Origin of the sequence: Pseudomonas sp. SJZ074, from assembly GCF_007828215.1 — a bacterium.
Taxonomy (GTDB): Bacteria; Pseudomonadota; Gammaproteobacteria; order Pseudomonadales; family Pseudomonadaceae; genus Aquipseudomonas.
In genome coordinates, this window is the sequence record NZ_VIUE01000012.1 from 1 (window position 1) to 57671 (window position 57671).

The window sequence follows — 57671 nt, forward strand, 5'->3', positions numbered from 1 at the left end:
TGAATGGGCATAAAAAATCCGATACCAGAGGACTGGTATCGGATTTTCTAGAAAGCCCGGCTTGGACTCAAATGCTTAAGTGAACAGCATTACGCTTCGGCGGGGCTTTTTGTTTACACGCAATACTACTTCTTCAAGCCCAGCTTCCTGAGTTCTTCATCCCGCAACTCACGCCGCAGGATCTTGCCCACGTTGGTGGTCGGCAACGCATCGCGGAACTCGACGGCCTTGGGCACCTTGTAGCCGGTGACATTGGCGCGCATATGCTCCATCACCTGCTCCTTGGTCAACGTGGCGCCTGGCCGGACGACGATGAAGATCTTGATCGCCTCGCCGGATTTCTCGTCCGGCACACCGATGGCGGCGCATTGCAGCACGCCCGGCAAAGTTGCCAGCACATCTTCCAGCTCGTTGGGGTACACGTTGAAGCCGGAGATAAGAATCATGTCTTTCTTGCGATCGACGATGCGCATATAGCCGTCCGGCTGAATCACTGCGATATCGCCGGTCTTCAGCCAGCCCTCGCTGTCGAGGATTTCGTCGGTGGCCTCCTGGCGCTGCCAGTAGCCCTTCATCACCTGCGGGCCTTTCACGCACAACTCGCCGACTTCGCCCAGAGGCAACTCGACGCCCGCATCATTGATGACTTTGCACAGCGTCGACGGCACCGGGATGCCGATGGTGCCGACCTGGATGTTCTGGATCGGGTTGACCGTGGCCACCGGACTGGTTTCAGTCATGCCATAGCCTTCGCAGATCGGGCAGCCGGTGACCGCTTTCCAGCGCTCGGCAGCGGCCAGTTGCAGGGCCATGCCGCCGGACAAGGTGACTTTCAGTGCGGAGAAATCCAGCTTGCGGAAGCCCTCGTTGTTGCACAGCGCGACGAACAGGGTATTGAGGCCGACGAAACCGCTGAACTTCCACTTCGACAGCTCCTTGACCATCGCCGGAAGGTCGCGCGGGTTGCTGATCAGGATGTTGTGGTTGCCGATCAGCATCATCGCCATGCAATGGAAGGTGAAGGCGTAGATGTGGTACAGCGGCAGCGGCGTGATCAACACTTCACAACCTTCATTGAGGTTGGAGCCCATCAGCGCCTTGCATTGCAGCATGTTCGCCACCAGGTTGCGGTGGCTCAGCATCGCGCCCTTGGCCACGCCGGTGGTGCCACCGGTGTACTGCAACACGGCAATGTCATCGCTGCCCGGGTTGGCTTCGGTCACTGGCCGACCGTGCCCCTTGCTCAGCACGTCATTGAATTTGACGGCCTTGGGCAGGTGATAGGCCGGGACCATCTTCTTGACGTACTTGATCACGCTGTTGATCAGCAGCCGCTTGAGCGGCGGCAACAGGTCGGCCACCTCGGTGACGATGACGTGCTTGACGCCCGTCTTCGGCACCACGGCCTCGGCCAGGTGCGCCATGTTCGCCAGGCACACCAGCGCCTTGGCACCGGAGTCGTTGAACTGGTGTTCCATTTCCCGCGCGGTGTACAACGGGTTGGTGTTGACCACGATCATCCCGGCGCGGATAGCACCGAATACAGCCACCGGGTACTGGAGCACGTTGGGCAATTGCACGGCGATTCGATCGCCCGGTTGCAAATCGGTATGCTGTTGCAGATACGCGGCAAAGGCCCCGGACAATTCGTACAGTTCACCGTAGGTGATCGTCTTGCCGAGGTTGCTGAATGCCGGTTTGTCGGCGAAGCGTTGGCAGGACTGCTTCAACACTGCCTGAATATTCGGATACTCGTCTGGATTGATGTCGGCAGCAATCCCAGCTGGGTACTTATCCTTCCAAAAGTCTTCGAACATGGAAGCCCACTCCTCAGCAACGCGAATTCTCACCGCATTTGATGCGATTATTATTGGTGTGTTTATTGGTGAATCTGGCTTGGATGAAGGCCGAGAAGTCACAAAAGCGCGCCGAGAGTAGCAGCTTTGCCAAGGGTCGACTAGAGCCAAAAGCAGGCCCCACAGTCACAAACACGACTCAAGAATTATCAATGGTCATTTTTAGAGTAAAAATTCTACCGCTCTGTAGGAAGGCTCTGAAGTCGACCTTCTTTTTTGCTTAAACCACCAAACCAATGTGGGAGCGAGCCTGCTCGCGATAGGGTGTGTCAGCCAATATTTCTGTGACTGCTCTACCGCTATCGCGAGCAGGCTCGCTCCCACAAAGGGCATGTGTATGGTCTACATCAAGCGATATCGCGCAGTTCCCGGCGCAGGATCTTGCCCACCGGCGTCATCGGCAGCGACTCTCGTAGCACGATGTGCTTGGGTATCTTGTAGCCGGTGAAGTTCTCCTTGCAGTAGGCCTTGAGTTCTTCAAGGCTGACGCCCGTCTCCCGCGCCACCACGAACAGTTTCACCGCCTCTCCCGAACGCTCGTCCGGCACGCCGATCACCGCGCAATTGGCGACTTTCGGGTGGGCCATCACCACGTCTTCGATTTCGTTGGGGTACACGTTGAAACCCGAGACGATGATCATGTCCTTCTTGCGGTCGACGATCCGCACGAAACCGTCCGGGTCGATCACCGCGATGTCACCGGACTTGAACCAGCCATCACTGTCCAGCACTTCGGCGGTGGCTTCAGGCTTGTTCCAGTAGCCTTTCATGATCTGCGGCCCCTTGATGCACAGCTCGCCGCGCTCGCCCAAGGGCTGTTCGGTGCCGTCGTCGCTGATCACTTTCATCAGCGTGCCCGGCACCGGCATCCCCACGGTGCCCAGCCGGGATTTACCGCCATAGGGATTGGCACTCGCCACCGGCGAGGTTTCGGTCAGCCCATACCCTTCGGTAATGCCGCAACCCGTGATCTGTTGCCAGCGCTCGGCGGTGGCCTTGATCAACGCGGTACCGCCGGAATTGGTGACCTTGAGGTGGGAAAAATCCAGGGTCTTGAAATCCGGATGGTCCATCAGCGCCACGAACAGCGTGTTGAGCCCCAGCAATAACGAGAAACGCCAGTTCTTCAGCTCCTTGATGAAGCCCGCAATGTCCCGTGGATTGGTGATCAGCACGTTGTGGTTGCCGGTCACCATCATGCACATGCAGTTCGCCGTGAAGGCGTAGATATGGTACAGCGGCAACGGCGCGATCATGACCTCCTGGCCTTCGCGCAGCAGCGGCTGGCCGTCATCGCCGAGCTGCCCCAGGCAGGCCCGGGCCTGTTGCATGTTGGCCACCAGGTTGCCGTGGGTCAGCATCGCGCCCTTCGCCAACCCGGTGGTGCCGCCGGTGTATTGCAGCACCGCGATGTCGTCGAGGCTGACCTTCAATGGCTTGATGGCCTGGCCACGTCCCAGGCGCAAGGCGCTCTTGAAGGAAATGGCCTGGGGCAGCGAATACGCCGGGACCATTTTCTTGACCTTGTTCACCACGGTGTTGACCAGCCAGCCCTTGGCGGTGGGCATCAGGTCGCCCATTTTCGCTTCGATCAGGTACTGCAGGTCCGTGTCGGGCAGCACTTCCTGGACCTTGCTGCCGAACAGGTTCATGTACACCAGCGCCCGGGCACCGGAATCCTTGAACTGGTGGCGCATTTCCCGCGGGGTGTACAGCGGGTTGGTGTTGACCACGATCAACCCGGCGCGCAAGGCACCGAAGACAGCAATCGGATATTGCAGGACATTGGGCATCTGCACCGCGATACGGTCACCGGGAACCAGATCGGTATGGGTTTGCAGGTAACCGGCAAAGGCTGCGCTATAGCGCTCGAGCTCGGCATACGTGAGGGTCACGCCCATGTTGCTGAACGCCGGGCGGTCGGCGAATTTCTTGCAGGAACGCTCGAACACCTCGATGACCGACTTATAGGCCCCGAGGTCGACATCCAGGGGCACGCCGGCCGGGCGTTTGTCATTCCAGAAATCAGGCTGCATTGTTTTTATCCTCTTTACCTGAACCTATCCCGGGCCGCTTCTTTACGATTCGCAGAAGCGGAGCTCTTGGGACACTAGCAGCTCTGGCCAATCAGGCAAATACGGCAATTTGTGTCATAGATTGTGTGAATCTTGCCGCCTACGTGTGGCCTGATCAGGCGAGACGCAACGGATGCGCTATACAATGGAGCAACATCGCGCATGCGCCCATGTAAAGGATCGTCATGATTCATCAAACGTTCTGGCTGACCGCAACTGATCACAGCCACCTGTTCGTCAATCAGTGGTTGCCCGAAGCCGCGCCCGGGGCCGTGATCATGCTGGCTCACGGCATGGCCGAACACAGCGGCCGCTATGGGCGCCTGGCCCAGGCCCTGTGCGACGAAGGCTACGGTGTCTACGCGCCGGACTTGCGCGGCCATGGCAAGACCGGCGAAGGGGCGATCCTCGGCCACTATGCCGACGAAGATGGCTGGGCCAAGGTGGTCGGCGACCTGGCCAGCCTCAACCATCACATCGGTCAGCACCATCCCGACATGCCAATCGTGCTGCTGGGCCACAGCATGGGCAGCTACATCGCCCAGGCGTACCTGCTGCATCACAGCGCGAGCCTGCATGGGGCGATTCTCAGCGGTTCCAATTTCCAACCGGTGGCGCTGTATCGCGTCGCCCGCCTGATCGCCCGTTTCGAACGCTGGCGCCAGGGCGCCACCGGCCGCAGTGCCTTGATCGAATGGCTGTCGTTCGGCAGTTTCAATCAGAAATTCAAACCAATGCGCACACCCTTCGACTGGCTCAGCCGCGACCCGGCCGAGGTGGACAAGTACATCCACGACCCACTATGCGGCTTTCGTTGCAGCAATCAGCTGTGGGTCGACCTGCTCGGTGGCTTGCAGCAAATCAGCAAAGCGTCCAATCTCGCCCAGATCGATCCAGACCTGCCGTTGCTGGTCATTGGCGGTGAATGTGATCCGGTGAGCGAAGGCAAGCGTCTGAAGGATCTGGCCGACGCCCTGCGCAGCGCTGGCAGTCAGCACCTGCAATTGACGATTTACCCACAGGCCCGGCACGAATTGTTCAACGAAACCAACCGCGATGAAGTGACGGCCGATGTATTGGCCTGGATTGCCCAGGCCCTGACCCACAAGCGCCCGCCACGCAGCGAATAGTTTTCCAGCGTTTTTCCATTACCCGCCACAGGATCGGAAACAGATGACCCAGGTTACCAATACCCCTTACGAAGCCCTCGAAGTCGGCCAGACCGCCAGCTACAGCAAAGCCGTCGAAGAACGCGACATCCAGCTGTTCGCCGCCATGTCGGGCGATCACAACCCCGTGCACCTGGACCCCGAATTCGCCGCAGCGAGCATGTTCAAGGAGCGCATCGCCCATGGCATGTTCAGCGGTGCGTTGATCAGCGCGGCAGTGGCGTGCGAGTTGCCAGGGCCTGGGACTATCTACATCGGCCAGCAGATGAGCTTCCAGAAACCGGTAAAGATCGGCGACACCCTGACCGTGCGCCTGGAGATCCTGGAAAAACTGCCAAAGTTTCGTGTACGCATCGCCACTCGCGTATTCAACCAGCGCGATGAACTGGTGGTGGATGGCGAGGCCGAGATCCTCGCGCCGCGCAAGCAACAGACGGTGACCTTGCCGACGTTGCCGGCGATCAGCATCGGCTGACAGCCCTAATCATCTCTGGAATGGCATCTACTGTGGCGAGGGGATTTATCCCCTCGCCACAACGGTCTCAGTGCCAGCGCTACTGAGCCCCCTCCTGCACCTGCACACTCGCCGTCATCCCCGCACTCAGGTTCACCCCTTCCGGCACCTTGTCCAACTTGATCCGCACCGGGATCCGCTGGGCCAGGCGCACCCAGTTGAAGGTCGGTTCCACTTCCGCCAGCAACTGCGCATCCGGGTTGGTATTGCGGTCGGTAATACCGCGGCTGACGCTTTCGACGTGACCTTCCAGGGCATGACCGGCGCTCATCAGCCAGACCTTGACCGGATCGCCCACGCGGATCCTCGGCAGTTTGGTCTCTTCGAAATAGGCCTGCACATAGAATGTCGAATCGTCGATCAACGCCATGACCGGCTGCCCGGCGTTGACGTAGTTGCCTTCGGCCAGCCGCAGGTTGGTGATGTGTCCGCTACGAGGCGCCAGGACCTGGCTGCGGGCCAGGTTGAGTTCGGCGACCTTGGCCTCGGCCTGGGCCTCGCGCAGTTCGCCCCGGGCGATGCCGGCGTTGATCTGGGCATTTTCCCGCAGCTCGGCGCTGATGGCCTGGGGCCCCAGGGCGGCACGACGACTGGCTTCGTGCTCGCGCAAACTCAGTTGCTGCTGACGGGTCTGGACCACTGCCCTGGCCTTCTCCACAGCCGCTTCGAAGCGCTCGCGGTCGATGCTCAGCAAGAGATCCCCGGCCTTGACCTGCTGGTTATCCACCGCCTTGAGCTCACGCACCCAACCCGACACGTCGGGAGCGATCACCACCACGTCGGCGCGAATCCGCGCATCCCGGGTCCAGGGCGTGAGCATGTAGTACTGCCACAGGTGAAACCCGGCGAAAATCGCCAATGCCACCACACCCAGCGTAATGGCGACACGTACAGAGGTACGCATGTTCAACTCCTTATAACGGCCCGAGGACCAAGGTAATCACTGTCAGGACACAGACATACAGGGCACAGTCGAACAAGGCTTCGTGCCAGATCCAACGGCCGGCCGGCACCAGGCTGAGCAACAGGCGCAGCGCACCGGTCACCATCAAGGCCAGCACCACATAAATCAGGAACGGGCTGAGCAACACCCCGCCTATCGACCACTCACGCAAGCCCATGGCTGTGCTCCCGTCGTTCAGGTTCGTGCTGGCGGCACCAGGCGCGCCAGCTGTTCTGCAATTGCACCACCGCGCCCTGGGCCAACTTCAGCGCATCGCCAGTTGACTCTTTCGATAACACCTTCAGGAACTCGGCGCTGGCCGGAGCCAACGCATCGGCCTGCTCACCGGACGGACCGCGTTCGAGCACCTGCTCCAGCGCTTCGAAATAACGGCGCTGCGCCCGGCTGTCGGACACCTGGGCGACGGCCAGGCTCAGGCGCAGGTGCAGCAGTTCATCGCCGATATCCAGGCCAAGCAGTCCATCATCCCAACGGCTACGCGACGGGACCGGCAGCTCGGGATAATGCCGCGCCAGTTGCAATAGCCGATCGGCCATGCGCCCGCCGAACCAGCTCTCGGCGCCACTCAGGTTGCGCCGGGTCAGGCGTACCAGGTCATCCAGCGTCGCAGCCAGCAGGCGACGGCCGTGCCAGGCCGGATCGCGCAGAATCAGCAGATTGAATGCCAACACCGCCGCCCCTACGCCGATCATCATTGCCTGAGCGTTATTGAAGAATGCCGCCACGTCATACTTCATGGCGTTGAGCGGTGACACCAGCACCACAAAATGCAGGCAGAACGACGTCGCCGTGGCGAAGATCGGCGGCTTGGCCATGCCCAGCGCGCCGAAGAACAGCGGCACGCCCATGGCCATGCAAAGCATGGCGAAGCTGCTCCACTGCGGCAGCAGGATCTCGCCGATCACGAATGCCGTCGGCACGGCCAGCAGGATGCCCCGCAGGAAACTCATGCCGATCTGCGCGCCGTTTTCGCGACTGGCAAACAAGCTGCACACCACACACGTCAACACCAACGCGCCCGACGCGGCGGGCCAGGCCGTTGCCAGCCAGAAGCAGGAGACTGCCAGAAAGGCCAAGGCACTGCGGGCACCGAATACCATGGCCAGGGACAAGTCGCGATGGGGCGTCAAGGTGCGCGGCGGATCCGACGCCTCCCTGCCCTCCCGCACCGCCGCCAGTGCGGCGCAGGCGGCCAGGGCGGTGTCGAGCAACAAGGCGAAACGCGCCAGGCAGTAACTTTGCGCCGAGCTGATCGAAGGGTCGTGGGAAGCGTCCAGTACCCGCGGTCGCAAAGCTTGCAGCGTTGCAGTATCGGCATCGAGGGCTTGCTGCACCTCGCTCATCCAGGGTTGAAGAGCCTCGGCTTCGGCCGGCTCGAGCTGCTTCCATTGCCGGCGCACCGAACGGGCGATACGCAGCAGCATCAGCAATTTCTGGCTCAAGCCGCTGATGGCTCGGGCGCGCTGTCGACCCAGGCTGCCTTCGAACCAGGCGTGTTCGCGCTGGGCATCCACCGCGACGATCCGGCCGAGGATCTCCAGCAAGCCCTTGCGCGCCTGGGCGTCGCCGGCCAGGGTGGCACGGGCCGCCTGCATGCCGCTCTGCCAGGCGGCATGGGCCTGGCCCGCCAACTGTCGCTCGACCCGTAACGGCCAGAGCAAGGCGCTGGCGGCCGTGGCGCAGACAATGCCCAGGCTGATCTCGGTGCAGCGCGCCACCGCCTGATCGAACACCCCCAACGGGTGGGAAACGGCCGGCAAGGCGATGATCGCCACCGTGTAGCCGGCCAGCACGAACGAATAGGACCAGGCACTTCGCAGCAACGTCGAACAGGCCGTGCACAGCCCCAGCCACACGGCCAGCGCCAACAGGAACAACCACGGAGTCTGCGCGAACAACCCCATGAAGACCACCGACATGACGGTCCCCACCAGCGTACCGAGCAGCCGCGCCAGCCCCTTTTGCACCACCATCCCCGACAGCGGCTGCGCCACGATGAACGCAGTCATCAACGCCCACGACGGCTGCTCCAGCCCCCATCGCAATGCCAGCCACAGCGCCAGTCCGCCACCGAGGACGGTCTTGATGGCGAACTGCACAGCGAGGCGGTCGGGGGCGAACAAGGCCTGGAAGGTAATGGGCACGCAGGACACTCTTTGCGGGGTTGCAGTAACGATAGTTGCAATGATGAGTAATGGGGCAGGCGCAATTATTAGCTGGCTATCTATTTGAGTCCAGAGCTGATTACTCGTGGATTCGACAAGACACTTTTTCCAAAATGTGCTTGCCGATAAATCGCCACAAAAAAACGCCAGACAAGCTGGCGTTTTCTGGATCAAGCACAGGTATCAGCTGGCGCGTGCCTGGTTACGCAGCGCCTTGACCTGATCATGGTTGCGTTGCACGCCGTGGAACTGGCGTTCAACCAGATCACGGATGCCGAGCAGATTGTGCTTGGTGATCTTCTCCATGGCTTCCCTGTAGGCCTTCAGCGCATGGTCTTCGCCGCGCTCGGCTTCGTTGAGTACCGCTTCCTCGTCCTTGCCGGTGAACATGGACTTCACATCCACCCAACGGCGGTGCAGGTCACCAGAGACGCTGGTGGAGGTTTCCGGATCGCCACCCAACGAGCGAACGGCCGTCTGCAGTTCGGACGCAGCGGTGGCACAATCTACGGAGCGTTGCTCGAACAACTTCTTGAGTTGCGGATGCTTGATGTCTTCGGCGCAGGTCTTGAAGCCTTCCTGACCATCCTTGCTGGTCTGGATCAGGTCGTTCAGGACGGCGATGGCTTCTTTGTTCATATCGGTCATTTTTCAATTCCTTTGCTGGTGAATAAAAAACCTGCAAGGAATATTGCATCGGCCATGCCAGCTTCGACCGAGGATAATTAATCCTAAAAATCAATAAGTTAATTAAATAGACAAAATCTGTATCCGCGTTATTTGCATGATCTGTCATTTGGCCTGCATGCAGAATGCCTGTATTTTCAAACCTGATTGATTCAAGACATTTGCCATGAACCCGGAAACCCTCGAACTGCTGGTCACGCGCCAGATGCCCTTCGGTAAATACAAAGGCCGAATCCTGGCCGACCTGCCCGGTCAGTACCTGAACTGGTTTGCCCGCGAAGGTTTTCCCCACGGAGAATTGGGCGGTTTGCTGGCGTTGATGCAGGAGATCGATCACAACGGTCTGTCCGACCTGCTCGACCCGCTGCGCGTCAAGCACGGCAAACCCAAACCCCGCCCCTGATCAGGCCCTCCCATGCCCGAGAACACCCTGTACGCCCACGATGAAGCTTTCTGGCAGACCTTTGTCGACCGCTACGACGTCGCCGCCGATGGACCGCTGAACCTGGAAAACGGCTACTTCGGGCGCATGTCGCGGACCGTGGTCGAGGAGTACCAGCGCAACATCGACTTCATCAACCGCAGCAACTCGGTGTACGTGCGCCAGCAGTTCGACCGTGAACAAGGCGAGGCGATTCGCCGCCAAGTGGCAGAGTTGATCAAGGCGCCTGCGCAAACCGTGGCGCTGACCCGAAGTGCGGTGGACTCCCTGCAATCGTTGATTCGCAACTACAACGGCCTGAAGCCTGGCGACCAGGTGCTGATCTGTGACCTGGAATATCAGTCGGTCAAGAACGCGATGCGCTGGCTGGCCCGCCAGCGTGGCGTGGAGCTGATCGAACTGGTTCACCAGCATCCGGCCAGTTTCGAGAGCCTGGTGGGGACTTACCGGGAGGCGTTCATTCGCTACCCGCGCCTGAAACTGATGACGCTGACCTACGTCAACCACCTCACCGGGCTGGTGATGCCAGTACAGGCCATTGCCGAAACGGCTCGGGAGTTCGATGTCGACATCATCCTCGACGGCGCCCACGCTCTGGGCCAGATCGATTTCGACCTGGCCCAGATGGGTATCCCGTTCGCTGGATTCAATCTGCAGAAATGGATCGGCGGGCCCCTGGCCCTGGGTTTCCTGTACATCGCCCCGCAACGCCTGGCCGATATCGATCCGGACATGGACGACAGTCATTACCCGGCAAACGACGTCCGCTCACGCACGCCCCACAGCACGCCGAATATTCCGGCCCTGCTGACCCTGCCCCTGGTATTCGAAGAACACCGCGCCCTGGGTGGCGCCCTGGCCAAAGGTACGCGACTCTGTTACTTGCGCGACCTGTGGGTCAAGGCAGTGCGGGATCTGCCGGGTATCGAAGTCATGACCCCGGATGACCGGCGACTCTACTGCGGCATCACCTCGATGCGTTTCACCGACCACGCAGATCAGCAGGTAATGGCTGACCGATTGCTCAACGAGTACGGGATCTTCACCGTGGTGCGCAACACCAGCGTGGGGCCCTGTATCCGTATCACGCCGGGGTTGATCACCCTGGCGAGCGATATCGAGCGGCTCATCAAGGCGCTGCTTGATTTGAGCCGAACATAGGTCCCCTCGCCACAGGTTCAGTGGAAGCTGAAATTCAGGCAAAAAAAAACGGTGCGCCGACCAAGCGCACCGTAAAGCCGTAGAACACCCAACGAAGTTCGGTAAAACAATCAGTCCAGCAGCGCCAATGCCTCGGCGGTGCATTCCTGGATACGGGCCCAGTCGCCGTTCTTGATCCACTCCGGATCGAGCATCCAGCTACCGCCCACGCACATCACGTTTTTCAACGCCATGTAGTTCTTGATATTGGCCGGGCCGACGCCACCGGTCGGGCAGAATTTCACTTCGCCGAACGGGCCGCCCAGGGCCTTGATGGCGGCGACACCACCACTGACTTCCGCAGGGAACAATTTGAAGCGGCGATAGCCCAGGCTATAGCCTTCCATGATGCCGGAGGCATTGCTGATGCCTGGCAGCAACGGAATCGGGCTGTCGACACTGGCTTGGAGCAAATCACGGGTGATGCCCGGGGTCACGATGAACTGCGAACCTGCCGCCTCGGCAGCGGCCAGCATCTGGCGGTCGAGCACCGTGCCGGCACCGGTCACCAGCTCCGGACGCTGCTCACGCAGTACCTGAATGGCCTTGAGGCCGAACTGGGAACGCAAGGTCACTTCCAGCGCCGTCAGGCCACCGGCCGCCAGGGCATCGGCCAGCGGCAGGATGTCCTGTTCGCGGGCGATGGTGATGACCGGCAGGATCCGCGCCTTGGCGCACAGATCGTCGATCAGGGTAACTTTGTCCGCCATGGAAACGGTCGGGGGTAGGTTTGTCATAGCGGCTGATCCTTGGTTCATGGGCACCAGTAAATCTCTAACGTAGGTTGCAAAAACGCGCGGACCGGCATTTCGGCGACGTTGTCACCGGCCACCGCAGCGTTCAGGGTGGTCAATTTCGATTGACCGGAAATCGACAGCACCTTGTGTTTCGCCGAGGCCAGCAAGGCACGGCTCATGGTCAGGCGCTGGTGCGGCACGGTCGGCGCCAGCATTGGCCAGCAACGACGAGCGCCCTGCGTGTCCAATGCTTCGGCCAGGTTCGGGCTGTCGGGGAACAACGATGCGGTATGCCCGTCATCGCCCATGCCCAATACGAGCACATCGATGGGCGGCAGCTCGGCCAACAGGCGATCAGCCTGCTCGGCGGCTGCCTCCAGGTTGGCACTGGCGCTGTAGAGGCTCAGGAACTGGGCCTTGGCCGCCGGGCCTTGCAACAGATAACGCTTGAGCAGACCGGCATTGCTGTCAGCATGTTCAACCGGTACCCAGCGCTCGTCCGCCAGGCTCACCACCACTTTCGACCAATCCAGCGCTTGCTTGGCCAGGCTCTGGAAGAAAGCCACCGGACTGCGGCCGCCAGATACCACCAGGACCGCCGTGCCACGTGCGCTGATCGCCTCGCGCAGTTGCTCGGCCACGTTCAATGCCAGGCCTTCAGCCAACAGCACCGGGCTCTTGAATTCCAGGGCGCTGACGCCCTGGGGCAGTTTCACTTCAGATATCGCCATACCATGACCTCCCGTCCCGCGTGATCAGTGCAATGGAGCTCATCGGCCCCCAGGACCCGGCCGCGTACGGCTTGGGCGCATCACCGGACTTTTTCCATCCGGCGATCAACTGGTCACACCATGTCCACGCGGCTTCGATTTCATCTTTACGGACAAACAGGTTCTGATTGCCGTTCATGACTTCCAGCAGCAAGCGCTCGTAGGCATCGGGAATCCGCGCGCTACGCCAGGTGTCGGAAAAGTTGAGTTGCAAAGGACCGCTGCGCAACTGCATGCCCTTGTCCAGGCCTTGGTCCTTGGTCATCACCCGCAGGGAAATCCCTTCGTCCGGCTGCAGACGGATGATCAGTTTGTTGCTGATCTGCAAGCGCTGCTCGGGAGCGAAGATGTAGTGGGACGGTTCCTTGAAGTGAATGACGATCTGCGACAGCTTTTGCGGCATGCGCTTGCCGGTACGCAGGTAGAACGGAACCCCGGCCCAGCGCCAGTTGCGGATGTCGGCGCGCAGGGCAACGAAGGTTTCGGTGTCGCTCTGGGTATTGGAATTTGGCTCTTCCAGATAGCCGGGCACCGCCTTGCCTTCGCTGTGGCCGGCGATGTACTGGCCGCGCACCACCTGGGTGGTCAGGCCTTCGGGACTGATCGGCGCCAATGCCTTGAGCACCTTGACCTTCTCGTCACGAATACTGTCGGCGGACAGTTCGGCCGGCGGGTCCATGGCGATCAGGCACAGCAGCTGCAACAGGTGGTTCTGGATCATGTCCCGCAGTTGTCCGGCTTTGTCGAAATAGCCCCAGCGGCCTTCGATGCCGACCTTCTCGGCCACCGTGATTTCCACGTGGGAAATATAATGCTGGTTCCACTGGGTTTCGAACAGGCTGTTGGCGAACCGCAGCGCGATCAGGTTCTGGACCGTCTCTTTACCCAGGTAGTGGTCGATACGATAGGTGCGGTTCTCCGGGAAGAACTGCGCCACGGCGTCGTTGACCTTGCGCGAGGATTCCAGGTCCGAGCCGATGGGCTTCTCCAGTACGACACGGGTGTTTTCGCTCAAGCCGACCTTTGCCAGGTTCTCGCAGATCGAGCCGTACACCGCCGCTGGGGTGGCGAAATAGGCAATGACCTGCTGGGCCGCGCCAATCTGTTCGGCCAGGGCGACATAATCGTCGGCCTTGAGGAAATCCACATGCAGGTAGGTCAGGCGCGCCATGAAGCGCTCGACCACGGTTTCGTTCAGCTCCTTGTCGCCCACATAGCGGCGCAGTTCCGTGGCGATGAACGCCAGGTGCTGCTGCTCGCTGCCGGGTTCACGGGCCAGCGCGATGATTCGCGTGTCCTCGTGCAACAGACCGGCGCCGTCGAGTTGGTAAAGGGCAGGAAACAGCTTGCGCAGGGCCAGATCGCCCAGCGCGCCGAACAAGGCAAAGGTGCACGGTTCAACCGTTATCGAAGGCATGATGTTTGTTCTTTTATCAAGTTAAGCTACAAATACCTTTTTTCAAGGCATCACTCAAGGAAAAATGTAGTAATAACCACAACATTTTCCGAAAATACCGATTCCGAGTGGTGGTCCGCCGGAGCCATCAGTAGGATAGGCCACCGCAAAGGGTCGTATCAAAGACCCGTCTTTCTAGGAATCCTCTATGGACCGCGTGCGAAATTTACTGGAGCAGATCCAGAGTCGCCTTGAAGACCTGAACAAGGCAGAACGCAAGGTGGCCGAGGTGATCCTGCTCAACCCACAGCAGGCCACCCGTTTCAGCATCGCCGCCCTCGCCCAGGCCGCGTCGGTCAGCGAGCCCACGGTCAACCGCTTCTGCCGTTCGTTCGGCGTCAGCGGCTACCCGGAGCTCAAGCTGCAACTGGCCCAGAGCCTGGCCAGCGGCGCCGCTTATGTCAGCCGTGCAGTAGAGGCCGACGACAATCCCGAAGCCTATACCCAGAAAATCTTTGGCAGTGCCATTGCTTCGTTGGACAGTGCCTGCCAAGCACTTGATCCAAATTTGATCAGCCGTGCCGTGGACCTGTTGATCCAGGCCCGACAGATCCACTTCTTCGGCCTCGGTGCCTCGGCCCCGGTGGCGCTGGATGCCCAGCACAAGTTTTTCCGTTTCAACCTGGCCGTGACCGCCCATGCCGACGTGCTGATGCAACGCATGATCGCGTCGGTGGCTCACACCGGCGAGCTGTTCGTGATCATTTCCTACACCGGTCGCACCCGCGAACTGGTGGAAGTGGCGCGCATCGCCCGGGAGAACGGCGCTTCGGTATTAGGACTCACCGCGGAAAACTCCCCTCTGGCCAAGGCCAGTACCCTGAGCCTGAATATTCCGCTCCCCGAAGACACCGACATCTACATGCCGATGACCTCGCGGATCATCCAGCTCACGGTGCTGGATGTGCTCGCCACCGGCATGACCCTGCGCCGTGGCGTGGATTTCCAGCCGCATCTGCGCAAGATCAAGGAAAGCCTGAATGCCAGCCGCTATCCAGTGGGGGATGAGTTCAATTGATTCGGCTCAGGAGCTTCGGCGTCCGTTAGTCAGTTTCGCAAGCAAGCCCGCTCCCACAAGTTGGAATGCATTTCAAATGTGGGAGCGGGCTTGCTCGCGAAGAGGCCGGTAGCAACACTACAAATCCTGAATCAAGCCCCCACCCGCGCCTGCAAACTCAGGTGCGCCCGCTCCCCCGGCGCCAGGCACAGGCTGTCGGTGCCGCCGCTGGCCGCTTCGACACAGACGAATTCACTGACTTCATCCCAGCTCACCCCCAGCAACGGTCGGGTACCGGGATGCCATACCACAGTGTCGGCGCTGTCGCCGGTATCGATGCACAGCGCTCGCTGCCAGGCATGGTCCCTGAGCTGCAACTCCCCTTCGTGCTGGAACACCCGCTGGCAGCCACCCTCGACCCGCAACTCGCCTTTCTGCTGACAGACGGTGCGGTTCAGATGGTCGTAACCCTGGGCGCCTTCGAGCCCAGACAGCGCTACCTCACCGACGTCACCGATACGCCAGTAGGCATGCAAAGCCTGGCTCAACTGGCACGGCAAGCTGTCTTGGTGCTCGGTACTCAAGCGCAGTTCCATGCGCTCTCCAAGGTCCGCATGCAGGTCCACTTGCCAGTCGCACAGCTGCAATTGCCAGTGCAGATGCACACCGTCGTCGTCGCTGCGGCTGTCCAGCAGCTTCCAGTCGATCAGCCGCGCCCAGCCATGGGACGGCCAGGCGTTTTCGCTCGGGTGACGGCCGTACCACGGCCAGCACACCGGCACCCCGCCCCGTATCGCCCCGACCTGGGGCCATTTGGCCGCGCACCACAACCAGGGCTTCTGCCCACGGGGCTGGAAATGCAGCAACTGCGCGCCCTGGCGACTGAACACCGCCTGGCACAGTGGATGATCAATCACCAACACATCGCGCTGCCGATAGCGCTCCCACGCAAACACCGGACGCTCGCGCAAGGATCTGAAAAAGCGTTGCAGTGGATGCTCATGCATGGGCCGCGGTCCTGGAAATCATTGAATTCTCAACGGGATAAAGCACTTTTTGTGGCGAGGGGTTCTGCTCCGGCCTGGCACTTTACAAAAAAAAGCGGACAGCCTTGGCCGTCCGCAAATTATGCGCACATAGAGAGGAGCTTATCGCAACAGCGTTAGAACACCGACTGAATTTTCAGGCCGGCCACCAGCGCGTTGTCCACTTCATCCACGCCACCCGGATGGGTGATGTACTGCAGGTTGGGACGTACGGTCAGCCAGTTGGTGACGTGGACACCGTAGTTGAGCTCGTAGTTGTACTCGGTCTCACGCAGCGGGGCGAACAGCGGGTTGTCGTAGTCGCTCACACCGTTGGCAGCGTTGGTCAGCTCGGCGTTTTTCTTCACGTCATCATTGACATGGATACGGGAGAAACCGATGCCGATGTCATCTTTTGGACGGGCATCGAACGGCCCCTTGTACACGAACATCAGCGACTGGTAGTTGTCGACGACGTTGGTGTCCTTGTCGTGGAAAGTCGCGTTGGCTGCGATGTTCAGGCCGCGGGACGCATCACCGTTGTGGGTGGTGAGTTGCTGCTGCGCAACGAACCAGTAGCCGTGCTTGCTGTTGTGGCTGCGATAGGCGTTGCCGGTAGTCGCGGCATCGTCACCGTTGTCATCTTCACGAACGTCATTGGCATCGGCCGTGCTCTTGTAGTAACCGACACGGTATTCACCCGGCAGGCTGTTGACCTTCGGCGACCAGACCAGCTCGACCGGGATCACGGTGCCCTTGGTACCACTGCCGCTGAGTTTGAAGCCGTTGCCATGTTCCAGCTGCGAAGGGTTCTGGTTGTAGGCACCGATCTGTGCATAGAACTCAGGCGTGATGTTGTACTTCACGCGGATCGCGGCCTGGCTCACTGGCCAGTTGTACCAGATACCGGTGGCCCAGTTACCCACCTGGGAGCCGCAGAACGCCAGATTCTGGAATTCGCAAGGGAAGGTGTTGAAGTCTTCGCCTTCACCGAAGTAACCAGCCTTGACGTCCAGCTTGCCGTCGAGGAACTGGTGCTTGATCCACAATTGGGTCAGACGGACCATGTGACCACGGCCGTAGACTTCCTGGGAAGAACTCAAGGTGCCGGCACGCGGGTCGCCGACGCGGTCGTTGGAAATGTTTTCGCCGTTACGGTTGGTCAGCTGGATCTTGGCCTGGGTGTTATCCCAGCCCCACAGCTTTTGCAGGTCCAGTGCCACGCCCAGACCGAACTGGTCTGCGTAACGCGCAGTCTTGTCGTTGTTGTAGCCGCCGTGCAGGTTGCCACCCACTTCACCGACGTAGTCGGCCTTGATGTCGATACCCTGTTCGATCAGCTCGGTACGTTTACCGCCCCAGTCACCCGTCATCCACTTCGAATCGGCGCTGAACGCTTCATCAGCCTGTGCGCTACCGACCAGCATCATCGCCGCAACGGCTGATAACTGGCAGATGAGCTGGGCATTGTTTTTCTTCTTCATCCCTACATTCCTCGTCTTATTGTTATTTGACTGTTTTTATTTTTTCTAACGCGGTTTACAACGATTGCGCTGGGCGGTCCCCCACCCACCGCATACTTCTTTCTGTGAGAGCGAGCCTGCTCGCGATAGCGGTGTGTCATTCACCCATACGACGGCAGGCACACCGTCATCGCGAGCAGGCTCGCTCCCACATTTGTTCTTCACCGGCCTTTGAACTGCGCCACGTTCGGTGCTCGCTCCTGGGCCTGCGCCTGACCAGCCACTCTTAGACGCTCACCGGTCTGCGCATCAAATAGTAATACTTTTTTAGGATCAAACTGAAGCGTCATTGTTTCACCGGCCCGTGGTGCCACGTCCGGAGCCAGGCGGCAGCAAACCTTGGTGTCATTTAGACTGACAAATACCAGCGTATCCGGGCCGGTGGGCTCGGTGACCTGGACCTCGGCACGAATGGTCGGCAAACCGTTCGGCTCGCTGCCGGCCAGTACGATCTGTTCCGGACGCATGCCAAGAATCACTTCGCGATCTTCCAGACCGGCGTCCTGGATGCCCAACGGCAACTCGCAACGGGCCTGACCGCTGTCGAGCAGCGCCATCAGGCGACCTTCCTTGCGTTGCAGGCGCAGGGGAATGAAGTTCATCGGTGGCGAACCGATGAAGCTCGCCACGAACAGGTTGGCCGGGTTGGTGTAGATGTCTTTCGGCGTGCCGAACTGCTGGATGATCCCGTCCTTCATCACCGCCACTTTGTCGCCCAGGGTCATGGCCTCGATCTGGTCGTGGGTCACATAGACCGTGGTGGTCTTCAGGCGCTGGTGCATCAGTTTCATTTCGGTGCGCATCTCGACCCGCAGCTTGGCGTCGAGGTTGGACAGCGGTTCGTCGAACAGGTAGATCTTCGGCCGCCGCGCCAGGGCACGGCCCATGGCCACGCGTTGCTGCTGACCACCGGAAAGCTGGCCGGGTTTGCGATTGAGCAGGTGTTCGATCTGCAACAGCTTGGCAACCCGGGCCACTTCCTCGTCGATGGCCGATTGCGGCATCTTGCGGATCTTCAAGCCGAACTCGATGTTCTCGCGCACGCTCATGGTCGGATACAGCGCATAGGACTGGAACACCATGGCGATGTCGCGATCCTTGGGGCTCATGCCGCTGACGTCCTGATCGCCGATCATGATCGCGCCACCGGTGATGGTTTCCAGGCCAGCGATGCAGTTCATGAGGGTCGACTTGCCGCAGCCCGAAGGCCCGACCAGGATCAGGAATTCACCGTCCTTGATCGACAATTCGATGTTCTTCAGGGTGTCGGGCAAGCCGGCGCCGTAGGTCTTGTTTACATTGCGAAGTTCGAGCGTAGCCATGATTACCCCTTGACCGCGCCGGCCGTCAGCCCGCGCACGAAATACTTGCCTGCGACCACGTAGACCAGCAGGGTCGGCAGCCCGGCGATCATCGCCGCCGCCATATCAACGTTATATTCCTTGGCCCCGGTGCTGGTGTTGACCAGGTTGTTCAACGCCACCGTGATGGGTTGCGAATCGCCGCTGGAGAACACCACGCCAAACAGGAAGTCGTTCCAGATCTGCGTGAACTGCCAGATCAGGCAGACCATGATGATTGGCGTCGACATCGGCAGGATGATCATGCGGAAGATGGTGAAGAAACCCGCACCGTCCAGGCGCGCCGCCTTCACCAACGCATCGGGAATGCTGACGTAGTAGTTGCGGAAGAACAGCGTGGTGAACGCCAGGCCATACACCACGTGCACGAACACCAGTCCAGTGGTGGTGCTGGCCAGGCCCATCTTGCCGAGGGTGAACGAGGCCGGCAGCAGGACGGTCTGGAATGGCAGGAAGCAACCGAACAGCAACAGCCCGAAGAACAGCTGCGAACCGCGGAAGCGCCACATCGACAGGACGTAGCCGTTCAGTGCACCGATGGCGGTGGAAATCAGTACCGCCGGAACGGTGATCTTGATCGAGTTCCAGAAGTAACCGTTGACCGTCGCCCAGGCCTTGACCCAGCCGATGCCGCTGACCACGGTCGGCCAGCTCAACAGGTTACCGGTGCTGATGTCTTCCGGGGTCTTGAAGCTGGTCAACAGCATGACCACCAGCGGAACCAGATAAAGCAGTACGGCGAGGATCAGCACCGCGTAGATCGCGATGCGACTCAGGCTGATACCGGGTTTGGTGGCGAGACTAGTCATGACGCTTGGCCCTCAGCTCGGAATACAGGTAAGGCACGATGATCGCGAGGATCGCACCGAGCATCAGGATCGCACTGGCCGAGCCCATGCCCATCTGGCCGCGGCTGAAGGTGAAGGAGTACATGAACATGGCGGGCAGGTCGGACGAATAGCCCGGGCCACCGGCCGTCATGGCCGCCACCAGGTCGAAACTCTTGATCGCGATGTGCGCCAGGATCATCACGGCGCTGAAGAACACCGGACGCAGGCTCGGCAGGACCACCTTCCAGTAAATCCTGGGCATGCTCGCGCCATCGATCTGCGCAGCACGGATGATCGATTGATCGACACCCCGCAGGCCGGCCAGGAACATCGCCATGATGAAGCCCGAGGCTTGCCACACGGCGGCGATCACCAGGCAATACACCACGCGATCCGGGTCGATCAGCCAGTCCAGGCGAAAACCTTCCCAGCCCCAGTCACGCAGCAGCTTGTCCAGGCCCATGCCCGGGTTGAGCAGCCACTTCCAGGCGGTACCGGTGACGATCATGGAGAGCGCCATCGGGTACAGATAAATGGTGCGGATGAAACCTTCGCGACGGATACGCTGGTCGAGGAATACCGCCAGCAGCACGCCGATCACCAGGGTGATGCCAATGAACATGCCACCGAACACCGCGAGGTTCTTGCTCGCGACCCACCAGCGGTCGTTGTCGAACAGCCGGGCGTATTGCGCCAGACCGACCCATTTGTAGGTGGGGAGGAAAGTCGAGTTGGTGAACGAGAGCAGAAACGTCCACAGGATGTAGCCATAAAAGCCCACCAGGACGATGAACATGCTGGGCGCCAGCACCAGTTTGGGAAGCCAGCGCTGCAGCGCATCGAACGGCGAGGCCTTGCTGAACACAGCAACAGAGCTCATGGGGAAATCCAGTACTTGAAAACTACAGTGACATCCCTTGTGGGAGCGGGCTTGCTCGCGAAGGCGTCGTGTCATTCCACACGGTTGCCTGACACTCCGCTTTCGCGAGCAAGCCCGCTCCCACAGGGACAGCGTTGCTACCGTTTACTTCGCGGACTTGACCGCAGCGCCGAGCTTCTTGGCAGTGTCGGCAGGGTTGGCACTCGGGTCGTTGATGTAGTTGGTCACTACGTCAAAGAACGCGCCTTGTACCGCCAACGTGGTCGCCATGTTGTGCGCCATGCTCGGCTGCAAGCCACCGGTCGTGGCGTCGGCGAGGAAGTCCTTGGCAGCGGTCTGGGCACAGGAGTCGAAACCGTACTTGCCCATGTCCTTCAACATGTCGTTACGAACCGGGATCGAGCCCTTGTTGATGCTGAAGACCTTCTGGAAGTTTTCACCCAGCACGACCTTGGCAATGTCCTGCTGACCGGCAGAAGTGCCCTTGTCTTTCTGCTTGAACACCGCCAGGGAGTCGATGTTGTAGGTGAAAGCCTTGTCGGTGCCCGGGAAGGCTACGCACTCGTAGTCCTTGCCGGCGACTTTCTTGGCCGCGGTCCACTCGCTCTTGGCCCAGTCGCCCATGATCTGCATGCCGGCCGTGCCGTTGATGACCTTGGCCGCTTCGAGGTTCCAGTCCTGGCCCTTGCCGTCGGCGTCCATGTAGGTTGCGACTTTCTTCAGCTCGGTCAGCGCCTTGACCATTTCCGGACCGGTCAGTGCCTTGTCGTCCAGGTCAACCAGGGCTTTCTTGTAGCCATCAGCGCCCATGACCGAGAGCACCACCGCTTCGAACACGGTGCTGTCCTGCCAAGGCTGGCCGCCGTGGGCGAGCGGGATAAAGCCCGCAGCCTTCAGCTTGTCGCCAGCGGCGTAGAATTCTTCGAGGGTGGTCGGGTTTTTCGTGATGCCGGCTTTCTTGAAGACTTCCGGGTTGATCCACAGCCAGTTGACCCGGTGGATGTTCACCGGCACGGCCACATAGTCGCCCTCGTACTTCACGGTATCGGAGACTTTCTTGTCGAGAAGGGAGTCCCACTTCTCGTCTTTGGCAACGTTCTTGAGGACGTCGCTGTCGAGCAGCCCGGTCGACGCCCATTCCTGGATGTCGGGGCCCTTGATCTGGGCAACGCCTGGCGGGTTGCCGGCGACTGCGCGGCTTTTCAGCACGGTCATGGCCGTGGAACCACCACCGCCTGCGACGGCGCCGTCTTTCCAGGTGAAACCGTCCTTCTCGACTTGGGCCTTCAGGACATCAACAGCCGCCTTCTCACCGCCCGAGGTCCACCAATGCACCACTTCGACCGTCCCTTTCGAGTCGGCGGCAAAAGCACTGAGGGGAAACAACGAGGCAATGGAAACAGCAACGGCGAGGCGATTAATCGCGTTCATCTGAGTACCTTTTTTGTTGTTATGCATGCAAGTCTGTGGCTTGCGCTGCATGGATTCTAAACAGGGTAATTCCCTTCACAGGTAACGAAGGGATGCGTAAATGTCACGACATGGTTACACGGTTGCCGGTGCAGACAATTGCGCCAGCGCCGAGGCCATGCTCGGCGCCAGGGGCAGGCGTGGAATCAGCACCGCCTGCCAGGCGTGGTACAGGTCCGGCTTGCCTGGCCAGATGTCGGCACTGGGGCGGTTCTGCGGATCGAGTTCGTGGTGCCAACTACCGTTGCACCGGTCGATGAAGTGCTTCTCGCAAAACTCCCAGAAGCACCGGTACCAGGTTTCGTACTGCGCCTCGTCGGTGCGCTTGAGCAAGGCGCTGGCAGCGGCCGCCGCTTCGGCATGGACCCAGTGCAGGCGATGGCGGACCACCGCGCGATTATCCCAACCCAGCGTGTAGACAATGCCAGGGGCGCCATCGACATCCCAGCCGTAACGGCAGTTCTGCTCGAACAGTTTCTGCGCATCCTGGACCAGCCAGCCCGGGGTCAGCATGCCGATCCGCACACGCGCCGCTTCGAGGTGCAAGAGCAGGCGGGCCCACTCGAAACCGTGGCCCGGCGTGGTGCCATACGGACGGAAGCCATCGGCGGGATTGTCGTGGTTGTACTCGCGCAGTGGCTGCCAGTGGCGGTCGAAATGCTCCACCACCCGATAATCGTTGGCCGCCGCATGGCCGTGGATCACCCGTTCGACGATGCGCAGCGCGCGGGCGAGCCAGCGCGGATCGTCGGTGACATCGGCCAGGGCCAGGAATGCTTCGGTGGCGTGCATGTTGCTGTTGGCGCCGCGATAGGCTTCCTCGACGCTCCAGTCACGGCTGAAGGATTCGCGCAGCGCGCCCTCTTCCTCACTCCAGAAATGCGTGTCGATGACCCCCACCGCCTCGTCCAACAGCGCCTGGGCGCCGGGACGCTGGGCCACCACGGCGGAACTGGCGGCCAGAGCCACGAAAGCATGCAGATAGGCAGCCTTGCCGGTGTCGTTTTCATCGGGTTGCGTCGTGGCAAACCAGCCGCCGTATTCGGCGTCCCGCAAGGGGCCAGCGAGGGCCTGGATGCCGTGGTCCACCAGTTCGGCGAAGCCCGGCAGGCCCTGGGCATGGGCCATGGCGAAGCTGTGGGTCATGCGGGCGGTGTTCATGGTTTCAGCCCGGGCGCCGGTCGGCAGGCAACCGCGCTCGTCCAGGTTGCCGAAACCGTCCGGCAGCCTCGACGCCTTGGCGAACGCCAGCAACCGCAAGCCTTCGGCGGCGAGCCATTGCTGGTGGGCAGGTGCATTCAGCCAACTGCTGAAGGCCGGTTGGAAGGTGTCCATCGGGGAAGACCTTTTTGTTGTTTTGACGCAGCGAGTCTAAACAAGGGAGGGCGGAGGGCAGGTAACGAAAGGGGCGAGTTATGTCACCGACTTGTGACATTTCTCCAAGAGATGAGGTGAGGCTGCTGGCGTCTTCGCGGGCAAGCCCGCTCCCACAGGGTTCTGTGTCGAACACGATATTTGTGCTTAACCAGGTCCAATGTGGGAGCGGGCTTGCCCGCGAAGAACGATAACGCGGTGTACCTAGTCAACACTCCGAGGCAACTGCAAGGTCACCCGCAACCCACCCTCACGCAGGTTCTGCAGGCTCACTTCCCCCCCATGGCTGTGGGCGATGTTGCGGGCGATACCCAGCCCCAGGCCATATCCCTGCTGTTGCCCGGCCAGCCTGAAGTGCGGCTCGAAAACCTGCTCCAGACGCTGCTCCGGCACACCCGGACCTTCATCGTCGACATGCAGGATGAACGCGGTTTCATCGTCGTCGATGTGCAGGTGGGCGTTCTGTCCGTATTTCAAGGCGTTGTCGATCAGGTTACCGATACAGCGCTTAAGGGCCAGCGGCTTGCCGGGATACGGCGCCAGCGCCCGGCCATCCTGGGTCACACGGCCATTGCCGTTGGGGGCAAGGTAAGGTTCCACCAGGCAATCGAGCACATGGTTGAGGTCCACCAGCTCGATGTTTTCATGGATGTCGGTGTCCTTGACGCACTGCAGCGCCCCTTTGACCAACAGCTCCAACTCATCCAGGTCACGGCCGAACTTGGCCTGCAGGTTCTCGTCCTCCAGCAGTTCGACCCGCAGCCGCAGGCGGGTGATCGGTGTGCGCAGGTCATGGGAAATCGCGCTGAACAACTGGCTACGCTCGGTCAGGTAGCGGCTGATGCGCTCACGCATGGCATTGAAGGCGCGGCCAACCTCGACCACTTCGCTGCCGCCGCCCTCGGCCACCGGCTCCACTTCGGCGCCCAGCGACATATCCCGGGCCGCCCGGGCCAGGCGCTTGAGCGGGCGGCTCTGCCAGTGCACGAGCAAGCCGATGAACAGCAACAACAGGCTGCTGGTGAGCACGATGAAGCCGACCTGCTGCTTTGGCAGGTCCTGTTCTTCGAGGCTGGTATAGGGCTCGGGCAGTAGCGAGGCGATGTACAACCATTCGCCCGGCGCCATCTGGATCTGCGTGACCAGTACCGGCGGATTCACGGGCTCAAGGGTCAAGGCGTAGTGAGCCCACGAGCGTGGCAACTCGTCGAGTTTCAATCCACCGTTGAAAATCCGCAGGTCATCGGGGCTGACGAAGGTCACGGAAATATCGGTGTTATTGCCCAGGGACTTGCGCAGCACTTCATCCACTGCCTTGAGCACTGCCAGCTTGCGCGGCGTGACCGGCAGCACATCCATGCCCAGGGGTTTGTCGTTGAGCGTGACGACAAACCGCGTGCCGCCCATGCTGCGCAATTGGTCCAGCACCAGCGGCCGGTAGGCCACCGGCAGCGAACGCAGGTAGCTGACGCTGGCCGTCATCGAATGGGCCAGGCTGCGGGCGCTGGTGACCAGGCCTTCGAGCTGGGTAGCGCGCAGTTGCGACACCCAGATGACGCTGGACAAGGTCTGGGCGAACAACACCACCAGCAAGGTCAGCAACAGCATCCTTCCGAGCAGCGAGCGCGGCACCGGCACCCGTCGGGCGAGTGTCCTGGCCCAGTCAATGCCCATTGCTGGCAACCACATTGGCCGCCAATTGATAACCACTGCCGCGCACCGTACGGATCAACCGTGGCGGCTTGTCGGTATCACGCAGGCGCTGGCGCAAGCGACTGACCGCCATGTCGACGATCCGGTCCAGGGGCATCAACTCCCGGCCCCGGGTGGCGTTGCCAATGGTGTCGCGGTCGAGGATTTCCTGGGGATGATCGAGGAACAGTTTGAGCAGGGCGAAATCGGCGCCGGAGAGAATCACCTCCTCACCGTCAGTGTGAAACAGCCGATGACTGACCATGTCCAGGCGCCATTCATCAAAGGCCAGCACCTCACCGCCGGAGCGCTCCTGGCCGAACTGTGCCCGGCGTAACAGGGCCTTGATGCGCGCCTGCAATTCACGTGGGCTGAACGGCTTGCCGAGATAATCATCGGCCCCCAGTTCCAGGCCAATGATCCGGTCGGCCTCGTCGGAACTGGCCGTGAGCATGATGATCGGCACATGGGCCTGGCGCGGGTGCTGGCGAACCCAGCGGCACAGGCTGAAGCCGTCTTCATCGGGCAGCATCACGTCGAGGATCACCAGGTCGCTCGGCGCATCGTTCAACGCCTGGCGAAACCCGGCTCCGTCGGGCGTGGTCCGCACCTGAAACCCCGCACGACTGAGGTAAGTGTCCAGCAGCTCGCGAATCTCCTGGTCGTCGTCGACCAACAAAATCGATTTGTTTACTGAACTCACGGGCCTCGTCCTTGTTGTTTGGATTGGCGGATTATGCCTGATGGACGGGATCTATAAACAACCACAATCCCCTGTGGGAGCGGGCTTGCTCGCGAATGCGGTGTGTCAGTCAACGAAAATGTTGAATGAAACACCGCATTCGCGAGCCCGCTCCCACAGGGGATTGCATTTCAAACCTTAAGCGGCGGCAGATTGCTCCAACGCCACCCCGGCACCCATCAGGCCGGAATACGGCGCCGTTACCAGCCAGACCGGAATGCCCTTGAAGTAATCGCTCATGCAACCCTTGTCGGCGAAGCAGCGGGCGAAGCCGCTTTCGAGGAAGAAATCGGCAAACCGCGGGATCACCCCGCCGACAATGTATACACCGCCTCGCCCCCCCACCGTCAGCACATTGTTGCCGGCCACGCGTCCCAGCCAGCGGCAGAATTGCTCCAGCACTTCCAGGGCGATGGGGTCGCCGGCCAGGCCGGCGGCGGTGATGGATTCCGGGGTATCGAGCACCGGTTCATGACCGTCCACCGCGCAGATTGCCCGATATACCCGGGGCAAGCCGCTGCCGCTCAGGGCGGTTTCGGCGCTGACGTGGCCGATCTCGTTGTAGATGTGCTGCCAGAGCTGGGTTTCCCGCGGGCTGCTCATCGGCAGGTCGACATGGCCACCCTCCCCCGGCAACGCCGCAAAGCGGCCATCACCCAGGTCCAGCAATGTACCGACGCCCAACCCCGTGCCCGGCCCGATCACCACCGCCGGACGCATCGGCTCCGGGGTGCCTTCGCACACGACCCGGTACTCATCGGGGCGCAAACGGGTCATGCCCAGGGCCATGGCCGAGAAGTCGTTGACCAGCAACAGCTTCTCGACCTGCAAGGTCTTGCAGAACGCCAGGTTGCTCAGGCGCCAGTGGTTGTTGGTGAAGCGAAACAGATCGCCCGCCACCGGGCCGGCCACCGACAGGCACACCGAACCGATGGCGCCGGGTTCCAGGCCCATGCCGCTCAGGTACACCTTGATGGCATCTTCAGGGCAGGCGTAATCCGCCGTCGCCAGCACCTGGACGTTCTCCAGATTGTGGTTCTTCCACAACGCGAAGCGCGCGTTGGTCCCACCGATGTCACCGACCAGGGCCAGTTTCAATTAATCGTCTCCAGGGCAGCCGTGAAGGCGCTTGCACCCTGCTCTGCCGAGCTGAAGGCCATGCGCATGAAACCGAACAGTTCACGACCGGTGCCGATGTTGTTGCCCAACAGGCCCTTGGCCGGTTCGCGTGCGGCGAATTCCTCGGCGTCCACCTTCAATTCCAAGGTGCCTTTGACGCCATCGACGCGGATGATATCGCCCTCCTGCACCCGGGCCAACGCGCCGCCGACATAAGCTTCGGGGCTGACGTGGATCGCCGCCGGGATTTTCCCCGAGGCGCCGGACATGCGCCCGTCGGTCACCAACGCCACTTTGAAACCGCGATCCTGCAGCGAACCGAGGAATGGGGTCATCTTGTGCAGCTCCGGCATGCCGTTGGAGCGTGGCCCCTGAAAGCGCATCACCGCGACAAAATCCTTCTCCAGCAGCCCGGCCTTGAACGCATCCGCCAGGTCCTGCTGGTCCTGGAAGACCATGGCCGGCGCTTCGACGATCTGGTTTTCCAGCGCTACGGCGGACACTTTCATCACGCCACGGCCCAGGTTGCCTTCCATCACCCGCAAACCACCTTCTGGCGAGAACGCACGGGCCACCGGGCGCAGGATGTTTTCATCGAGGCTTTCGATCGGGCCGTCGCGCCACACCAGCTCGCCATCCTCGAGAAACGGTTCCTGGGTGTAGCGGCTCAGGCCGTGACCGAGCACGGTATTGACGTTTTCGTGGAGCAGGCCGGCCTCCAGCAGTTCGCGGATCAGGAAGGACATGCCGCCCGCCGCCTGGAAATGGTTGATGTCGGCCTTGCCGTTCGGGTAGACGTGACTCAGGGTCGGCACCACCTCGGAGAGGTCGGCCATGTCTTGCCAGGTCAACTGGATGCCCGCCGCCATGGCAATGGCCGGCATGTGCAAGGTGTGGTTGGTCGAGCCGCCGGTGGCGTGCAGCGCAACGATGGAGTTGACCAGCGAACGCTCGTCGACGATTTCGCCGATGGGCATGAAATTGCCGCTCTGCTTGGTCATGCGCGTCACCTGGAACGCCGCTTCGCGGGTCAGGGCATCACGCAGCGGGGTGTTCGGGTTGACGAACGAAGCGCCCGGCAAGTGCAGGCCCATCACTTCCATCAGCAGCTGGTTGGTGTTCGCGGTGCCGTAGAAGGTGCACGTGCCGGGGCTGTGGTAGGACTTCATCTCCGATTCCAGCAGCTCTTCGCGAGTGGCCTTGCCCTCGGCGTAGCGCTGACGCACGTCGGCTTTTTCCTTGTTGGAAATGCCCGAGACCATCGGCCCGCCGGGCACGAAGATCGTCGGCAAGTGACCGAAGCGCAGCGCGCCCATCATCAGGCCCGGAACGATCTTGTCGCAGATGCCGAGCATCAGCGCGCCGTCGAACATGTTGTGGGACAACGCCACCGCCGTGGACATCGCGATCACTTCGCGACTCGGCAGGCTCAGCTCCATCCCCGCCTCGCCCTGGGTGACGCCATCGCACATGGCCGGCGTACCGCCCGCGAACTGGCCGACCGAGCCGATCTCGCGCAAGGCTTTCTTGATCTGTTCCGGGAAGGTTTCGTAGGGCTGGTGGGCCGAGAGCATGTCGTTATAGGACGACACGATGGCGATGTTGGCGGCGTTCATCATCCGCAGGTGATGCTTGTCTTCGCTGCCGCAACCGGCCACGCCATGGGCGAAGTTGGCGCATTGCAGCTTGCCGCGCATCGGACCGTCGCTGGCAGCACCGCGGATCAATGCAAGGTAAGCCTGACGCGTGGCGCGGCTGCGGGCGATAAGCCGTTCGGTGACCTCAAGAACGCGGGGATGCATGTGTAGAACTCCAGGCTAACGGGTGTGGCGACCTGATTGTCTATGCTGGTCAAGACCGGCTGCGCGCCCTGTGAAAGGAAAGGCGACAAACGGTTTCTGACCACTCGGACCAGTTGATTCAGGTCACTCGTTGTAGATAAAACAAAATATTGCCATCAAAAAGGCTTGTTTTCTATTTCTATGCGAATAATCTTGTAATTCCAACAACAAATCGATGGCGGCGCAGTTAATGACTCTTCGAATCGCAATCAATGGTTTTGGCCGCATCGGCCGCAACGTCCTCCGTGCACTGTATACCCAAGGCTATCGTCGCGACTTGCAGATCGTCGCCATCAACGACCTGGGCGACAGTGCGATCAATGCTCACCTGCTCAAGTACGACACCGTCCACGGCACTTTCGATGCAGACGTGCAGCACGATAACGAAAGCCTGACGGTCAATGGCGACCGCATCGCGGTCAGCGCCATCCGCAATCCGGCCGAACTGCCCTGGGCCGCCGAGAAGATCGACGTGGTGTTCGAGTGCACCGGGCTGTTCACCGACCGCGCCAAGGCCGCCGCCCATATCAGTGCCGGCGCCCGCAAGGTGATCATCTCGGCCCCGGCCAAGGGCGCCGACGCCACCGTGGTGTATGGCGTGAACCATGACATCCTGCGCCAGTCCCACCAGATCATTTCCAACGCTTCGTGCACCACCAACTGCCTGGCCCCGGTGGCCCAGGTGCTGCATCGCGAGCTGGGCATCGAAAGCGGCCTGATGACTACCATCCATGCCTACACCAACGACCAGAACCTGACCGACGTCTACCACACCGACCCGTACCGCGCCCGTTCAGCCACCCAGAACATGATCCCGAGCAAGACCGGTGCCGCCGAAGCGGTGGGCCTGGTGCTGCCGGAACTGGCGGGCAAGCTGACCGGCATGGCCGTGCGTGTACCGGTGATCAACGTGTCCCTGGTGGACCTGACCGTGCAGCTCAAGCGCGAAGCGTCGGCTGAAGAAGTCAACGAACTGCTGCGCCAGGCCAGCCAACATTCGAAGATCCTCGGCTACAACACCCTGCCGCTGGTCTCCAGCGACTTCAACCACAACCCGCTGTCGTCGATCTTCGACGCCAACCACACCAAAGTCAGCGGCAAGCTGCTCAAGGTACTGGCCTGGTATGACAACGAGTGGGGCTTCTCCAACCGCATGCTCGATAACTGCCTGGCGTTGTGCAACGCGGAGTGATCGGCTGAACTTAGAGCATTTCTGTGGGAGCGGGCTTGCTCGCGAAAGCGGTGTATTCAGTGAATATTTCTACTGACTGACACGCCGCCTTCGCGAGCAAGCCCGCTCCCACAATGATTTGGGGCGGTGATGAGATTCGGGCTTGACCTGCAAACCAAATGATAATTACTATCATTTGACATAACCGAATCGGCCTCACCGTGAGTCAATCGCGCTTTCACCACGTCTTCCTCGCCCAGCGCACACCCCTGCTGCGCACCCTCGAGCGCATGGTCAACAACCCCAGCACTGCCGAAGACCTGCTCCAGGAAACCTATCTGCGCGTCTCCCGCGCCTTGGGTGAACGTACAGTCGAGCATCTCGAACCCTTTGTCTTCCAGACCGCCCGCAACCTGGCACGGGATCATTTGCGGGCGCGGCGCATGCAGTCACGGACCGTGCTGGACGACGTCCCCCTGGAAGTTGTCCACAATGTGGTCGCGTCCCAGAGCAGCGCCGAAGACGCCGCCCATGCCGAACAGATGCTCGAGCGCCTCAACGTCAGCCTGCAAGCGCTGAGTCCGCGCCAACAGCGGATTTTCATTCTCAGTCGCCTGCACGGTCATGGTTATCAGAACATCGCCGCAGAGCTGGGTGTGTCCCTGAGTACCGTGCAAAAGGAACTGAAACTGATCATGGCGATCTGTGTGAGGAGTTGTCAGGTGTAAGCTTCAAGCGGCAAGCTACAAGCAGCGCAGGCTTGCCATCTGTTGCTTGCCGCTCGTAGCTTGTCGCTTGCCACTAATGCCGAGTAACCATCGTGACGGATAATCACCAAGCCCAAGAGTCTACGACAGCGCAGGACACCGCCCATGCCATGGAGCAGGCGCTGGACTGGCTGATCCTGCTGGACAACCCCAGCCAGGAGCAGGCCCGGCAATTCCAGGTCTGGCTGGCAGCCGATCCGCGCCATGGCGAAGCATTTCTCAGGGCCCAGACCCTCTGGAACGGCCCGCACGTGAAGGAGAGTGCCCGGCAACTCCAGGCCGCCTCCAGGGTGAGCGCGTTGTCACGCTTGCGCGCCCATTGGAAACCCCTGGCCACCGCTGCCGTGCTCCTCCTCGGCCTGTTCAATTTCAGCGACCTGCCCCTGCGTTTCCAAGCCGATCACCTGACGGTGGTCGGTGAGCGCCAGCGCCTGCAACTGGAAGACGGCTCCAAGGTCCTGCTCAACACCGACTCGGCCTTTTCCAGCACTTTCAACGAACAGCGTCATGTGGCCCGGTTGTACAAGGGCGAAGCGTTTTTCGAGGTGCCCGACAATCGCAACCTGCCACTGGAGATCGATGCCGGGCCGGTCACCGCCAGTGTCAGCAACACCACGTTCGCGGTGCGCTACCTCGACGGCGTGGCCCAGGTCCAGGTCCAGCGCGGCGATGTGGACCTGCGGGCCAACCGCAACGACACCCATGTCCGGCTCTCGGCCGGGGAAAGCATCCGCATCGGGCCCAACGGCTTCGACCGCCCGGCCCCGCTCGACACCAGTACCGACCTGGCCTGGGTCCAGGGCCGGCTAGTGTTCGAAAACCGGCCATTAAGCCAGGTCCTGGCCGAACTGCGGCGCTACTATCCGGGCTGGATCATCAACCGCAACGAGCAATTGGCGCAGATCGCAGTCACCGGTAACTACCGCCTCGACCAGCCGCTGGACGTGGTTCGCTCCCTGGCTCATATCACTTCTGCACAGCTTCAGGAATTCCCCGCGCTGGTGATCCTGAACTAAATGAGAATTATTTTTACTCGATAGGTTTCGCTGATTCGTCTCGTTATAGCCAATGCAATTGATTCGCATCTATCGATGCCAATCTGCACCTATAACAGATGCGACACGGAGCGCTATCGATGTCCTCTCGCCTTACCTGCAGGTTCCTTGCCCCTTCCCGCACATTGTCGTTGCTGACCGCCGCCATCCTGATGGCCGGCGTCGCGCCCGCCGCCCTGGCTGCCGCGACACAGCCGCCGTCGCGCAATATCGGCGACTACACCTTCGCCATCCCCCAGCAACCATTGGTCTCGGCCCTGAACGCGTTCACCGCCGTCACGGGCTGGCAAGTGGGGCTGACGGCCGAGCTGGCCGAAGATATCGCGTCGCCAGGCGTCAACGGTTCGCTGCCACCGGAAAAAGCCCTGGAACGCCTGCTGGCGGGAACCAACCTGAGCTACCGCAAACTCGGCAACAACAGCATCGCCCTGGAGAAGCGCAGCGCCGGCAATGTGGTGAACCTGCAACAGATGACCATCAGTGCCACCCGCCAGGAGCAGGACATCAGCGGTGTGCCCAGCACCGTCAGCGTCCATGACCGCCAGGCACTGGACCGCAACAACGTCAACACCCTCAAGGACCTGGTGCGTTACGAGCCCGGCGTGTCGGTGGGCGGCGCAGGCCAGCGCGGCGGTATCAGCGGCTATAACATCCGAGGCATCGACGGCAACCGGATCCTGACCCAGGTCGACGGCGTGGCGATTCCCGACGGCTTCTTCAACGGTCCCTATGCCAAGACCCAGCGCAACTACGTCGACCCGGAAATCATCAAGCGCGTGGAAATCCTCCGCGGTCCGGCGTCGGTGCTCTATGGCAGCAACGCCATCGGCGGCGCCGTCAGCTATTTCACTCTGGATGCGGATGACATCGTCAAGCCCGGCCAGGACGTCGGTGCCCGCCTGAAGACCGGCTACAGCTCCGCCGACGAAAGCTGGCTCAAATCCGCCACCGTCGCCGGCCGCAACGGGACATTCGATGGCCTGCTGCACTACAGCCAGCGCGACGGCCATGAAACCGAATCCTACGGCAACCATAACGGCACCGGCCTGGACCGCACCGCAGCCAACCCGGAGGACGTGCGCGCCAGCAACGTACTGGCCAAACTCGGCTGGAACTACAGCGACGATGCGCGCCTGGGCCTGGTCTACGAGAAGTACAAGGACGATCGCGACACCGATCTGAAAAGCGCCTACGGCGGCCCCTTCTCCAATGGTCAGCCGGCCATCCCCCCGAGCATGCTGCCGGGCGGCATGTACCAGTGGCGCACCGGTAACGACACCGTCACCCGCGAGCGTTTCGGCCTGGAGCACAGCTTCGCCCTCGACAGCCTGCTGGCCGACAACATCAAGTGGAGCCTGAATCACCAGATCGCCAAGACCGACGAGAGCACCGCCGAGTTCTACTTTCCGATCACCCGCCGGGTCCTGCGCACCCGGGAAACCCTCTACGAAGACAAGCAATGGGTGTTCGACGCACAGCTGGACAAGGTCTTCAGCCTCGCCGACACCGATCACGCACTGACCTATGGCACCACGATCAAGCAACAGAAAGTCACCGGCTCACGCAGCGGCAATGGCGTGTGCCTGGCGGTCGGCGTCGGTTGTTCCGCCGTCGGCGCCATCAGCACCCGGGACGTACTGGCAAAAGCCAGCGACTTCCCGGATCCGACCATCAACACCTACAGCCTGTTCGCTCAGGACCAGATCAGTTGGGACAAGTGGACCTTCACCCCAGGCCTGCGCTACGACTACACCCAGCTCAAGCCGCACCTCACCCAGGCGTTCCTCGATACCGTCGACCCGACCCGCGGTGGCCAGGTGAGCGACAGCAACAAGACCTGGCATCGCGTCTCACCCAAGTTCGGCCTGACCTATGCCTTTACCGACCAGTACACCGGTTACGGCCAGTACGCTGAAGGTTTCCGCACCCCGACCGCCAAGGCCCTGTACGGCCGTTTCGATAACCCCAGCATCGGCTACAGCGTAGAACCCAACCCCGACCTGGAACCGGAAAAAAGCCAAAGCTACGAGACCGGCTTGCGTGGCCGTTTTGACTCCGGTTCGTTCGACGTGGCGGTGTTCTACAACAAGTACCGCGATTTCATCAACGAAGACGCCATCACCCCCGGCGCCGATCAGTTGACCTTCCAGAGCAACAACATCAAGCACGCCACCATCAAGGGCGCCGAGGTCAAGGGCCGCCTGGACCTGGACGTATTGGGTGCGCCCCAGGGTCTCTATACCCAGGGTTCGGTGGCCTACGCCTACGGTCGCAACGACGACACCGGCCAGCCGATCAACAGCGTCAACCCGCTGACCGGCGTGTTCGGCCTGGGTTACGAGCAGGACGACTACGGCAGCTTGCTCACCTGGACCCTGGTCAGGAAGAAAAACCGCGTCGACGACAGCAACTTCAATTCGCCGGATGGCGTCAGCAGCCAGTTCAAGACGCCAGGGTTCGGGATATTCGACCTGACCGGCTTCTACAAGGTGACCCGGGACGTCACCGTCAGCGGTGGTCTCTACAACCTCACCGACAAGAAGTACTGGCTGTGGGACGACGTGCGCGGCTACGACAGCGTCGGCGAAGCGGCCGTGCTGAGCCCCGCCAACCTCGATCGCCTGACAGCGCCGGGGCGCAACTTCGCGGTCAACCTGATCTGGGATATCTGACTGACCCAAAGTCCCCCTCTGCAGGCAACACAAAGCCCTGTGGCGAGGGGATTCATCCCCGCTGGGGCGCGTAGCGGCCCCAAAAATGGAAGGGTCGCTGCGCAACCCAACGAGGATAAATCCCCTCGCCACATTTCAATTCAAGGAGCTCCCATGAGTACCCCACAACAAACTTTTCGCTCCCAACGCCTCAACCAGATCACCCACGAGCCCCACGGCAAACTCGACGCTCTGGTCAAGGCCCACGCCCCGTTCGAAACCCCGGCCAGCTTTGCCCGTTTCGTCGTTGCCCAGTACCTGTTCCAGTCGGAACTGGTAGCGCTGTACAACGACGCGCAGCTGTCCGCCCTGATCCCCGACCTGCCGGCCCGCTGCCGGGCCGACGCGGCCAAGGCCGACCTGGCGGACCTGGACACCGATGTCCCGGCGCCGGTGGCCGGCGCGTTGGACAACCCAACCATGGCCGAAGCCCTGGGTTGGTTGTTCGTTTCGGAAGGTTCGAAGTTGGGCGCGGCATTCCTGATCAAACGCGCAGTAAACCTGGGGCTGAGCGCAACCTTCGGTGCCCGCCACTTGGCCGAACCAGCGGGCGGCCGTGCCGAGGGTTGGAAGACCTTCACCCGCATCCTTGACGAACTGAGCCTCACCGAACAACAGGAAGCCGAGGCGGACAAAGGCGCGCTGGATGCCTTCAACCGGTTTACGGTGTTGCTGGAATACGCTTACACCACTGAATGTGCCTGACTCACGCTATCCATCTGTGGGAGCGGGCTTGCTCGCGAAGGCGGCCCATCAGCCAACGATGATGCCGGCTGAAAAACCGCCTTCGCGAGCAAGCCCGCTCCCACAAGGAAAAGTGTATGCCTGAAAGAAACTTATGAATCCGCCCTCAAAACTCACCCGCCTGCTCTTCGGCCTGCTCGCCTACACCAGCCTGACCATCGGCCTGGTCGCCATCGTCGTGCCCGGCCTGCCGACGACCGAGTTCATCCTGCTGGCCGCCTGGGCCGCGACTCGCAGCTCTCCGCGCCTGAGTGCCTGGCTGGAGAGCCATCGGCTTTTCGGGCCGATGCTGTACAACTGGCGCAACGGCAAGGTCATTCCGCGTCGGGCCAAGGTGGGCGCCACCCTCGGCATGCTGTTCTGCGCGGCACTGATGCTGGCAATGCTCGAGCATGGCTGGCCGGTCTACCTGGCGCTGACGGGCATGGGCGCGGGCAATCTGTGGATCTGGTCCCGTCCGTCCGCAACAGCGCAGGCGTCCGAATGAACCGTTTTGATCTATGCTCGGCCTCTCTCACACCCGGAGGGCTTCCGATGACAGAGCTACTCGCGTCCATGCAAACCGCACTCGGCCTGCCCACGGCCCCGATCCGCTTCGCGAGTGACGGCGCCCTGCCTTCGGCGTTCGCCGTTACGGAGCTGGCCAGCGCCAGTATCGCCGTGGCCGGCCAGGCGATAGCCGAGCTCATTGGCCAACAGACCGGCCGCTTGCCGTCCCTCGAGGTCGATCGGCGCCTGGCCTCGTTCTGGTTCGCCACGTCGCTGCGCCCCATTGGCTGGAGCGTGCCGCCGATGTGGGACCCGGTGGCCGGTGACTACGCCACCGCCGACGGCTGGATTCGCCTGCACACCAATGCGCCGCATCATCGACGGGCGGCGGAAAAGGTCCTCGGTGCCTGCGTCGATCGCGCCGACATGGCGAGCAAAGTGATCCGTTGGAACAAGACCGAACTGGAACAAGCCGTCGTCGACGCCGCTGGCTGCGCCGCCGAGATGCGCTCGTGGCAGGCCTGGCAAGTACATCCCCAAGGCAAGGCAGTGAATGCCGAGCCGCTGGTGCACTTCGCTGAAGCCGTCGAGGCACACCACAAACCCTGGCTCGGCTCCGTGGCCCAACCACTGGCCGGCCTCAAGGTCCTGGACCTGACCCGCGTACTGGCGGGTCCCGTCGCCAGCCGCTTCCTCGCAGGCCTGGGGGCCGACGTCTTGCGGATCGATCCACCGACCTGGAACGAACCCGGCGTGATTCCGGAAGTCACCCTCGGCAAACGCTGCGCCCGCCTCGACTTGCATCAGCCCGACGACCGCGTCGCGTTCGAAGCACTGCTCAAGGACGCCGACATCCTGCTGCACGGCTACCGTGCCGACGCCTTGGAGCGCCTGGGCTATGGCGCCGAGCAACGCCACAGGATCGCCCCTGGCCTGATCGATGTCAGCCTCAACGCCTACGGTTGGAGCGGCCCGTGGCAGCACCGGCGCGGCTTCGACAGCCTGGTGCAGATGAGCTGCGGCATCGCTGATACCGGCATGGCCTGGAAACAGGCCGATAAACCGACACCGCTGCCCGTTCAGGCGCTGGACCACGGCACCGGCTACCTGATGGCGGCCAGTGCCGTGGTGTTGCTGGCCCGACGCCTGGCAAACGGGCAAGGCGGCTCGGCACGCCTGTCCCTGGCGCGTACCGCCCGACTGCTGATCGAGGGTGGCGCGGGTATCCAGGCCGCGCTACGCCCCGAGGACGAGCAGGATCTGGGTGTGCTGATCGAGCAGACACCGTGGGGGCCGGCTCGCCGGTTGCAAGTACCGCTGAAAATCACCGGCACGCCCTGGCAATGGACACGCGCAGCAACCACACTCGGCGCCCATCGGGCGCAATGGTGATCGACTCCGTCTTCTGACCTGGATCAGCTACTGAAGCGATAAGTCGACATACGCTGTGACTCTCCTCGGCTGCCTCGGAGTCATGCAATGTCTGATACCCCCGGAAAACTTCGCTTGGGTGCGCTGGTCGCGCTGGTAGTGGGTTCGATGATCGGCGGGGGAATCTTTTCCTTGCCGCAGAACATGGCCGCCAGTGCCGACGTCGGTGCCGTCCTGATTGGCTGGGCGATTACCGCGGTGGGCATGCTGAGCCTCGCATTCGTGTTCCAGACCCTGGCCAACCGCAAACCCGATCTGGACGGCGGCGTGTACGCCTACGCCAAGGCCGGCTTCGGCGGCTACATGGGTTTCTCCTCGGCCTGGGGTTATTGGATCAGCGCCTGGCTGGGCAACGTCGGCTACTTCGTCTTGCTGTTCAGCACCCTGGGTTACTTTTTCCCGGTTTTCGGTGAAGGCAACACGGTCGCAGCGGTGATCGGCGCGTCGCTGCTGCTGTGGGCCGTGCATTTCCTGGTGCTGCGCGGCATCAAGGAAGCCGCCTTCATCAACCTCGTCACCACCATTGCCAAGATCGTGCCGCTGGCGTTGTTCGTGTTGATCACGGTGTTCGCCTTCCGGCTCGACATTTTCACCACCGATATCTGGGGCGTGAAAACCCCGTAGTTGGGCAACGTGATGAACCAGGTGCGCAACATGATGCTGGTGACCGTCTGGGTGTTCATCGGCATCGAGGGTGCGAGCATTTTTTCCGCCCGCGCCGAGCGACGCTCGGACGTGGGCAAGGCCACCGTGATCGGTTTCATTACCGTGCTGCTGTTCCTGGTGCTGGTGAACGTGCTGTCCCTGGGCATCATGACCCAGCCGGAGCTGGCGAAGCTGCAGAACCCGTCCATGGCGGCGGTGCTGGAGCACGTAGCGGGCCATTGGGGCGCGGTGCTGATCAGCGTCGGCCTGATCGTTTCGCTGCTCGGCGCCCTGTTGTCGTGGGTGCTGCTGTGCGCCGAGATCCTGTTCGCCGCCGCCAGGGACCACACCATGCCGGCGTTCCTGCGTCGCGAAAATGCCAACCATGTACCGGCCAACGCCCTGTGGCTGACCAACGCCATGGTCCAGCTGTTCCTGATCGTCACCCTGTTCTCGGCCAGTACCTACCTGTCGCTGATCTACCTCGCCACCTCGATGATTCTTGTGCCCTACCTGTGGTCGGCGGCCTATGCGCTGCTGCTGGCGGTGCGCGGCGAAACCTACCGGAACGCCCTGGCCGAACGCCGCAAGGACCTGGCCATCAGCGCCATCGCCCTGCTCTACGCGGTGTGGTTGTTGTATGCCGGCGGGATCAAGTACCTGCTGCTCTCCGCGCTGCTCTACGCCCCCGGCGCGGTGCTGTTCGTCAAGGCCAGGCGCGAAGTGGGCCAACCGGTTTTCACCGCTGTCGAGAAGCTGATTTTCACCGCCGTGGTCGCAGGCGCCGTGGTGGCCGCATACGGGCTCTACAGCGGCTTCCTGACTTTGTGATCGCTGAATGTTTTAACGGGAGGATGTGTAATGACCACGGAAAAAATGCAGTACGGCGTTCATTCCGAAGCCGGTAGATTGCGTAAAGTCATGGTGTGTTCCCCAGGCCTGGCCCATCAGCGACTGACCCCGAACAACTGCGATGAACTGTTGTTCGATGACGTGCTGTGGGTCAACCAGGCCAAGCGCGACCATTTCGACTTCGTCACCAAGATGCGCGAGCGGGGCATCGACGTGCTGGAAATGCACAACCTGCTGACCGACATCGTCGCCATCCCCGAAGCCCTGGACTGGATCCTGCAACGCAAGGTCACCCCCAACTCGGTGGGCCTGGGCCTGGTGAATGAGGTCGATTCGTGGCTGCGCAGCCTGGAACCGCGCCGGATCGCCGAATACCTGATCGGTGGCGTCTCTGCCGATGACCTGCCCGACAGCTTCGGCGGCAAGACCATCCAGATGTTTCGCGACTTCCTCGGGCACTCTAGTTTCATCCTGCCGCCGCTGCCCAACACCCAGTTCACCCGCGACACCACCTGCTGGATCTACGGCGGCGTCACCCTGAACCCGATGTACTGGCCGGCGCGCCGCCAGGAAACCCTGCTGACCACCGCCATCTACAAATTCCACCCCGGGTTCACCCACGCCGACTTCCAGATCTGGTACGGCAACCCGGACCTGGACCATGGCAGCGCCACCCTCGAAGGCGGTGACGTGATGCCCATCGGCAACGGTGTCGTGCTGATCGGCATGGGCGAGCGCTCATCCCGCCAGGCCATCGGCCAACTGGCGCTGAACCTGTTCAAGCACCAGGCCGTGGAGCGGGTCATCGTCGCCGGCCTGCCGAAGTCCCGGGCGGCCATGCACCTGGACACCGTGTTCAGTTTCTGCGACCGCGACCTGGTGACCGTATTCCCGGAAGTAGTGAGCCAGATCGTTGCCTTCTCCCTGCGCCCCGACGAGAGCAAACCCGGCGGTATCGACGTGCGTCGCGAAGAAGGCAGCTTCATCGACACCGTTGCCGCCGCCCTCAGGCTCCCCGCGCTGCGCGTGGTGGAAACCGGCGGCAACAGCTTCGCCGCCGAGCGCGAACAATGGGACGACGGTAACAACGTGGTGGCGCTGGAACCGGGCGTGGTGATCGGCTACGACCGCAACACCTACACCAACACGCTGCTGCGCAAGGCCGGGGTGGAAGTCATCACCATCAGCGCCAGCGAACTGGGCCGGGGCCGTGGCGGCGGCCATTGCATGACCTGCCCGATCATTCGCGACCCGATCGACTACTGAAGGAGATGCACCATGGCGTTCAACATCCACAACCGGAACCTGCTCAGCCTCGAACACCACACACCCCGGGAACTGCGCTACTTGCTGGACCTGTCCCGCGACCTCAAGCGGGCCAAGTACACCGGCACCGAACAGCAGCACCTCAAGGGCAACAACATCGCGCTGATCTTCGAGAAAACCTCGACACGCACCCGTTGCGCGTTCGAAGTGGCGGCCTATGACCAGGGTGCCAATGTCACCTACATCGACCCCAACTCGTCACAGATCGGCCACAAGGAAAGCATGAAGGACACCGCCCGCGTACTCGGGCGCATGTACGACGCCATCGAATACCGGGGTTTCAAGCAGGAAATCGTCGAAGAGTTGGCGAAGTTCGCTGGCGTACCGGTGTTCAACGGCCTGACCGATGAATACCATCCGACGCAAATGATTGCCGACGTGCTGACCATGCGCGAGCACGCCGACAAACCGATCCATGAGATCAGCTACGCGTACCTGGGCGATGCGCGGAACAATATGGGCAACTCGTTGCTGCTGATCGGCGCAAAACTGGGGATGGACGTGCGCATTTGTGCGCCCAAGGCCCTGTGGCCCCACGACGATCTGGTGCAGCGCTGCCATCAATACGCCGAAGAAAGCGGCGCGCGTATCACCCTTACCGAAGATCCGGAAGCGGCGGTCAAGGGCGTGGACTTCATTCACACCGACGTCTGGGTTTCCATGGGCGAGCCGGTCGAAGCGTGGGCCGAGCGGATCGAGCAACTGTTGCCTTACCAGGTCAATGCCGACCTGATGAAGGCCACCGGCAACCCGCGCACGAAATTCATGCACTGCCTGCCGGCGTTTCATAACAGCGACACCAAGATCGGCAAACAGATTGCCGAACAGTATCCGTACCTGGCCAACGGCATCGAAGTCACGGACGACGTATTCGAGTCACCGGCGTGCATCGCCTTCGAGCAGGCGGAAAACCGCATGCACACCATCAAGGCGATCCTGGTGTCGACATTGGCGGATCTCTAAACCCACCGCATGCCCCTGTGGGAGCGGGCTTGCTCGCGAAAGCGGTCTGTCAGCCAGTACATCAATCACTGACACACCGCTTTCGCGAGCAAGCCCGCTCCCACAAGGGGCATGCGTTGTCAGTTACATTTTTTAAAGGACAACACCATGCGCATCGTCGTTGCCCTGGGCGGTAACGCCCTCCTGCGTCGGGGTGAACCCATGACCGCCGACAACCAACGCAGCAACATCCGCACCGCGACCGAACAGATCGCCAGGATCCATGCCGGCCACCAACTGGTGATCGCCCACGGCAACGGCCCGCAAGTCGGCCTGCTGTCGTTGCAAGCGGCGGCCTATACGTCGGTAACCCCGTATCCGCTGGACGTGCTGGGCGCCGAGACCGAAGGCATGATCGGCTACATCATCGAGCAGGAACTGGGCAACCTGCTGGACGCCGACGTGCCCTTCGCCACGCTGCTGACCCAAGTGGAAGTGGATGCCAACGACCCGGCCTTTCAACACCCCACCAAACCCATCGGCCCGGTCTACAACCAGCAGGAGGCGCAGAAACTGGCCGCCGAAAAAGGCTGGACCATCGCCCCGGACGGCGACATGTTTCGGCGGGTGGTCGCCAGTCCGAAGCCCAAGCGCATCTTTGAAATCCGGCCGATCAAGTGGCTGCTGGAAAAGGGCAGCATCGTGATCTGCGCCGGCGGTGGCGGTATCCCGACGATGTACGGTACCGACGGCAAGCTGCAAGGCGTTGAAGCGGTCATCGACAAGGACCTGTGCTCGGCGCTGTTGGCCGAACAATTGGGGAGCGATCTGCTGGTGATCGCCACCGATGTCGACGCGGTTTACATTGACTTCGGCAAGCCAACCAGCAAGGCCATCGCCCGGGCCCACCCCGACGAACTGGAAAAACTCGACTTCGCTGCCGGTTCCATGGGGCCCAAGGTGCAAGCCGCCTGCGAATTTGCGCGCAATACCGGCAAGGTCGCGGTGATCGGATCCCTCTCGGACATCGATGCTATCGTCCACGGCACCGCCGGCACCCGCATCAGCACGGCGACGACAGGCATCGCTTATCGATAACCGGAAACTCCCAGGACAGATCCGGGGTCTGTTCTACTTCCATGCCTTTCCAGGAGAGCCGCTCATGGCCATGTTCCAACCCGGTCACCTGCACATAGAGCGCCATGCGCTGAACAAGGATGATTTCAGCTACAACCTCTGCATCGATTACGAAGTGGTCCAGGATCCCACGGAAGGCACCGGCATGTCGTTCCGGTTGCATGGCACGGTCGAGAACAAAAACGTCGACGAGAGCTTTTTCCTGCCCAAGGACCTGGCCTTCGACTTTGCCCGGCACGCCACAAACATCGCGCAAAAATACGGCATGCCGAAGAGCGCCAGCATCGGCTCGATGCACACGTATTACGACGACATGTTCGAGGATGTGCGCAAGCAACTGGATGTAAAACCGGGCGATCCGGTGAAGCCCGAGCATTTGGCGTAAACCGCCCCTGTTTCTCCTGTGGGAGCGAGCCTGCTCGCTCCCACAGGGGTATCCGTGTCCTGAATGCCAGGGTAATTGCACCTTCCACTCCACTGGCAACTCCCCCCGGCTGACCTATGCTCAAAGCAGTACCCCAGGGTATTCGTTCAGAGGTCATCGCCATGAACATCAGAACAAAAAGACGCCTCGCCATTTTCGTGACCTGCACCGCCACGCTTGCGCTATACGGTACGGCGGCCTACCGGGTCGAGCAGGCCAGGCAACTGCCCCGTGAATACGCCAGTTGCAACTTCGAACGCTGCATCCCGCACAACGCGACCCTGAACGCCTTGCGCTGAGGCGTGTTCAGTCGTCCGGCTGATCGGTCTTGAGCCGGTCCCGGAAGGCCTTGGGCGAGATACCGACGCGACGGCGGAAGAGGCGGGTGAAGTTGGTCGGATCGGAGAACCCGAGCACCTCGGAAATTTCGTAGATGGTCATGCCGGTGTAGGTCAGCATTCGCTTGGCCTCGAGCAACTGACGCTCATGCATGATCTGCAGTGCCGGCTGCCCCGCCAGCTCGCGGCAGGTGCCGTTGAGGTGCGACACGGAAATGCCCAGGCGATGGGCCAGGTCTTCGACCTTGACGTGCTCGCGGTAGGTTTCTTCCACCAATTGAATGAACCCGTTGAGGTATTCCCGGGCCCGCTGCGGGCGCTGGCTCTGGGTGCGCCGCTGCATGACCTGGCGGCTGACCCAGACCATGATCACGTTGACCAGTGCGTGCATGAGCATTTCCCGGGCCGGTTGATGCCCCATGTACTCGCTCTGCAAGGCGCTGAACAGACTGTTGAGGTAGTCGGCGTTTTCACCCGCCGGGTAACTCTCGGCCTGGGCCAGGATGTTCACCGAATGGCCCAACTGCCCCTGCAGGTGCGTTACCAGCGGCGCCGCCAGGGTCACCACGTAACCTTCCACATCTTCGGAAAAGCGAAAGCCATGGACCGACAGCGGCGGCAGAATCTGCACCGCCGGCTCGTCAAGCTGGGTGCGCTGGCCTTCGATCTCCAGCTCCGCCCGCCCCTTGAAGACGAACAGTAACTGGCAGAGATCGGCATGCCGATGGGGTTTGATTTCCCATTGATGCTCGCGGCTGCGCTTGGAGATGGTTTCACAGTGCAGCAAATCCGGCGTCGGCCAGTCCTGGCTTTCGCCGTAGAGCTTGAACACCGGGATCGAAGGCAGCTCAGTTTTTTTCATAACGAGGATCGGCCTCGGGTAGCGGGCGATAATCGCACCGATTGGCAGAAAGTACAGGTATCGGCTCAGTTTTCCCCTTCAATTGACAGGCCCGCAAGGAAAAAATGCAAGGACTCGGTTCATAACCCTCCACACCGGCCCTGGTCGCGTGCTTCGTGCGAGTCATAACAACAATGAAAACTCTCAAAACCCAAGTCGCCATTATCGGCGCCGGCCCCTCTGGACTGCTGCTTGGCCAGTTATTGCACAATGCCGGAATTGACACCCTGATCCTCGAACGCCAAACCCCGGATTATGTCCTTAGCCGCATCCGCGCCGGTGTGTTGGAGCAGGGCATGGCCGAACTGCTGCGCCGGGCTGGCGTCGGCCAACGCATGGACGCCGAAGGGCTGGAGCATGACGGTTTCGAACTGGTCCTCAATGGCCGTCGGGTGCACATTGATCTCAAAGGGTTGACCGGCGGTAAGAACGTGATGGTCTACGGTCAGACCGAAGTGACCCGCGACCTGATGGCGGCCCGCGAAAAGGCCGGTGCCCGCACGCTTTACCAGGTCGACAAGGCCCAACCCCACGACATGCAGACCGACCGGCCTTTCGTGACGTTCGAGCACCAGGGTGAAACCTGGCGCCTGGATTGCGACTACATTGCCGGGTGCGACGGTTTCCATGGCGTGGCACGGCAATCCATTCCGGCGGAAAAACTGAAGGTCTTCGAACGGGTCTACCCCTTCGGCTGGCTTGGCATCCTGGCCGACACCCCACCGGTCAACGAGGAACTGGTCTACGCCCGCCACGAGCGCGGATTTGCCTTGTGCAGCATGCGCTCCAAGACCCGTACCCGTTACTACCTGCAAGTACCCGCCGAAGAACAGATCGCCGACTGGCCGGACGAGCGCTTCTGGACCGAACTCAAGACCCGCCTGCCCGCCGACCTGGCCGACGCCCTGGTGACCGGTCCGTCCATCGAGAAGAGCATCGCGCCGCTGCGCAGCTTCGTGGTCGAACCGATGCAGTACGGGCGCATGTTCCTGGTGGGCGATGCCGCCCACATCGTCCCGCCCACCGGCGCCAAGGGCCTGAACCTGGCGGCCAGCGACGTCAGCACGCTGTTCGACATCCTGCTCAAGGTCTACCGCGAAGGCCGGGTGGATCTGCTGGAAAAGTATTCGGCCATCTGCCTGCGACGTGTCTGGAAGGCCGAGCGCTTCTCCTGGTGGATGACATCGATGCTGCACCGCTTCGACGACGACGCCTTCAACCAGCGCATCAGCGAAGCCGAGCTGGAATATTTCGTCGACTCCGAAGCCGGGCGGAAAACCATTGCGGAAAATTACGTCGGACTTCCTTACGAGGCTATCGAATAGCCGACTACCGATTTACACTGCGGGCTCCGTCTCCACTCGCCTCTTTGGCGTGATCCCGCAGGTTCTACCGTGACTCAGCTCAATTCGCTCAATGTCCAGCCGCCCGCCATCCGCAGCGTACTGGTGGCCCTGATGCTGGCGATTTTTCTCGGTGCGCTGGACCAGACCATTGTCGCCGTCTCGATGCCGGCCATCTCCGCCCAGTTCAAGGACGTCAGCCTGTTGGCCTGGGTGATTTCCGGCTACATGGTCGCCACGACCGTGGCGGTACCGATCTACGGCAAGCTGGGCGATCTCTATGGTCGCCGGCCGCTGATGCTGTTCGGCATGGGGCTGTTCACCCTGGCTTCGCTGTTCTGCGGCCTGGCGCAAAGCATGGAACAGCTGGTGCTGGCGCGGATCCTTCAGGGCATCGGTGCCGGCGGGATGATCTCCGTGAGCCAGGCGATCATCGGCGACATCGTGCCGCCCCGCGAGCGTGGCCGCTATCAGGGTTACTTCAGCAGCATGTACGCGGTGGCCAGCGTGGCCGGGCCGGTGCTGGGCGGCTACATGACCGAATACCTGTCGTGGCGCTGGGTGTTCTGGATCAACCTGCCGCTGGGCCTGGGCGCCTGGCTGGTGGCCCGCCGCACCCTGGTCGGGCTGTCGGTGCCGCAACGCACGCCGATCATCGACTACCTGGGCACCGTGTTGCTGATCATCGGCCTGAGCGCCTTGCTGCTGGGCATTACCCAGGTCGGCCAGGGGCAGGCCTGGCACAGCCCTGGCGTACTGGGGCTGCTGGGGTGCGCGGTGGTGACGCTGGGCGTGTTCGTCTGGCACGAACGCCGCGCCCGGGAGCCTTTGTTGCCGATGCACCTGTTTGTCAACCGCAGCGCAGTGTTGTGTTGGTGCACGGTATTTTTCACCAGCTTCCAGGCGATTTCCCTGACGGTACTGGTGCCATTGCGCTTTCAAAGCGTGACCGGTGCCGGCGCCGACAGCGCGGCATTGCACCTGCTGCCGCTGGCGATGGGTTTGCCCATCGGCGCGTATTTCGCCGGACGCCGCACCTCGATCACGGGTCGCTACAAACCGATGATCCTCAGCGGCGCCCTGCTCTTCCCCTTCGCCATCCTCGGCATGGCCTGCACGGCGCCCGACGCGTTCTGGCTCAGCAGCCTGTTCATGCTGCTGGGCGGCATCGCCTCGGGCATGCAGTTTCCCACTTCGCTGGTGGGTTCGCAGAACTCGGTGCAACAACGGGATATCGGCGTCGCCACCAGCACCACCAACCTGTTCCGCTCCCTCGGCGGCGCGGTGGGCGTGGCGCTGATGTCGGCGTTGCTGCTGGCCTTGCTGCAGGATTCAGGTTTCGCCCAGCTCGCCGGTTCGTCGCTGATCAGCGAAGGCCACTCCGGCAATGCCTTGCTGGACGGCTTGAACGCCGCCCCGGGCGAAGCACGGGACGCCCTGCGCCTGGAATTGCAGACGACGTTCCGGCATCTGCTGCTGATCAGCGCGGCTGTGTCATTGCTGGGGTTGGCGGCGGCGGTGGCGATGCCGAATAGACTGTTGCGTGGACGGGAGGAACAGGTTCGGTAGTTGCCTTGAAACACAGAACCCTGAGTGAAATACAAATCCCCTCGCCACAAAAAGCTTCTTTGCAAGGCTGAAGGACTCAAGCCGTCGCCACCACAACCCCCGGCTCCACCTGCGCGCTCATCCCTTCTTTCATCCGCCTGGCATCGCGGGCAAAACAGCGCGATGCGAGGAACAGGAACACCATGGTCAAAAACAGCGCCACCGGGATCAGGTACATCGCATCATGCAAACCGATGGCCTTGAATGCTTCGGTCATCTGCGGAGCGCCGGCCGCCGCCATGGCCACGTGGGCGAAGTAGTCCGACAGGCCGCCGACCACCACCGGCCCCAGGCCTCCGCCAAGCAGGTACAGTCCGGCGAAGAACAACGCCATTGCCGTCGCCCGCAGACGCGGCTCCACGACATCCTGAATCGCCGTATACACACAGGTATAGAACGTATAGGCGAACAGCCAACCGACGCTGAACACCGCAACGAACACGCCGATTTCAATCCGTCCGGCATACAAGGCCCAGGTCGTGGTCAGCGTGGAAATGACCAGGCTGAACGCAGCGAACAGCAAACGGCCATTGGCCACGCGCTGATGGATCTTATCGGCGATCCAGCCCCCCAGGGTCAGCCCGAACAACCCGGTCACGCCCACCATGATCCCGGTGGCCACGGCGGCTTCATGCAGGGGCATCTGGAAGTAACGCTGCAGCATCGGTACCAGGAACGAGTTGCAGGCATAAGTGGCGAAGTTGAAACACAGCCCCGCCAGTACCAGCCACAAGAAAGTGGGAATCGCCAGCACCCGGCGGATCGGCCGGTCAATTTTTTCCTGGGACACCGGTACGGTTTCCGCCGCACCGCGCTTGGGTTCCCTGATAAAGAACATAAAGACCGCCAGCACCAGCCCCGGCACCGCGGCAATGAAGAACGGCGCGCGCCAGCTGTCGAAGGCCTTGACCATCGCCCCGATGGTAAAGAACGCCAGCAGCAATCCGATCGGCAGGCCGAGCATGAAAATGCCCATGGCCCGCGCCCGACGATGGGCCGGGAACAGATCGCCGATCAGCGAGTTGGCAGCCGGCGCATAACTGGCCTCGCCAATGCCGATGCCCATGCGCACCAGCAGGAACGCCCAGAAGCTGCCCACCAGGCCATTGACGGCCGTCAGCCCGCTCCAGGCCGCCAACCCCCAGCCCATCAACTTGCTGCGCGATCCGGTATCGGCCATGCGCCCCAGCGGCAGGCCGGCAATGGCATACACGATGGTGAACGCAGTGCCGATGATGCCAATCTGAAAGTCGCTGAGGCTCCACTCCATGCGGATCGGCTCGATGATGATCGCCGGGATGGTGCGGTCGAAGAAATTGAACAGGTTGGCCAGAAACAACAGGAACAGAATGCGCCAGGCATTCGCCGCTTGGGTCGAGTTCTGCATGATTCCGTCTCTTTTATTGTTATGGGCGAGCATCCGAGCCCGGAATCTGCAATCTAGACAGCGGCGCGGGGGCTGTCTCCAATCATTCGCAGCGCTGATACCCGACCATGGGGCACGGCGGTTCATTGGTGCCGGCCAACAAACTGTAACAAATGCCATCATCTTGCCGGTTGCCGATTAAAGATCATGCCCCGGTGGCCGATCCATCATGAAGCTTCTTTCATCCGCGATGGTTCGATGACAGCGATCGTCCAACCCACCAGTTCAGGCCACGGCGCACAATGACCTCAAAAAAAACTGCCACTGCGGTATCCGATCTGACCCTGGGCCCGGCCGCCAACGGTCCTGAGACCCCAAAGTCATCGAACAGCTCGCGTCCGCTGGCGACGCAGCAGTATCTGTATTTCACCGAGACCAACACCGACCGCATCCTCGATAACCTCGATGGCCTGCGCGACACCGTCTTCCCGCGTCCACCCCATCTGGTGGACGACGAGAGCGAACGCGACCAGCAGGAATTCCCGTCGGTGTGCCTGATCGGCCTGGGGCGCTGCGGCTCCAACATCGCCCTGGACGTGGCGGAACTGGTCTACAACGCCCGCAAGTTCTACCTCAACGAATTCAACAGCGAAGACAAGACCTACAGCGACAAGGGCTACCGTCCTGCGCAATGGATCCGCAACAACCTGCGCCTGGGCACCGGCAAGTCGACCAAACCGGTGTTTCTGGTGGAGCCGCTGGTGATGCTCGGCGACCTCGACAAGGACATTGCCGGACGTATCCGCTTCTCGCGCAAGGGCGAAAAGACCGGCTTCCTGCGCGACTACAGCAAGATGAAGATCATGGACCTGTCGGAAGTCCATGCTGGCGGTGCCGGTAACGCACCCATCCTGGGCCAGTACCTGGCCAAGATCATCCTGAACAAGGACACCCAGCGTTTCTCCAGCCCCGACTGGAAGATGATCCACTCGTACCTGATCGACAGTTGCGGCATCAAGGCCAACCAGTCGCGCCTGTACTTCTCGATCTTCAGCGCCGGCGGCGGTACCGGTTCGGGGATGGCCTCGGAGTTCGGCCTGGCCCAGCAACACTCGTACATGAACAAGACGTTCGACACCAAGCCGATGGACGAGCACGACGGCAAGAGCGGCCACTCTTTCGTCTTCGAGCCGATCTTCACCAGCGGCATCTGCGTGCTGCCGAACATTTCCGATCACCGCAGCGAAATGTCCGAAGCCCTGCACATCAACGCCGGCCGGCTGCTGTGCAAGTACCTGTCGGAAGAATGGGATTTCTCGTACAACTTCGCCAATGAAGACAGCAGCGAAGCCAGCGTCATGGGCCGTATCCGCCCCTGGAACGCAATGATGCTGATCTCCAACGACATCATGCGCTACGCCGAAGAGAACGATGACGGCAACATCCAGAACATCGATGTCAATGCCATGGAGAAGCACGCCAACCAGTACATCTCCCAGCAGATCTTCAACATCCTGACGGCCCAGGCGGTCACCACCGACTACGACCAGAACTATTTCCGCCGCGCCGGCATCGACATCGGCGAAACCATCCGCCTGGACGCCAACGACCTGTTCATGAGCCTGGCCGGTCCCGTGGCGATTGCCTACGCCGAGTCCGTCGTCCCGGAAACCCCGGCGCCGAGCAACGACAAGTTCAAGGTGTTCGACAAAGAACCGCCACGCCTGAACATCGACGACCTGTTCTTCCGCTCCATCGACCTGCCGCACTTCAACAAAGTGACCCAGGCCATCGAAGGCATCAGCCTGTTGCCGATCGAATCCAAGCGCTACCGGGCTTCGCTGGAACAGTACAAAAACTCCGGCTACGATGCCGCCGCCCTGCACGACCTGCACTTCTTCAAGAACTGCTCGTCGGTGGTGTCCATCGTGTCGCTGCCCAAGGACTACAAGCTGTCCTACATGGACCTGAACCGGCTCAAGACCCACCTCAACAGCCTGTTCCCCAACACCACTCTCAAGCGTTATGCGCTGGTGATCGGCGCCTCGGCCAACCTGTCGCTGACCACCCTGATCGCCAAGAGCCCATGCCTGTCGGATGACTTCCTGACCCTGATCGTGGCCTTCATCAAACGCTGTTTCGCCCGCAACCCGTATCGCTTCGATGACACCCTGGATAACTCGATCCTGGACTTCATCATCAACGAAGATTTCGACGAGGAACGGATCGACGACCTGCTCAACGAATTCGAGAACCCGGCGAAGATCCTCGACACCAACTGGTACGCGATCAAGCCGATGTACGAGAAGAAATACCGCGAGCTGATCAACGACAAGGACAAGTTCGTCTCGATCAACGACATCCGCCTGTCCCGTGATTGCGTGAAGAAAGCCATCAAATACCTGCGCGAGATCTACCGTCATCGCATAGGCAAGACCAAGGTTATTTCGCTTAATAACCATACGGGGCGGACTTACTGAGTCAGGCACGACACCGCGTCGCCCCTTTCGCGAGCAAGCCCGCTCCCACATTGAACTGTGTTCTTCCAGGAAGAACGCGGTCCCTTGTGGGAGCGGGCTTGCTCGCGAATGGCCCTTGAACACCCCACCAATACAACATCCAGAAACAATTAAGCAGCCCAACGGCTGCTCAATAAACTGTTCCCGTTACGTATACGTCACCCTGCTTTGTGGCGTTTCACCACGGCAGGGTGCCATCACGCTACTGCGCTACACACTTTTACTCGACCAGGATGCGCACCAATTTAGCGCACCGATCAATTCGACGCCCTTTCCTGGATCATTATCCAAGGCGAAACCACCACGGCCCACAACACTGGATCACGCTCGAGAAAATCCAGCGCCCGCGTTTCAGACAGCTTGGCGAGCTGCCCGCCGGCCAGCCAGGCGGCGACTTTGTGGCCTTCGTCCTGGGCGACAGCCTCGGCGGCGGCGATCAAATCCAGTGCCGGCTCGACCCATAACAGGGCACCCTTGGCAAAGAACGGCTCCAACTCCTTCCAGGTAATGGCTGCAGTTTCTCCAAGCAGTTTGGCATAGAGGGTGCTAGGTTCTTGATTCATGGGCCTGTCCGGAAAAGAAATCGGCGCGAATGATAACGTCGGTGGTCTGGCAGAAAAACCCGGTAGCAATTGGAGTACGATTGAAAAGCACAGCAAAGCCAGGGACTGCCGATTTGACCGGACATTACCCGCCGCTATTCTGTCTTTTTCTTTCAATAAAGCGACACCCCCTGATTTTGCCCCCAAGCGCCAGCTTCCCTTGCCAACAACCGGCGCTCTACACTGTACCGGTACAGTTGCCGGGGGCATTTTCCGAGGGGATATCGAAGATATCTGACCCGGTTCTGCTGCTACGGCGCCAGGACTATAAAAACTACAACAGCATGAGTGGAGCACTATGACTAAGGCTACTAAGCAGATTTCCAAACTGTTTGCCGCTATGGTTCTGGCCGGGGTTGCCAGCCATTCGTTCGCCGCCGACACCATCAAGATCGGCATCGCTGGTCCCAAGACCGGTCCGGTGACCCAGTACGGCGACATGCAATTCGTTGGTGCCAACCAAGCCATCAAGGACATCAACGCCAAGGGCGGCGTCGACGGCAAAATGCTCGAAGCCAAGGAATACGATGATGCCTGCGACCCTAAACAGGCCGTAGCCGTGGCGAACAAAGTGGTCAACGATGGCGTCAAGTTCGTCGTCGGTCACCTGTGCTCCAGCTCCACCCAACCGGCTTCGGACATCTACGAAGACGAAGGCGTGATCATGATCACCCCAGCGGCCACCAGCCCGGAAATCACCGCCCGTGGCTACAAGCTGATCTTCCGCACCATCGGCCTGGACAGCGCCCAGGGCCCTGCCGCCGGCAACTACATCGCCGACCACGTCAAGCCGAAGGTCGTTGCGGTCCTGCACGACAAACAGCAATACGGTGAAGGCATCGCCACCGCCGTCAAGCAGACCCTCGAGAGCAAAGGCGTGAAAGTCGCCGTATTCGAAGGCCTGAACGCCGGTGACAAGGACTTCTCCTCGATCATCCAGAAGCTCAAGCAGAACAACGTCGATTTCGTCTACTACGGCGGCTATCACCCAGAGCTGGGCCTGATCCTGCGTCAATCCAAGGAAAAAGGCCTGAACGCCAAGTTCATGGGGCCTGAAGGCGTCGGCAACGACTCCATCTCGCAAATTGCCCAGGACGCTTCCGAAGGCCTGCTGGTGACCCTGCCGAAATCCTTCGACGCCGATCCTGCGAACCAGGCAATCGTTGCGGCCATCAAGGCCGACGGCAAGGATCCAAGCGGTCCGTTCGTGTTCCCGGCCTACTCCGCCGTCGAGCTGATCGCCGAAGGTATCAAGGCCGCCAAGAGCGACGACACCACCAAGGTCGCTGAAGCCCTCCACGCAGGCAGCTTCAAGACCCCGACCGGCGAGCTGTCGTTCGACAAGAAAGGCGACTTGAAGGACTTCAAATTCGTGGTCTACCAGTGGCATTTCGGCAAACCGAAAACCGAAGTTTCCCCTCAGTAAGCCCGGCCTAGTGTCCTGTTTCACAAATACGTTCTTTCTTTGTGATACAGGGCACTCACGGTCAACGAGCCCACTGTGCAAGCAGTGGGCTTTGTTTTACGAGGTTTATGGGCCAGGCACCCGCGATCCGGGCGCTGGTTCACCTGAAAATCTTAAAACCGTCACCAGCGGTTCGCTGGCAAACGCTCCGTGCAAATGTGACAACAGAACACAGCACAGGGCCGGAACATGACTCCACCAGTGAAATGCGTATCGGGTTTTTAGGAGTGCTGTAATGCCTGAGATCTATCACTTTTTCCAACAGCTGGTTAATGGCCTGACCATTGGCAGCACCTATGCCTTGATAGCCATTGGCTACACAATGGTTTACGGCATCATTGGAATGATTAACTTCGCCCATGGCGAGGTGTACATGATCGGTTCCTACGTGGCTTTCATTGCCCTTGCCGGGCTGGCCATGCTGGGTATCCACTCACTGCCGTTGTTGATGACCGCCGCGTTCATCGCGTCGATCGTCGTGACCAGTGCCTATGGCTACAGTATCGAACGCGTTGCCTACCAGCCCTTGCGTGGCAGCAACCGTCTGATCCCGCTGATTTCCGCCATCGGCATGTCGCTGTTCCTGCAAAACACCGTATTGCTGTCCCAGGACTCCAAGGACAAGTCCATTCCCAACCTGATCCCGGGGAGTTTCTCCTTTGGTCCGGGCGGTGCTGAAGAAGTCCTGATTTCCTACATGCAGATCCTGGTCTTCGTCGTGACCCTGATCGCCATGCTCGGCCTGACCCTGTTCATCTCCCGTTCCCGCCTGGGCCGCGCCTGTCGCGCCTGTGCCGAGGACATCAAGATGGCCAACCTGCTGGGCATCAACACCAACAACATCATCGCCCTGACCTTCGTCATCGGTGCCGCCCTGGCGGCCGTCGCTGCCGTGCTGTTGAGCATGCAGTACGGCGTGATCAACCCGAACGCCGGTTTCCTGGTGGGCCTGAAGGCCTTTACCGCGGCGGTACTGGGTGGCATCGGCAGTATTCCGGGCGCGATGCTCGGCGGTCTGGTGCTGGGGGTGGCCGAAGCATTCGGCGCCGATATTTTCGGTGACCAGTACAAGGACGTGGTGGCGTTCGGTCTCCTGGTCCTGGTTCTGTTGTTCCGGCCGACCGGCATCCTGGGCCGTCCGGAGGTTGAGAAAGTATGAACAAATATCTTAAACAGGCGCTGTTCAGCGCCCTGCTGGTCTGGGCCGTCGCCTTCCCGGTGCTCGGTCTCAAGCTGAGCATCGTCGGCGTCAACCTTGAAGTGCACGGTACCGGTCCGCTGACCCTGAGCGTCATTGCCTTGTGCTCGGTGCTGATGTTCCTGCGGGTGCTGTTCAGCCAACAGGTCAGTGCCGTGCTGCGTTCCAACCGCGGCCCGCTGGTGTCGCCCAAGGTCAGCCAGTTCCTGACCCTGCCACGCACCCAGCGCCGGATCATCATTGGTCTGATCGTGGTTGCGCTGGTCTGGCCGTTCTTCGGCTCCCGCGGGGCGGTGGATATCGCCACCCTGATCCTGATCTACGTGTTGCTGGGCCTGGGCCTGAACATCGTGGTCGGCCTCGCCGGCCTGCTCGACCTGGGCTACGTGGGGTTCTATGCCGTGGGCGCCTACAGCTACGCGCTGCTGTCCCATTACTTCGGCCTGAGCTTCTGGGTCTGCCTGCCGATCGCCGGGATGATGGCGGCCACGTTCGGCTTCCTGCTGGGTTTCCCGGTGTTGCGCCTGCGGGGCGACTACCTGGCCATCGTGACCCTGGGCTTCGGTGAGATCATCCGCTTGTTCCTGCGTAACCTCACCGACCTCACCGGCGGCCCCAACGGCATCAGCAACATTCCCAAGCCGACCTTCTTCGGCTTGAGCTTCGACCGCAATGCGGCTGAGGGCATGCAGACTTTCCACGAGTTCTTCGGGCTGACCTACAACCCGGTGAGCAAAGTGGTGTTCCTGTATCTGGTGGCGCTGTTGCTGGCCCTGGCCGCGTTGTTCGTCATCAACCGCCTGTTGCGCATGCCCATCGGCCGTGCTTGGGAAGCGCTGCGCGAAGACGAAATCGCCTGCCGTGCCCTGGGTCTCAACCCGACCGTGATCAAGCTGTCGGCCTTCACCCTGGGCGCTGCCTTCGCCGGTTTCGCCGGCAGTTTCTTCGCCGCTCGCCAAGGCCTGGTGACGCCGGAATCCTTCACCTTCATCGAGTCGGCGATCATCCTCGCCATCGTGGTACTGGGTGGGATGGGCTCGCAGTTGGGTGTGATCCTGGCGGCCATCGTGATGATCCTGCTGCCCGAAATGATGCGTGAATTCAGCGAATACCGCATGTTGATGTTCGGCGCCTTGATGGTGCTGATGATGATCTGGCGTCCTCAAGGTCTGCTGCCTATGCAACGCCCTCACATGGAGCTGCGCAAATGAGCCGCGAGATCCTCAAGGTTGAAAACCTAAGCATGCGCTTCGGCGGCCTGCTGGCGGTCAATGGCGTGGCCCTGACCGTGAAAGAGAAACAGGTGGTTGCCTTGATCGGGCCGAACGGCGCCGGCAAGACCACGGTGTTCAACTGCCTGACCGGCTTCTACCAGCCAACCGGCGGCAGCATCCTGCTGGACGGCGAGCCGATCCAGGGCCTGCCAGGGCACAAGATCGCCCTCAAGGGCGTGGTGCGCACCTTCCAGAACGTGCGGTTGTTCAAGGAGATGACGGCCATCGAGAACCTCTTGATCGCCCAGCATCGTCACTTGAACACCAATTTCTTCGCCGGCCTGTTCAAGACCCCGTCGTTCCGCAAGAGCGAACGCGAGGCGATGGAGTACGCCGAGTACTGGCTGGAAAAGGTCAACCTCACAGAGTTCGCCAACCGTACCGCCGGCACCCTGGCCTATGGTCAGCAGCGGCGCCTGGAAATCGCCCGTTGCATGATGACCCGTCCGCGGATCCTCATGCTCGACGAGCCGGCCGCCGGCCTGAACCCGAAGGAAACCGAAGACCTGAAAGCCCTGATCGGCGTGCTGCGTGAAGAGCACAACGTCACGGTGCTGCTGATCGAACACGACATGAAACTGGTCATGAGCATTTCCGACCACATCGTGGTGATCAACCAGGGCACCCCCCTGGCCAACGGCACGCCGGAACAGATCCGGGACAATCCTGAAGTGATCAAAGCCTACCTGGGGGAAGCGTAAATGCTGCAGTTCGAAAACGTTTCCACCTTCTATGGCAAGATCCAGGCCCTGCACAGCGTCAACGTGGACGTGCGCCAGGGCGAAATCGTGACGCTGATCGGCGCCAACGGGGCCGGCAAGTCCACCCTGCTGATGACCCTCTGCGGTTCGCCCCAGGCCCACAGCGGCAGCATCCGCTACATGGGCGAGGAACTGGTGGGCCAGGACTCGTCGCGGATCATGCGCAAGAGCATTGCAGTGGTGCCGGAAGGTCGTCGGGTATTTGCCCGGCTGACCGTGGAAGAGAACCTCGCCATGGGCGGATTCTTCACCGACAAGGGCGACTATCAGGAACAGATGGACAAGGTGCTGCACCTTTTCCCACGCCTGAAAGAACGCTTTACCCAGCGCGGCGGCACCATGTCCGGTGGTGAACAGCAGATGCTCGCCATTGGCCGTGCGCTGATGAGCAAACCCAAGCTGCTGCTGCTCGACGAGCCTTCCCTGGGCCTGGCACCGATCATCATCCAGCAGATCTTCGACATCATCGAACAACTGCGCAAGGATGGCGTGACGGTGTTCCTGGTGGAGCAGAACGCCAACCAGGCGCTGAAAATCGCCGACCGGGCGTATGTGTTGGAAAACGGTCGCGTGGTGATGCAGGGCACCGGTGAAGCGCTGCTGACCGATCCGAAGGTGCGCGAGGCGTACCTGGGCGGTTAAGGAGTCGAGGTAAACAAAAACGGCCTTCGGGCCGTTTTTTTGCACCAATTTCAAGCAAACACCTTTGTGGCTTCTTTTAATGCCTTTCAACACAAATTTCGCGGCGATCAAAATAATTCGAGAACTCGCTGTAACACTTCCCCACCTCCCCTCTCTAGTTCAGCAGACCGGCGCTGAAGCCGGTTCATTTCCCAAGAAGAACTGGAGAAACATCATGTCCGCTACCACCCGTACCCTGTCCGCCTCCGCCCTGGTTTTGGCCCTGGGTTCTGCCCTGAGCCTGGCTGCCGTCTCGACCGCTCACGCAACCGACGACGCCATGGAAAAGTGCTTCGGCGTTGCCCTCAAAGGCAAGAACGACTGCGCCGCCGGCGCCGGCACCACCTGTGCCGGTACCGCCAAGATGGACTATCAGGGCAACGCCTGGAAATCGGTCCCGAAAGGCACTTGCACCACCATGGAAAGCAAAACCTCCCCCACCGGTTTCGGCCAGCTCGAAGCATTCAAAGCCAAGTCCTGATCGCATCCGCCTGAGGCCAGCCACCATGTTGAACACCCCGTCCCTCGCCACCGATAGCCGACTGCCGCCAAGGGCAGGGTTGGGGCTCAAGAGTGCGCATTTTCGTGAGGTCCTGCAGACCCGTCCGGATCTGGGTTTTTTCGAGGTGCACGCGGAAAACTACATGGTGGCCGGCGGGCCGCTTCATCACTTCCTGGGGCTGATACGCGAACAGTACCCGCTGTCGCTGCATGGCGTCGGCCTGTCGATCGGTGGGGAGGAGCCGCTGAATGTCGCGCATGTGCAGCGCCTGGCCGCCTTGATCGAACGCTATCAGCCCCAATCCTTTTCCGAACACCTGGCCTGGTCCAGCCACGGCCCGGTGTTCCTCAATGACTTGCTCCCCCTGGCCTATGACGAAGCAACCCTCGAGCGGGTCTGCGAACACGTCGACCAGGTGCAATCCAGCCTCAAGCGCACGCTGTTACTGGAAAACCCGGCCACCTACCTGGCCTTTGAAACCTCGACCCTCGACGAACCACAGTTCATGAGCGAAGTAATCCGTCGCACCG

At 61.2% G+C, this 57671-nt stretch carries 51 protein-coding genes and 1 pseudogene (1 of these 52 running past the window's edge); 29 read left to right on the forward strand and 23 right to left on the reverse strand.

The window, feature by feature from the left end:
- Positions 1-125 precede the first annotated feature (125 nt).
- Together fadD1 and fadD2 are read right to left on the reverse strand one after the other, a co-directional pair.
- A complete protein-coding gene (fadD1, locus tag FBX99_RS14385) occupies positions 126-1817 on the reverse strand; it encodes a long-chain-fatty-acid--CoA ligase FadD1 (RefSeq protein ID WP_145131851.1) in 1692 nt (563 codons plus the stop codon).
- 386 nt (positions 1818-2203) lie between these two features.
- Positions 2204-3892 (reverse strand): long-chain-fatty-acid--CoA ligase FadD2, encoded by a 1689-nt coding sequence (gene fadD2, locus FBX99_RS14390; protein WP_145131853.1) that lies wholly within the window; start codon positions 3890-3892, stop codon positions 2204-2206.
- A 224-nt stretch (positions 3893-4116) separates the two neighbouring features.
- Here fadD2 and FBX99_RS14395 point away from each other — a divergent pair, with 224 nt between their 5' ends.
- Positions 4117-5061, forward strand: coding sequence for an alpha/beta hydrolase (locus tag FBX99_RS14395; protein ID WP_145131855.1), 945 nt, complete (start codon positions 4117-4119; stop codon positions 5059-5061).
- A gap of 43 nt (positions 5062-5104) precedes the next feature.
- A complete protein-coding gene (locus tag FBX99_RS14400) occupies positions 5105-5575 on the forward strand; it encodes a MaoC family dehydratase (RefSeq protein WP_024781188.1) in 471 nt (156 codons plus the stop codon).
- A 79-nt stretch (positions 5576-5654) separates the two neighbouring features.
- On the opposite strand, the gene FBX99_RS14405 is transcribed toward FBX99_RS14400, so the two are convergent.
- From FBX99_RS14405 to FBX99_RS14420, 4 genes are all read right to left on the reverse strand, one after another.
- On the reverse strand, positions 5655-6518 hold the full coding sequence (locus FBX99_RS14405; protein WP_144928766.1) for an HlyD family secretion protein: 864 nt from the start codon (positions 6516-6518) through the stop codon (positions 5655-5657).
- A gap of 10 nt (positions 6519-6528) precedes the next feature.
- Positions 6529-6735, reverse strand: coding sequence for a DUF1656 domain-containing protein (locus tag FBX99_RS14410; protein WP_144928764.1), 207 nt, complete (start codon positions 6733-6735; stop codon positions 6529-6531).
- Positions 6722-8722 carry an FUSC family protein gene (locus FBX99_RS14415; RefSeq protein WP_145131857.1) on the reverse strand — a complete coding sequence of 667 codons (2001 nt, stop codon included), beginning with the start codon at positions 8720-8722 and terminating at the stop codon, positions 6722-6724. The genes FBX99_RS14410 and FBX99_RS14415 overlap by 14 nt, the downstream gene beginning before the upstream one ends.
- A gap of 204 nt (positions 8723-8926) precedes the next feature.
- A complete protein-coding gene (locus tag FBX99_RS14420; protein ID WP_144928759.1) occupies positions 8927-9391 on the reverse strand; it encodes a PA2169 family four-helix-bundle protein in 465 nt (154 codons plus the stop codon).
- Positions 9392-9596: 205 nt separating this feature from the next.
- On the opposite strand from FBX99_RS14420, the gene FBX99_RS14425 reads away from it, so the two are divergent.
- The gene (locus FBX99_RS14425; RefSeq protein ID WP_024781183.1) at positions 9597-9833 is read left to right on the forward strand and encodes a DUF3820 family protein; all 237 of its coding nucleotides are present in this window, start codon (positions 9597-9599) and stop codon (positions 9831-9833) included.
- A gap of 12 nt (positions 9834-9845) precedes the next feature.
- On the forward strand, positions 9846-11033 hold the full coding sequence (locus tag FBX99_RS14430) for an aminotransferase class V-fold PLP-dependent enzyme (RefSeq protein WP_144928757.1): 1188 nt from the start codon (positions 9846-9848) through the stop codon (positions 11031-11033).
- Positions 11034-11143: 110 nt separating this feature from the next.
- Here the strand turns inward: FBX99_RS14430 and FBX99_RS14435 are convergent, their stop codons facing one another.
- Genes FBX99_RS14435 through zwf form a run of 3 tightly spaced genes read right to left on the reverse strand, consistent with a single transcriptional unit; the run spans position 11144 to position 13996 of the window.
- The gene (locus FBX99_RS14435; RefSeq protein WP_144928755.1) at positions 11144-11809 is read right to left on the reverse strand and encodes a bifunctional 4-hydroxy-2-oxoglutarate aldolase/2-dehydro-3-deoxy-phosphogluconate aldolase; all 666 of its coding nucleotides are present in this window, start codon (positions 11807-11809) and stop codon (positions 11144-11146) included.
- A gap of 17 nt (positions 11810-11826) precedes the next feature.
- Entirely contained in the window at positions 11827-12540 is a 714-nt protein-coding gene (gene pgl / locus FBX99_RS14440; protein ID WP_144928753.1) for a 6-phosphogluconolactonase, read from the reverse strand.
- Positions 12527-13996 carry a glucose-6-phosphate dehydrogenase gene (gene zwf, locus FBX99_RS14445; protein WP_047701870.1) on the reverse strand — a complete coding sequence of 490 codons (1470 nt, stop codon included), beginning with the start codon at positions 13994-13996 and terminating at the stop codon, positions 12527-12529. The genes pgl and zwf overlap by 14 nt, the downstream gene beginning before the upstream one ends.
- Positions 13997-14192: 196 nt before the next feature.
- Here zwf and FBX99_RS14450 point away from each other — a divergent pair, with 196 nt between their 5' ends.
- Complete coding sequence (locus FBX99_RS14450) at positions 14193-15053, forward strand: MurR/RpiR family transcriptional regulator (RefSeq protein ID WP_171057240.1); 861 nt, start codon at positions 14193-14195, stop codon at positions 15051-15053.
- A gap of 131 nt (positions 15054-15184) precedes the next feature.
- Here FBX99_RS14450 and FBX99_RS14455 read toward each other — a convergent pair whose 3' ends face one another.
- The 11 genes from FBX99_RS14455 to edd form a co-directional block, all read right to left on the reverse strand.
- Positions 15185-16039, reverse strand: a complete 855-nt coding sequence (locus FBX99_RS14455) for a D-hexose-6-phosphate mutarotase (RefSeq protein WP_144928751.1) — start codon at positions 16037-16039, stop codon at positions 15185-15187.
- Positions 16040-16194: 155 nt separating this feature from the next.
- Positions 16195-17541 (reverse strand): carbohydrate porin, encoded by a 1347-nt coding sequence (locus FBX99_RS14460; RefSeq protein ID WP_144928749.1) that lies wholly within the window; start codon positions 17539-17541, stop codon positions 16195-16197.
- Between the two features lie 200 nt (positions 17542-17741).
- A complete protein-coding gene (locus FBX99_RS14465; protein ID WP_144928747.1) occupies positions 17742-18902 on the reverse strand; it encodes an ABC transporter ATP-binding protein in 1161 nt (386 codons plus the stop codon).
- Between the two features lie 2 nt (positions 18903-18904).
- Complete coding sequence (locus FBX99_RS14470) at positions 18905-19750, reverse strand: carbohydrate ABC transporter permease (protein ID WP_047701874.1); 846 nt, start codon at positions 19748-19750, stop codon at positions 18905-18907.
- Positions 19743-20651 (reverse strand): carbohydrate ABC transporter permease, encoded by a 909-nt coding sequence (locus FBX99_RS14475; RefSeq protein ID WP_047701875.1) that lies wholly within the window; start codon positions 20649-20651, stop codon positions 19743-19745. The genes FBX99_RS14470 and FBX99_RS14475 overlap by 8 nt, the downstream gene beginning before the upstream one ends.
- A gap of 144 nt (positions 20652-20795) precedes the next feature.
- Positions 20796-22082 carry an ABC transporter substrate-binding protein gene (locus FBX99_RS14485; RefSeq protein WP_144928743.1) on the reverse strand — a complete coding sequence of 429 codons (1287 nt, stop codon included), beginning with the start codon at positions 22080-22082 and terminating at the stop codon, positions 20796-20798.
- A 114-nt stretch (positions 22083-22196) separates the two neighbouring features.
- Positions 22197-23456, reverse strand: a complete 1260-nt coding sequence (locus tag FBX99_RS14490; RefSeq protein WP_144928741.1) for an AGE family epimerase/isomerase — start codon at positions 23454-23456, stop codon at positions 22197-22199.
- A gap of 243 nt (positions 23457-23699) precedes the next feature.
- A complete protein-coding gene (locus FBX99_RS14495; RefSeq protein ID WP_144928739.1) occupies positions 23700-25169 on the reverse strand; it encodes an ATP-binding protein in 1470 nt (489 codons plus the stop codon).
- Positions 25159-25890, reverse strand: coding sequence for a response regulator (locus tag FBX99_RS14500; protein ID WP_144928737.1), 732 nt, complete (start codon positions 25888-25890; stop codon positions 25159-25161). The genes FBX99_RS14495 and FBX99_RS14500 overlap by 11 nt, the downstream gene beginning before the upstream one ends.
- Before the next feature lie 177 nt (positions 25891-26067).
- Complete coding sequence (locus tag FBX99_RS14505; RefSeq protein WP_144928735.1) at positions 26068-27027, reverse strand: glucokinase; 960 nt, start codon at positions 27025-27027, stop codon at positions 26068-26070.
- On the reverse strand, positions 27024-28850 hold the full coding sequence (edd, locus tag FBX99_RS14510) for a phosphogluconate dehydratase (protein WP_041022916.1): 1827 nt from the start codon (positions 28848-28850) through the stop codon (positions 27024-27026). Before edd ends, FBX99_RS14505 begins: the two co-directional genes overlap by 4 nt.
- 229 nt (positions 28851-29079) lie before the next feature.
- Here edd and gap point away from each other — a divergent pair, with 229 nt between their 5' ends.
- From gap to FBX99_RS28890, 13 genes and pseudogenes are all read left to right on the forward strand, one after another.
- The gene (gene gap / locus FBX99_RS14515) at positions 29080-30081 is read left to right on the forward strand and encodes a type I glyceraldehyde-3-phosphate dehydrogenase (RefSeq protein WP_047701880.1); all 1002 of its coding nucleotides are present in this window, start codon (positions 29080-29082) and stop codon (positions 30079-30081) included.
- 200 nt (positions 30082-30281) lie between these two features.
- A complete protein-coding gene (locus tag FBX99_RS14520) occupies positions 30282-30788 on the forward strand; it encodes an RNA polymerase sigma factor (protein WP_144928730.1) in 507 nt (168 codons plus the stop codon).
- 149 nt (positions 30789-30937) lie between these two features.
- The gene (locus FBX99_RS14525) at positions 30938-31843 is read left to right on the forward strand and encodes a FecR domain-containing protein (RefSeq protein ID WP_371923855.1); all 906 of its coding nucleotides are present in this window, start codon (positions 30938-30940) and stop codon (positions 31841-31843) included.
- Positions 31844-31962: 119 nt separating this feature from the next.
- Positions 31963-34554, forward strand: a complete 2592-nt coding sequence (locus tag FBX99_RS14530) for a TonB-dependent receptor (protein WP_145131861.1) — start codon at positions 31963-31965, stop codon at positions 34552-34554.
- Positions 34555-34707: 153 nt separating this feature from the next.
- Complete coding sequence (locus tag FBX99_RS14535; protein WP_144928724.1) at positions 34708-35298, forward strand: biliverdin-producing heme oxygenase; 591 nt, start codon at positions 34708-34710, stop codon at positions 35296-35298.
- Between the two features lie 133 nt (positions 35299-35431).
- Entirely contained in the window at positions 35432-35824 is a 393-nt protein-coding gene (locus FBX99_RS14540) for a YbaN family protein (RefSeq protein WP_144928720.1), read from the forward strand.
- Between the two features lie 47 nt (positions 35825-35871).
- Positions 35872-37218 carry a CoA transferase gene (locus FBX99_RS14545; RefSeq protein ID WP_145131863.1) on the forward strand — a complete coding sequence of 449 codons (1347 nt, stop codon included), beginning with the start codon at positions 35872-35874 and terminating at the stop codon, positions 37216-37218.
- Between the two features lie 87 nt (positions 37219-37305).
- A pseudogene (gene arcD, locus FBX99_RS14550) lies at positions 37306-38733 on the forward strand (arginine-ornithine antiporter).
- Positions 38734-38763: 30 nt separating this feature from the next.
- Entirely contained in the window at positions 38764-40020 is a 1257-nt protein-coding gene (arcA, locus tag FBX99_RS14555; protein WP_144928714.1) for an arginine deiminase, read from the forward strand.
- A gap of 12 nt (positions 40021-40032) precedes the next feature.
- On the forward strand, positions 40033-41043 hold the full coding sequence (locus FBX99_RS14560) for an ornithine carbamoyltransferase (RefSeq protein ID WP_144928712.1): 1011 nt from the start codon (positions 40033-40035) through the stop codon (positions 41041-41043).
- A gap of 147 nt (positions 41044-41190) precedes the next feature.
- Positions 41191-42120: a carbamate kinase gene (arcC, locus tag FBX99_RS14565; protein WP_144928710.1), complete on the forward strand. Its 930-nt coding sequence runs from the start codon at positions 41191-41193 to the stop codon at positions 42118-42120.
- Between the two features lie 64 nt (positions 42121-42184).
- Positions 42185-42544, forward strand: coding sequence for a DUF5064 family protein (locus FBX99_RS14570; RefSeq protein ID WP_144928708.1), 360 nt, complete (start codon positions 42185-42187; stop codon positions 42542-42544).
- Between the two features lie 161 nt (positions 42545-42705).
- Positions 42706-42882 (forward strand): hypothetical protein, encoded by a 177-nt coding sequence (locus FBX99_RS28890; protein WP_178111942.1) that lies wholly within the window; start codon positions 42706-42708, stop codon positions 42880-42882.
- 7 nt (positions 42883-42889) lie between these two features.
- On the opposite strand, the gene FBX99_RS14575 is transcribed toward FBX99_RS28890, so the two are convergent.
- The gene (locus FBX99_RS14575) at positions 42890-43783 is read right to left on the reverse strand and encodes a helix-turn-helix domain-containing protein (protein WP_144928706.1); all 894 of its coding nucleotides are present in this window, start codon (positions 43781-43783) and stop codon (positions 42890-42892) included.
- Between the two features lie 173 nt (positions 43784-43956).
- Here FBX99_RS14575 and pobA point away from each other — a divergent pair, with 173 nt between their 5' ends.
- Positions 43957-45147, forward strand: a complete 1191-nt coding sequence (gene pobA / locus FBX99_RS14580) for a 4-hydroxybenzoate 3-monooxygenase (protein ID WP_144928704.1) — start codon at positions 43957-43959, stop codon at positions 45145-45147.
- Between the two features lie 132 nt (positions 45148-45279).
- Positions 45280-46734 (forward strand): MDR family MFS transporter, encoded by a 1455-nt coding sequence (locus FBX99_RS14585; protein ID WP_144928779.1) that lies wholly within the window; start codon positions 45280-45282, stop codon positions 46732-46734.
- A 76-nt stretch (positions 46735-46810) separates the two neighbouring features.
- Here FBX99_RS14585 and FBX99_RS14590 read toward each other — a convergent pair whose 3' ends face one another.
- Positions 46811-48160 carry an MFS transporter gene (locus FBX99_RS14590; RefSeq protein ID WP_144928702.1) on the reverse strand — a complete coding sequence of 450 codons (1350 nt, stop codon included), beginning with the start codon at positions 48158-48160 and terminating at the stop codon, positions 46811-46813.
- 281 nt (positions 48161-48441) lie between these two features.
- On the opposite strand from FBX99_RS14590, the gene FBX99_RS14595 reads away from it, so the two are divergent.
- Positions 48442-50619, forward strand: coding sequence for a hypothetical protein (locus tag FBX99_RS14595; protein WP_144928700.1), 2178 nt, complete (start codon positions 48442-48444; stop codon positions 50617-50619).
- 296 nt (positions 50620-50915) lie between these two features.
- On the opposite strand, the gene FBX99_RS14600 is transcribed toward FBX99_RS14595, so the two are convergent.
- Positions 50916-51221 carry a DUF2288 domain-containing protein gene (locus tag FBX99_RS14600; protein WP_144928698.1) on the reverse strand — a complete coding sequence of 102 codons (306 nt, stop codon included), beginning with the start codon at positions 51219-51221 and terminating at the stop codon, positions 50916-50918.
- On the opposite strand from FBX99_RS14600, the gene FBX99_RS28895 reads away from it, so the two are divergent.
- From FBX99_RS28895 to FBX99_RS14635, 8 genes are all read left to right on the forward strand, one after another.
- Positions 51220-51498, forward strand: coding sequence for a hypothetical protein (locus FBX99_RS28895; RefSeq protein ID WP_154673553.1), 279 nt, complete (start codon positions 51220-51222; stop codon positions 51496-51498). The genes FBX99_RS14600 and FBX99_RS28895 overlap by 2 nt on opposite strands.
- 60 nt (positions 51499-51558) lie before the next feature.
- Positions 51559-52686 (forward strand): branched-chain amino acid ABC transporter substrate-binding protein, encoded by a 1128-nt coding sequence (locus tag FBX99_RS14605; protein ID WP_144928696.1) that lies wholly within the window; start codon positions 51559-51561, stop codon positions 52684-52686.
- A gap of 274 nt (positions 52687-52960) precedes the next feature.
- On the forward strand, positions 52961-53884 hold the full coding sequence (livH, locus tag FBX99_RS14610; RefSeq protein ID WP_144928694.1) for a high-affinity branched-chain amino acid ABC transporter permease LivH: 924 nt from the start codon (positions 52961-52963) through the stop codon (positions 53882-53884).
- Positions 53881-55134 (forward strand): high-affinity branched-chain amino acid ABC transporter permease LivM, encoded by a 1254-nt coding sequence (locus tag FBX99_RS14615; protein WP_144928692.1) that lies wholly within the window; start codon positions 53881-53883, stop codon positions 55132-55134. The genes livH and FBX99_RS14615 overlap by 4 nt, the downstream gene beginning before the upstream one ends.
- On the forward strand, positions 55131-55898 hold the full coding sequence (gene livG, locus FBX99_RS14620) for a high-affinity branched-chain amino acid ABC transporter ATP-binding protein LivG (RefSeq protein ID WP_145131865.1): 768 nt from the start codon (positions 55131-55133) through the stop codon (positions 55896-55898). Before FBX99_RS14615 ends, livG begins: the two co-directional genes overlap by 4 nt.
- A complete protein-coding gene (locus FBX99_RS14625) occupies positions 55899-56600 on the forward strand; it encodes an ABC transporter ATP-binding protein (RefSeq protein WP_144928688.1) in 702 nt (233 codons plus the stop codon).
- Positions 56601-56814: 214 nt separating this feature from the next.
- Positions 56815-57120: a DUF2282 domain-containing protein gene (locus tag FBX99_RS14630; RefSeq protein ID WP_144928686.1), complete on the forward strand. Its 306-nt coding sequence runs from the start codon at positions 56815-56817 to the stop codon at positions 57118-57120.
- Positions 57121-57145: 25 nt separating this feature from the next.
- A protein-coding gene (locus FBX99_RS14635; protein ID WP_144928684.1) for a DUF692 domain-containing protein crosses the window boundary here: on the forward strand, positions 57146-57671 show its 5' portion. 344 nt of this gene lie beyond the right edge of the window; 526 of the gene's 870 nt are visible here — the first part of the coding sequence; the start codon lies at positions 57146-57148; its stop codon lies off the right edge, out of view.

Coding starts and splice junctions, on each gene's coding strand:
- fadD1 (WP_145131851.1), bottom strand. CDS start 1,817: ATGTTCGAAGACTTTTGGAAGGATAAGTACCCAGCTGGGATTGCTGCC.
- fadD2 (WP_145131853.1), bottom strand. CDS start 3,892: ATGCAGCCTGATTTCTGGAATGACAAACGCCCGGCCGGCGTGCCCCTG.
- FBX99_RS14395 (WP_145131855.1), top strand. CDS start 4,117: ATGATTCATCAAACGTTCTGGCTGACCGCAACTGATCACAGCCACCTG.
- FBX99_RS14400 (WP_024781188.1), top strand. CDS start 5,105: ATGACCCAGGTTACCAATACCCCTTACGAAGCCCTCGAAGTCGGCCAG.
- FBX99_RS14405 (WP_144928766.1), bottom strand. CDS start 6,518: ATGCGTACCTCTGTACGTGTCGCCATTACGCTGGGTGTGGTGGCATTG.
- FBX99_RS14410 (WP_144928764.1), bottom strand. CDS start 6,735: ATGGGCTTGCGTGAGTGGTCGATAGGCGGGGTGTTGCTCAGCCCGTTC.
- FBX99_RS14420 (WP_144928759.1), bottom strand. CDS start 9,391: ATGACCGATATGAACAAAGAAGCCATCGCCGTCCTGAACGACCTGATC.
- FBX99_RS14425 (WP_024781183.1), top strand. CDS start 9,597: ATGAACCCGGAAACCCTCGAACTGCTGGTCACGCGCCAGATGCCCTTC.
- FBX99_RS14430 (WP_144928757.1), top strand. CDS start 9,846: ATGCCCGAGAACACCCTGTACGCCCACGATGAAGCTTTCTGGCAGACC.
- FBX99_RS14435 (WP_144928755.1), bottom strand. CDS start 11,809: ATGACAAACCTACCCCCGACCGTTTCCATGGCGGACAAAGTTACCCTG.
- pgl (WP_144928753.1), bottom strand. CDS start 12,540: ATGGCGATATCTGAAGTGAAACTGCCCCAGGGCGTCAGCGCCCTGGAA.
- zwf (WP_047701870.1), bottom strand. CDS start 13,996: ATGCCTTCGATAACGGTTGAACCGTGCACCTTTGCCTTGTTCGGCGCG.
- FBX99_RS14455 (WP_144928751.1), bottom strand. CDS start 16,039: ATGCATGAGCATCCACTGCAACGCTTTTTCAGATCCTTGCGCGAGCGT.
- FBX99_RS14460 (WP_144928749.1), bottom strand. CDS start 17,541: ATGAAGAAGAAAAACAATGCCCAGCTCATCTGCCAGTTATCAGCCGTT.
- FBX99_RS14465 (WP_144928747.1), bottom strand. CDS start 18,902: ATGGCTACGCTCGAACTTCGCAATGTAAACAAGACCTACGGCGCCGGC.
- FBX99_RS14470 (WP_047701874.1), bottom strand. CDS start 19,750: ATGACTAGTCTCGCCACCAAACCCGGTATCAGCCTGAGTCGCATCGCG.
- FBX99_RS14475 (WP_047701875.1), bottom strand. CDS start 20,651: ATGAGCTCTGTTGCTGTGTTCAGCAAGGCCTCGCCGTTCGATGCGCTG.
- FBX99_RS14485 (WP_144928743.1), bottom strand. CDS start 22,082: ATGAACGCGATTAATCGCCTCGCCGTTGCTGTTTCCATTGCCTCGTTG.
- FBX99_RS14490 (WP_144928741.1), bottom strand. CDS start 23,456: ATGGACACCTTCCAACCGGCCTTCAGCAGTTGGCTGAATGCACCTGCC.
- FBX99_RS14495 (WP_144928739.1), bottom strand. CDS start 25,169: ATGGGCATTGACTGGGCCAGGACACTCGCCCGACGGGTGCCGGTGCCG.
- edd (WP_041022916.1), bottom strand. CDS start 28,850: ATGCATCCCCGCGTTCTTGAGGTCACCGAACGGCTTATCGCCCGCAGC.
- gap (WP_047701880.1), top strand. CDS start 29,080: ATGACTCTTCGAATCGCAATCAATGGTTTTGGCCGCATCGGCCGCAAC.
- FBX99_RS14525 (WP_371923855.1), top strand. CDS start 30,938: ATGGAGCAGGCGCTGGACTGGCTGATCCTGCTGGACAACCCCAGCCAG.
- FBX99_RS14530 (WP_145131861.1), top strand. CDS start 31,963: ATGTCCTCTCGCCTTACCTGCAGGTTCCTTGCCCCTTCCCGCACATTG.
- FBX99_RS14535 (WP_144928724.1), top strand. CDS start 34,708: ATGAGTACCCCACAACAAACTTTTCGCTCCCAACGCCTCAACCAGATC.
- FBX99_RS14540 (WP_144928720.1), top strand. CDS start 35,432: ATGAATCCGCCCTCAAAACTCACCCGCCTGCTCTTCGGCCTGCTCGCC.
- FBX99_RS14545 (WP_145131863.1), top strand. CDS start 35,872: ATGACAGAGCTACTCGCGTCCATGCAAACCGCACTCGGCCTGCCCACG.
- arcA (WP_144928714.1), top strand. CDS start 38,764: ATGACCACGGAAAAAATGCAGTACGGCGTTCATTCCGAAGCCGGTAGA.
- FBX99_RS14560 (WP_144928712.1), top strand. CDS start 40,033: ATGGCGTTCAACATCCACAACCGGAACCTGCTCAGCCTCGAACACCAC.
- arcC (WP_144928710.1), top strand. CDS start 41,191: ATGCGCATCGTCGTTGCCCTGGGCGGTAACGCCCTCCTGCGTCGGGGT.
- FBX99_RS14570 (WP_144928708.1), top strand. CDS start 42,185: ATGGCCATGTTCCAACCCGGTCACCTGCACATAGAGCGCCATGCGCTG.
- FBX99_RS28890 (WP_178111942.1), top strand. CDS start 42,706: ATGAACATCAGAACAAAAAGACGCCTCGCCATTTTCGTGACCTGCACC.
- FBX99_RS14575 (WP_144928706.1), bottom strand. CDS start 43,783: ATGAAAAAAACTGAGCTGCCTTCGATCCCGGTGTTCAAGCTCTACGGC.
- pobA (WP_144928704.1), top strand. CDS start 43,957: ATGAAAACTCTCAAAACCCAAGTCGCCATTATCGGCGCCGGCCCCTCT.
- FBX99_RS14585 (WP_144928779.1), top strand. CDS start 45,280: ATGCTGGCGATTTTTCTCGGTGCGCTGGACCAGACCATTGTCGCCGTC.
- FBX99_RS14590 (WP_144928702.1), bottom strand. CDS start 48,160: ATGCAGAACTCGACCCAAGCGGCGAATGCCTGGCGCATTCTGTTCCTG.
- FBX99_RS14595 (WP_144928700.1), top strand. CDS start 48,442: ATGACCTCAAAAAAAACTGCCACTGCGGTATCCGATCTGACCCTGGGC.
- FBX99_RS28895 (WP_154673553.1), top strand. CDS start 51,220: ATGGGCCTGTCCGGAAAAGAAATCGGCGCGAATGATAACGTCGGTGGT.
- FBX99_RS14600 (WP_144928698.1), bottom strand. CDS start 51,221: ATGAATCAAGAACCTAGCACCCTCTATGCCAAACTGCTTGGAGAAACT.
- FBX99_RS14605 (WP_144928696.1), top strand. CDS start 51,559: ATGACTAAGGCTACTAAGCAGATTTCCAAACTGTTTGCCGCTATGGTT.
- livH (WP_144928694.1), top strand. CDS start 52,961: ATGCCTGAGATCTATCACTTTTTCCAACAGCTGGTTAATGGCCTGACC.
- FBX99_RS14615 (WP_144928692.1), top strand. CDS start 53,881: ATGAACAAATATCTTAAACAGGCGCTGTTCAGCGCCCTGCTGGTCTGG.
- livG (WP_145131865.1), top strand. CDS start 55,131: ATGAGCCGCGAGATCCTCAAGGTTGAAAACCTAAGCATGCGCTTCGGC.
- FBX99_RS14625 (WP_144928688.1), top strand. CDS start 55,899: ATGCTGCAGTTCGAAAACGTTTCCACCTTCTATGGCAAGATCCAGGCC.
- FBX99_RS14630 (WP_144928686.1), top strand. CDS start 56,815: ATGTCCGCTACCACCCGTACCCTGTCCGCCTCCGCCCTGGTTTTGGCC.